At 70.6% G+C, this 56,683-nt stretch carries 49 protein-coding genes, 2 pseudogenes and 1 CRISPR repeat array (1 of these 52 running past the window's edge); of the genes and pseudogenes, 25 read left to right on the forward strand and 26 right to left on the reverse strand.

What is annotated here, in order from left to right:
• Positions 1–252 precede the first annotated feature (252 nt).
• The gene (locus ACIOEW_RS19910; RefSeq protein ID WP_401964921.1) at positions 253–1,284 is read right to left on the reverse strand and encodes an ArsR/SmtB family transcription factor; all 1,032 of its coding nucleotides are present in this window, start codon (positions 1,282–1,284) and stop codon (positions 253–255) included.
• A 190-nt stretch (positions 1,285–1,474) separates the two neighbouring features.
• Positions 1,475–2,275 carry a M23 family metallopeptidase gene (locus tag ACIOEW_RS19915; protein ID WP_362555457.1) on the reverse strand — a complete coding sequence of 267 codons (801 nt, stop codon included), beginning with the start codon at positions 2,273–2,275 and terminating at the stop codon, positions 1,475–1,477.
• A gap of 228 nt (positions 2,276–2,503) precedes the next feature.
• On the opposite strand from ACIOEW_RS19915, the gene ACIOEW_RS19920 reads away from it, so the two are divergent.
• Together ACIOEW_RS19920 and ACIOEW_RS19925 are read left to right on the forward strand one after the other, a co-directional pair.
• Entirely contained in the window at positions 2,504–3,859 is a 1,356-nt protein-coding gene (locus ACIOEW_RS19920; RefSeq protein WP_401964922.1) for a hypothetical protein, read from the forward strand.
• A 33-nt stretch (positions 3,860–3,892) separates the two neighbouring features.
• A complete protein-coding gene (locus ACIOEW_RS19925; protein ID WP_401964924.1) occupies positions 3,893–5,173 on the forward strand; it encodes a hypothetical protein in 1,281 nt (426 codons plus the stop codon).
• Positions 5,174–5,499: 326 nt separating this feature from the next.
• Here the strand turns inward: ACIOEW_RS19925 and ACIOEW_RS19930 are convergent, their stop codons facing one another.
• From ACIOEW_RS19930 to ACIOEW_RS19940, 3 genes are all read right to left on the reverse strand, one after another.
• On the reverse strand, positions 5,500–5,787 hold the full coding sequence (locus ACIOEW_RS19930; protein WP_362555462.1) for a hypothetical protein: 288 nt from the start codon (positions 5,785–5,787) through the stop codon (positions 5,500–5,502).
• Positions 5,788–5,878: 91 nt separating this feature from the next.
• Positions 5,879–6,079: a recombinase family protein gene (locus tag ACIOEW_RS19935; protein WP_362555464.1), complete on the reverse strand. Its 201-nt coding sequence runs from the start codon at positions 6,077–6,079 to the stop codon at positions 5,879–5,881.
• Positions 6,080–6,354: 275 nt separating this feature from the next.
• Entirely contained in the window at positions 6,355–6,828 is a 474-nt protein-coding gene (locus ACIOEW_RS19940) for a MarR family winged helix-turn-helix transcriptional regulator (RefSeq protein ID WP_362555466.1), read from the reverse strand.
• A 122-nt stretch (positions 6,829–6,950) separates the two neighbouring features.
• On the opposite strand from ACIOEW_RS19940, the pseudogene ACIOEW_RS19945 reads away from it, so the two are divergent.
• Both ACIOEW_RS19945 and ACIOEW_RS19950 read left to right on the forward strand, forming a co-directional pair.
• Positions 6,951–7,610, forward strand: a pseudogene (locus ACIOEW_RS19945) (NADPH-dependent F420 reductase); the annotation flags it as partial.
• Between the two features lie 265 nt (positions 7,611–7,875).
• Positions 7,876–8,247: a DoxX family protein gene (locus ACIOEW_RS19950; RefSeq protein ID WP_362555468.1), complete on the forward strand. Its 372-nt coding sequence runs from the start codon at positions 7,876–7,878 to the stop codon at positions 8,245–8,247.
• 543 nt (positions 8,248–8,790) lie between these two features.
• Here the strand turns inward: ACIOEW_RS19950 and cas6e are convergent.
• From cas6e to ACIOEW_RS19980, 6 genes are all read right to left on the reverse strand, one after another.
• Entirely contained in the window at positions 8,791–9,465 is a 675-nt protein-coding gene (gene cas6e, locus ACIOEW_RS19955) for a type I-E CRISPR-associated protein Cas6/Cse3/CasE (protein ID WP_362555470.1), read from the reverse strand.
• Positions 9,462–10,286, reverse strand: a complete 825-nt coding sequence (cas5e, locus tag ACIOEW_RS19960; RefSeq protein ID WP_362555472.1) for a type I-E CRISPR-associated protein Cas5/CasD — start codon at positions 10,284–10,286, stop codon at positions 9,462–9,464. The genes cas6e and cas5e overlap by 4 nt, the downstream gene beginning before the upstream one ends.
• On the reverse strand, positions 10,283–11,458 hold the full coding sequence (gene cas7e, locus ACIOEW_RS19965; protein ID WP_362555474.1) for a type I-E CRISPR-associated protein Cas7/Cse4/CasC: 1,176 nt from the start codon (positions 11,456–11,458) through the stop codon (positions 10,283–10,285). The genes cas5e and cas7e overlap by 4 nt, the downstream gene beginning before the upstream one ends.
• A gap of 25 nt (positions 11,459–11,483) precedes the next feature.
• On the reverse strand, positions 11,484–12,155 hold the full coding sequence (gene casB / locus ACIOEW_RS19970) for a type I-E CRISPR-associated protein Cse2/CasB (RefSeq protein WP_362555476.1): 672 nt from the start codon (positions 12,153–12,155) through the stop codon (positions 11,484–11,486).
• Positions 12,156–12,214: 59 nt separating this feature from the next.
• Positions 12,215–13,792, reverse strand: a complete 1,578-nt coding sequence (gene casA / locus ACIOEW_RS19975; protein ID WP_401964925.1) for a type I-E CRISPR-associated protein Cse1/CasA — start codon at positions 13,790–13,792, stop codon at positions 12,215–12,217.
• Between the two features lie 65 nt (positions 13,793–13,857).
• The gene (locus ACIOEW_RS19980; protein ID WP_401964927.1) at positions 13,858–16,584 is read right to left on the reverse strand and encodes a CRISPR-associated endonuclease Cas3''; all 2,727 of its coding nucleotides are present in this window, start codon (positions 16,582–16,584) and stop codon (positions 13,858–13,860) included.
• A gap of 1,170 nt (positions 16,585–17,754) precedes the next feature.
• Positions 17,755–19,409: a CRISPR direct-repeat array (repeat unit 29 nt; unit sequence GTGCTCTCCGCGCGAGCGGAGGTGAGCCG).
• Positions 19,410–20,296: 887 nt separating this feature from the next.
• On the opposite strand from ACIOEW_RS19980, the gene ACIOEW_RS19985 reads away from it, so the two are divergent.
• The gene (locus tag ACIOEW_RS19985; RefSeq protein WP_362555482.1) at positions 20,297–21,685 is read left to right on the forward strand and encodes an MFS transporter; all 1,389 of its coding nucleotides are present in this window, start codon (positions 20,297–20,299) and stop codon (positions 21,683–21,685) included.
• A gap of 61 nt (positions 21,686–21,746) precedes the next feature.
• On the opposite strand, the gene ACIOEW_RS19990 is transcribed toward ACIOEW_RS19985, so the two are convergent.
• Positions 21,747–22,229, reverse strand: coding sequence for an NUDIX domain-containing protein (locus ACIOEW_RS19990; protein ID WP_362555484.1), 483 nt, complete (start codon positions 22,227–22,229; stop codon positions 21,747–21,749).
• Between the two features lie 30 nt (positions 22,230–22,259).
• Entirely contained in the window at positions 22,260–23,855 is a 1,596-nt protein-coding gene (lnt, locus tag ACIOEW_RS19995) for an apolipoprotein N-acyltransferase (RefSeq protein WP_362555486.1), read from the reverse strand.
• Between the two features lie 194 nt (positions 23,856–24,049).
• On the opposite strand from lnt, the gene ACIOEW_RS20000 reads away from it, so the two are divergent.
• Positions 24,050–25,159: an O-antigen ligase family protein gene (locus tag ACIOEW_RS20000; protein WP_362555488.1), complete on the forward strand. Its 1,110-nt coding sequence runs from the start codon at positions 24,050–24,052 to the stop codon at positions 25,157–25,159.
• Positions 25,160–25,441: 282 nt separating this feature from the next.
• On the opposite strand, the gene ACIOEW_RS20005 is transcribed toward ACIOEW_RS20000, so the two are convergent.
• Both ACIOEW_RS20005 and ACIOEW_RS20010 read right to left on the reverse strand, forming a co-directional pair.
• Positions 25,442–26,005, reverse strand: coding sequence for a hypothetical protein (locus ACIOEW_RS20005; RefSeq protein ID WP_362555490.1), 564 nt, complete (start codon positions 26,003–26,005; stop codon positions 25,442–25,444).
• A gap of 69 nt (positions 26,006–26,074) precedes the next feature.
• Positions 26,075–26,860, reverse strand: coding sequence for an aspartate/glutamate racemase family protein (locus ACIOEW_RS20010; RefSeq protein ID WP_362555492.1), 786 nt, complete (start codon positions 26,858–26,860; stop codon positions 26,075–26,077).
• A 58-nt stretch (positions 26,861–26,918) separates the two neighbouring features.
• Between ACIOEW_RS20010 and ACIOEW_RS20015 the strand changes: the two genes are divergently transcribed.
• A complete protein-coding gene (locus tag ACIOEW_RS20015; protein WP_362555494.1) occupies positions 26,919–28,091 on the forward strand; it encodes a glycosyltransferase in 1,173 nt (390 codons plus the stop codon).
• A 14-nt stretch (positions 28,092–28,105) separates the two neighbouring features.
• Here ACIOEW_RS20015 and ACIOEW_RS20020 read toward each other — a convergent pair whose 3' ends face one another.
• A complete protein-coding gene (locus ACIOEW_RS20020) occupies positions 28,106–29,458 on the reverse strand; it encodes a TerD family protein (protein WP_362555495.1) in 1,353 nt (450 codons plus the stop codon).
• Positions 29,459–29,714: 256 nt separating this feature from the next.
• Between ACIOEW_RS20020 and ACIOEW_RS20025 the strand changes: the two genes are divergently transcribed.
• The 4 genes from ACIOEW_RS20025 to ACIOEW_RS20040 all read left to right on the forward strand — a co-directional run bounded on the left by ACIOEW_RS20025 (position 29,715) and on the right by ACIOEW_RS20040 (position 34,403).
• Positions 29,715–30,191, forward strand: a complete 477-nt coding sequence (locus ACIOEW_RS20025; RefSeq protein WP_362555497.1) for a DUF6643 family protein — start codon at positions 29,715–29,717, stop codon at positions 30,189–30,191.
• Positions 30,192–30,248: 57 nt separating this feature from the next.
• Positions 30,249–31,073: an MOSC N-terminal beta barrel domain-containing protein gene (locus ACIOEW_RS20030; RefSeq protein WP_362555499.1), complete on the forward strand. Its 825-nt coding sequence runs from the start codon at positions 30,249–30,251 to the stop codon at positions 31,071–31,073.
• Positions 31,074–31,213: 140 nt separating this feature from the next.
• Positions 31,214–31,819 carry a hypothetical protein gene (locus tag ACIOEW_RS20035; RefSeq protein ID WP_362555500.1) on the forward strand — a complete coding sequence of 202 codons (606 nt, stop codon included), beginning with the start codon at positions 31,214–31,216 and terminating at the stop codon, positions 31,817–31,819.
• Positions 31,820–31,970: 151 nt separating this feature from the next.
• Positions 31,971–34,403 (forward strand): right-handed parallel beta-helix repeat-containing protein, encoded by a 2,433-nt coding sequence (locus ACIOEW_RS20040; protein WP_362555502.1) that lies wholly within the window; start codon positions 31,971–31,973, stop codon positions 34,401–34,403.
• On the opposite strand, the pseudogene ACIOEW_RS20045 reads toward ACIOEW_RS20040, so the two are convergent.
• A pseudogene (locus ACIOEW_RS20045) lies at positions 34,376–36,747 on the reverse strand (hypothetical protein); the annotation flags it as partial. The gene ACIOEW_RS20040 and the pseudogene ACIOEW_RS20045 sit on opposite strands and share 28 nt — an antisense overlap.
• Positions 36,748–36,943: 196 nt before the next feature.
• Here ACIOEW_RS20045 and ACIOEW_RS20050 point away from each other — a divergent pair.
• The 3 genes from ACIOEW_RS20050 to ACIOEW_RS20060 all read left to right on the forward strand — a co-directional run bounded on the left by ACIOEW_RS20050 (position 36,944) and on the right by ACIOEW_RS20060 (position 38,912).
• Positions 36,944–37,786, forward strand: a complete 843-nt coding sequence (locus ACIOEW_RS20050) for a DeoR/GlpR family DNA-binding transcription regulator (protein WP_362555504.1) — start codon at positions 36,944–36,946, stop codon at positions 37,784–37,786.
• Between the two features lie 53 nt (positions 37,787–37,839).
• Positions 37,840–38,292 (forward strand): SRPBCC family protein, encoded by a 453-nt coding sequence (locus ACIOEW_RS20055; protein ID WP_401964928.1) that lies wholly within the window; start codon positions 37,840–37,842, stop codon positions 38,290–38,292.
• Between the two features lie 140 nt (positions 38,293–38,432).
• Positions 38,433–38,912 (forward strand): SRPBCC family protein, encoded by a 480-nt coding sequence (locus ACIOEW_RS20060; RefSeq protein ID WP_401964929.1) that lies wholly within the window; start codon positions 38,433–38,435, stop codon positions 38,910–38,912.
• 27 nt (positions 38,913–38,939) lie between these two features.
• Here ACIOEW_RS20060 and ACIOEW_RS20065 read toward each other — a convergent pair whose 3' ends face one another.
• Positions 38,940–40,091, reverse strand: coding sequence for a PLP-dependent cysteine synthase family protein (locus tag ACIOEW_RS20065; RefSeq protein ID WP_362555510.1), 1,152 nt, complete (start codon positions 40,089–40,091; stop codon positions 38,940–38,942).
• Positions 40,092–40,268: 177 nt separating this feature from the next.
• Between ACIOEW_RS20065 and ACIOEW_RS20070 the strand changes: the two genes are divergently transcribed.
• Together ACIOEW_RS20070 and ACIOEW_RS20075 are read left to right on the forward strand one after the other, a co-directional pair.
• Positions 40,269–40,634, forward strand: coding sequence for a hypothetical protein (locus ACIOEW_RS20070; protein WP_362555512.1), 366 nt, complete (start codon positions 40,269–40,271; stop codon positions 40,632–40,634).
• 186 nt (positions 40,635–40,820) lie between these two features.
• Positions 40,821–41,342: an ATP-binding protein gene (locus ACIOEW_RS20075; protein WP_362555514.1), complete on the forward strand. Its 522-nt coding sequence runs from the start codon at positions 40,821–40,823 to the stop codon at positions 41,340–41,342.
• A 69-nt stretch (positions 41,343–41,411) separates the two neighbouring features.
• On the opposite strand, the gene ACIOEW_RS20080 is transcribed toward ACIOEW_RS20075, so the two are convergent.
• From ACIOEW_RS20080 to ACIOEW_RS20090, 3 genes are read right to left on the reverse strand one after another with little or no spacing between them, the layout of a single operon-like run.
• Complete coding sequence (locus tag ACIOEW_RS20080; RefSeq protein ID WP_401964930.1) at positions 41,412–43,982, reverse strand: ABC transporter permease; 2,571 nt, start codon at positions 43,980–43,982, stop codon at positions 41,412–41,414.
• Positions 43,979–44,755 carry an ABC transporter ATP-binding protein gene (locus ACIOEW_RS20085; protein ID WP_401964932.1) on the reverse strand — a complete coding sequence of 259 codons (777 nt, stop codon included), beginning with the start codon at positions 44,753–44,755 and terminating at the stop codon, positions 43,979–43,981. Before ACIOEW_RS20085 ends, ACIOEW_RS20080 begins: the two co-directional genes overlap by 4 nt.
• On the reverse strand, positions 44,752–45,042 hold the full coding sequence (locus ACIOEW_RS20090) for an SHOCT domain-containing protein (protein ID WP_362555520.1): 291 nt from the start codon (positions 45,040–45,042) through the stop codon (positions 44,752–44,754). Before ACIOEW_RS20090 ends, ACIOEW_RS20085 begins: the two co-directional genes overlap by 4 nt.
• A gap of 202 nt (positions 45,043–45,244) precedes the next feature.
• Between ACIOEW_RS20090 and ACIOEW_RS20095 the strand changes: the two genes are divergently transcribed.
• Genes ACIOEW_RS20095 through ACIOEW_RS20110 form a run of 4 tightly spaced genes read left to right on the forward strand, consistent with a single transcriptional unit; the run spans position 45,245 to position 47,738 of the window.
• A complete protein-coding gene (locus tag ACIOEW_RS20095) occupies positions 45,245–45,814 on the forward strand; it encodes a TetR/AcrR family transcriptional regulator (protein ID WP_401964933.1) in 570 nt (189 codons plus the stop codon).
• A gap of 41 nt (positions 45,815–45,855) precedes the next feature.
• The gene (locus ACIOEW_RS20100) at positions 45,856–46,254 is read left to right on the forward strand and encodes a cupin domain-containing protein (protein ID WP_401964935.1); all 399 of its coding nucleotides are present in this window, start codon (positions 45,856–45,858) and stop codon (positions 46,252–46,254) included.
• A 9-nt stretch (positions 46,255–46,263) separates the two neighbouring features.
• The gene (locus ACIOEW_RS20105; RefSeq protein ID WP_401964936.1) at positions 46,264–46,845 is read left to right on the forward strand and encodes a DUF4865 family protein; all 582 of its coding nucleotides are present in this window, start codon (positions 46,264–46,266) and stop codon (positions 46,843–46,845) included.
• A complete protein-coding gene (locus ACIOEW_RS20110; protein ID WP_401964938.1) occupies positions 46,839–47,738 on the forward strand; it encodes a phosphotriesterase in 900 nt (299 codons plus the stop codon). Before ACIOEW_RS20105 ends, ACIOEW_RS20110 begins: the two co-directional genes overlap by 7 nt.
• A gap of 43 nt (positions 47,739–47,781) precedes the next feature.
• Here ACIOEW_RS20110 and ACIOEW_RS20115 read toward each other — a convergent pair whose 3' ends face one another.
• Entirely contained in the window at positions 47,782–48,996 is a 1,215-nt protein-coding gene (locus tag ACIOEW_RS20115) for an ROK family protein (RefSeq protein ID WP_362555530.1), read from the reverse strand.
• A gap of 262 nt (positions 48,997–49,258) precedes the next feature.
• Here ACIOEW_RS20115 and ACIOEW_RS20120 point away from each other — a divergent pair, with 262 nt between their 5' ends.
• From ACIOEW_RS20120 to ACIOEW_RS20135, 4 genes are all read left to right on the forward strand, one after another.
• Complete coding sequence (locus ACIOEW_RS20120; RefSeq protein ID WP_401964939.1) at positions 49,259–50,380, forward strand: MFS transporter; 1,122 nt, start codon at positions 49,259–49,261, stop codon at positions 50,378–50,380.
• Positions 50,381–50,494: 114 nt separating this feature from the next.
• Positions 50,495–50,866: an SCO4225 family membrane protein gene (locus ACIOEW_RS20125; protein ID WP_401964941.1), complete on the forward strand. Its 372-nt coding sequence runs from the start codon at positions 50,495–50,497 to the stop codon at positions 50,864–50,866.
• Between the two features lie 21 nt (positions 50,867–50,887).
• A complete protein-coding gene (locus ACIOEW_RS20130) occupies positions 50,888–51,637 on the forward strand; it encodes a maleylpyruvate isomerase family mycothiol-dependent enzyme (protein WP_401964943.1) in 750 nt (249 codons plus the stop codon).
• Positions 51,638–51,706: 69 nt separating this feature from the next.
• Positions 51,707–52,021: a DUF6332 family protein gene (locus tag ACIOEW_RS20135; protein WP_401964944.1), complete on the forward strand. Its 315-nt coding sequence runs from the start codon at positions 51,707–51,709 to the stop codon at positions 52,019–52,021.
• On the opposite strand, the gene ACIOEW_RS20140 is transcribed toward ACIOEW_RS20135, so the two are convergent.
• From ACIOEW_RS20140 to ACIOEW_RS20150, 3 genes are all read right to left on the reverse strand, one after another.
• On the reverse strand, positions 51,982–52,647 hold the full coding sequence (locus tag ACIOEW_RS20140; protein ID WP_362555540.1) for a response regulator transcription factor: 666 nt from the start codon (positions 52,645–52,647) through the stop codon (positions 51,982–51,984). The genes ACIOEW_RS20135 and ACIOEW_RS20140 overlap by 40 nt on opposite strands.
• Positions 52,644–53,993 (reverse strand): sensor histidine kinase, encoded by a 1,350-nt coding sequence (locus ACIOEW_RS20145; protein WP_401964945.1) that lies wholly within the window; start codon positions 53,991–53,993, stop codon positions 52,644–52,646. The genes ACIOEW_RS20140 and ACIOEW_RS20145 overlap by 4 nt, the downstream gene beginning before the upstream one ends.
• A gap of 209 nt (positions 53,994–54,202) precedes the next feature.
• Positions 54,203–54,994: a TetR/AcrR family transcriptional regulator gene (locus tag ACIOEW_RS20150; RefSeq protein ID WP_401964947.1), complete on the reverse strand. Its 792-nt coding sequence runs from the start codon at positions 54,992–54,994 to the stop codon at positions 54,203–54,205.
• Between the two features lie 128 nt (positions 54,995–55,122).
• Here ACIOEW_RS20150 and ACIOEW_RS20155 point away from each other — a divergent pair, with 128 nt between their 5' ends.
• On the forward strand, positions 55,123–55,575 hold the full coding sequence (locus ACIOEW_RS20155; protein ID WP_401964948.1) for a nitroreductase family deazaflavin-dependent oxidoreductase: 453 nt from the start codon (positions 55,123–55,125) through the stop codon (positions 55,573–55,575).
• Between the two features lie 129 nt (positions 55,576–55,704).
• On the opposite strand, the gene ACIOEW_RS20160 is transcribed toward ACIOEW_RS20155, so the two are convergent.
• Positions 55,705–56,683 carry the 3' portion of a geranylgeranyl reductase family protein gene (locus ACIOEW_RS20160; protein WP_351001266.1) on the reverse strand. The gene runs 236 nt beyond the window's last position, so the window shows 979 of its 1,215 coding nt (coding positions 237–1,215); the start codon falls outside the window, past its right edge; it ends in the stop codon at positions 55,705–55,707.

Here is a 56,683-nt window from a genome sequence, read left to right on the forward strand (position 1 = left end):
GCCGCGAGACCGCGCCGACAGAGGGAGTGGCCGATGATGTCGACCTGAGACGGGCCGGTGGCGGCGAGCACCTGGTCGACGACGGCCGAGAGCTGCCGGACGCCCTCCGTAATGTCACCGGTTCCCTGGAGGAGCGCCCATCTCGGGCGGCAATGGGTCGGCTCGGGGTTTCTGACGGCCGTCGGCACGTTCGGCGGATGCCCGCCTCGCGACCGGATGGGGGCCATGGTCGCGTCAGGGCGTTGTGGGCCCCTACGAGCCTGCCGACGCCACTGACTCAGCTGACCCGCCCTGAGGTGCCAGAGCCCCGTCCAGCACCGCCCGTCCGAGCCCGGTCCGGTGGTGGAGCACGCGGACACCTTGGCGCTGGGAAAGGAGCAGCCCCGCCTCTCGGAGAACGGTGGCGTGCCGGCTGGCCGTCGACGGTGCGAGTCGCAACGCCGCGGCGATGTCCATGGTGGTCATCGGACGGTCCAGCACCCTGAGGAGTTCGGCACGCGAGGCGCCGATGAGCTGGGCCACCGGGGCGTCCCCGCCGTGGTGGCGGCGTTCGAGCCAGCCGGGCGCGGGCGAGAGGGGGTGGACGAGGACCGGGGGCAGTTCCTCATCGACGAGGGCGAGCGGGGCGCGAACGCAGAAGAAGGCCGGGATGAGTGTCAATACCCTTCCACGCAGGGTGAGTTCGCGTTCGATGGGGTAGGGGGCGTGGAGCCTCTGGTCCTGGTAGCGCCACCCGGGCAGTTGGTCGTACCCGGTGAGCAGGCCCTCCGCTCCATGCGTGAGGACGGCTTGGACGCGTATGGTCCGGTCGGCCGCCGCCTGAGCGCGCATCGAGGCGAGGTAGGGCTCGACGGCCACCTGGTGATAGGCGCGCAGCGCGGTGCCGAGGCGGTGCAGCGCCTTCGGGCAGCCGTCGGCGAGCGGGCGCAGACCGGCCGGTGCGGGGTGTCCGGTGTGGGCGTGCAGACGGGTGAGTTCGGCCCGCAATCGGTGCCGGGGGGTGGACAGCAGCCGGTCGAGCCCGGTTTCGAGATCGGCGTCACCGCGGCCGGGCGTCAGGAAATCGGGGAAGTAGGAGCCGTCCGGGCAGAGTCGCGTCAGGGCGCGTGTCAGGGAGACCAGGCCGGCTTGCCGCAGAGCTGTCCCCACCTCGCGGCGCCAGGCTCCGAACGCGAGGGGTGCCTGGCGGTTCTGCAGGAGGTGCAGGCTCAATGCGGTTTCCCAGAGCGGGTCCACGCCGGACGCGACGCGTAGGCGGGCCAGCTCCTGGCTCGTGAATTCCACCCGTAGCACAGCGCACCCCCGGTGGTCGCAGGCGCTTGACGGCGCCCGCCCTGCGGAACTCTACGCGCATCACTGATGTGGCGCATACATGTCAGTAACTTGAGGCGATCGAACGAGGGTCCGACCGGAACTCGTGGAGGCCCGACCGGAATTCGCCCCGGGCCGGGCCCTCACGATGCACTGTCATGGTTCAGCAGAGAGGGACCCCGGGCAGTTTCGCGTCCGGGTGGTCGATGTAGATGTTGCTGATGAAACCGCTTTGGTCGCGCAGTTTGCTCCACCAGTTGTTGCTGTAGCCCTCGGCGTTGACGGTGTCACCCTGCTTCTGGCACAGCACCCGCACAGCCGTCGGACCCGCGAGGGTGGTGACGACGGTGGCGTTGACGCGCGCGTCGGCACGGACGTTCACCCCGCTCCCCCAGGTGTTGAAGGGGAAGCCGCTGCCACCGCAGCCGTTGTCACTGGTCAGGTACGCCTGGTTGTAGCTGCCGGGGTAGGAGAGGCCGGCGCCGTTGATCACGATGTTCTGGCCCACTCCGTTGAGCAGCTGCTCGTAGTGAATGTGCGCCCCGGAGGAGTTGCCCGTGCTGCCGGTGACGCCGATCTGCTGTCCTTGGGCGACGGACGCACCGCTCGGCACGGAGTACGCGGAGAGGTGGAAGTAGTACGTCGTCCAGCCGCCGCCGTGGTTGATGGCTATGTAGTTGCCGGCACCGCTCGGCTGTGAGTAGCGGGTGGCCGTGCCGGCGGCCGAGGCGAGCACCGGGGTGCCGGCCGTCGTACCACCGTCGGAGCGCACGAAGTCCAGCGCTCGGCGCACCTCGGCCGAGTGGTGGCTGTACGTCCATTGCTGGCCGCAGGGGTAGGGCGCCTTGAAGACGGGCGCGGCCGTCGCACCGGCCTCCCCGGCCTGCGCCGGGGCGACCGACAGTCCGGCCAGGGCCATGAGTGCCGCGACGAACAGAGCCGGAAGACGTCTGAGAAACCTCACGAATGCTCCTAGGTGGGGGAGGCGCCCGGACGGAACCGGGCGGAGGCGCGGTAAGACGTCGGGAACGTAGCGGCGGCCCGTGCCTGTGACAAGCGTGCGGCGGCCTCCTTCGACCAGGAACGAATTGCTTGCGTCTCGTGGCCGCCCCCCACCACCGTTTGCTCACGTGCCACAGCGTCACCAGCCCGCCGGCTCGGTGCGTCCGTGCCCCGAAGGAGCCCCCCATTCATGTTTCCGCTCCGTCCCGCCCACCGTACGTCGCTGCTCGGCGCCGCCCTCATGTCTGCCGCGCTGATCGCCGCGTACGCCGGCTCCGCGGTGGCCGAACCTCTCGTGTCTCCCTCCGCCGCCGCTCGTAACGGTCCGCAGTCCGCCGGCTCCGCGCACCGCCCGTCCACCGGGTCCGCTGTCACGGGAGCCGGGCCGGCGGCGGCAGTTGAAGCGGAGACCCGAACCGCCGTGGACATCCCCGCTGACGTCACAGCGGGCGTCGCGGTATTCGACCGGCTCACCGGCCGCTTCACCGAATCGCACCAGCCGGACCTCGCATTCCGCTCCGCATCGGTGGTCAAGTTGCTGCTCGCACTGGACTACATGTGGAATCGGGGGCCGGCCTACGATCTGCCGCAGGCGGACCGGGACCGGCTCGGGGCGATGCTCAGCAGCAGCGACGACGCCGCCGCGAGTCACTACTGGTCCACCGGTGGCGGCAGTGCCGTGATCTCGCGCATGGTGCCCCGCCTGGGGCTCACCGGTACAGCACCGCCTCCGGCCGGCTATCCCGGCTACTGGGGCTACACGGCGACCACTGCCGCGGACACCGTCCGCGTCTACCGCTATCTCCTCGACCAGGCGCCGGCACCCGTGCGGGACCTCGTCCTGGGGGCGTTGCACCGGTCCACACGCTGTGCCGCCGACGGCTTCGACCAAGGCTTCGGGCTGCCTTCCGCGTTCGAGACGCCAGGGGCGGTCAAGCAGGGCTGGTCGGGCTTCACTTCCGGGGGCTGTGTCGCTCCTGAGGCACCGGCCGGCATCGCCTCAGGCAAGGCTCCCGGCCCGGCCATGCCCGGGAACGACACCGCGAGGCCCGGATCCCGAAGGACGCCCACCGACGCTGCGGCCCCCTTCGCGCCGCCTTCCGGCGATGCCGCGGCGCCCGCGCTGGATCTGACGTCCGAGGCCCTGCACACCACCGGAACCGTGGGCCCCGACGACCGTACGGTGGTCGCCGTCCTCACCCTGCACCCCGATGGCACCCCGTACGGAACCGCCTACAGCAAGGTCACCGCACTCACCGGTTCCCTGAACGTGCCCGGAGCCGTCCGCCCCTCCGGCACCCGGTTCACCACCTGGGGCAGCGGCGTCCGTGTCCGCGCGGCCGCCACCACTTCCTCCGCCGCCCTCACCACTCTGCCCGCCGGAGTGGACGTCCTCGTCGGCTGCCAGAAGCAGGGCGGACAGGTATCTGTTCCGCCCTACCTCAACGACTGGTGGGCCTATCTGCCCCAGTACGGCGGCTGGATCACCAACATCTACATCAGCACCCCCGGCAACACACTCCCGGGCGTACCCAACTGCCCGTAAATGCCTTCCCCCCCACCGAGAAGGAGGCGCACAGTGCGCCGCAATCAGAGACCGAACGCCCGCCCCCTACCCGTGGGACGAGGGCCGGCCATCGCCGTCTCCCTGCTGGCCGTGGTGGCTCTCACGCTCGCCGCCGGCCCCGCCGCCGCCCGCGTTTCCGCACCCGCCGACGCCCCGCTCGGGGGCGTCAGCTGGCGGACGGACCTGTCCGCACCCACTGGTGACGAGACCAACGTCCGCCGTGTGGACGGCAGTCTGCGTCTCCGCGATCCCGGCCTGCGGCCCGCCTCCGCCCGTGTCACCCGCGGACAGGGCACGGTCCTGCTGCCCGCGCGAATACTCGACCGCGCGGTCGACCTGATCACCCCGGACCTCGACGCCACCGTTCCCACCGGCTCCCAGGTCGCCGTCGACGTACGCGGACAGGACGGGCTGGGCCGGTGGACCGAGTGGCGCGAAGCGCGGGACGACTCCCCCACGCTGCTGCCCCGGGCCGTCACCCGTGTGCAGACCCGTATCACCCTGGTCTCCGCGCCGGACGGCACCGCGCCGACCGTGCACGCCCTGGCACTGAGCGCAGAACTCGACAGCACGCTCAACGAAGCGGCGGCGGCGGAAGCCGTAACGGCCAGCGTCTACGCAACCCGTGAGGGCCTGGTCGGCGGCACCACCGCGAACGGGCACGTGATCGTCCCCAACGATCACTTCGTGGCGCTCCCCTCCCGGCGTGGCCTCTCACCGAAGGGCAGCGGTCAATACTCGGTCCGCGTCTGCGGCCCCGCGCGCTGCGAGACCGCCCCGGTCTGGGACGTCGGCCCGTGGAACACTCGCGACGACTACTGGAACCCGTCCTCCGTCCGCGAGTCCTTCAAGAACCTGCCGCAGGGCAAGCCCGAGGCCCAGGCTGCCTACCAGGAGGGTTACAACGGCGGGCTGGACGGGTCCGGTCGCCGGGTGCTCAACCCGGCAGGCATAGATCTCGCCGACGGTACGTTCTACAACGTCGGTCTGAACAACAACGGCTGGGTCACCGTCACCTATCTGTGGACCGGCAGCGGCGCTCCGGCCACGTCCTTCCCGACCTGGGGCACCGACGTCAACATTCGTCAGCAGCCCACCAGCGCATCCACCCGGGTCGCACAGCTCCCCGGTCCCACGACGGTGCGTGTGCAGTGCCAGGTGCACGGCCAGCTCGTCCAAGCCGACGGCCACAGCAATGACGCCTGGTCCTACCTGCCGGACTACGGCGGCTACGTGTCCAACATCTTCATCGACGTGGCCGACAGCTGGCTTCCCGGCGTTCCGAACTGCTGATCCACCAAGTCCGTCTTTCCCGTTCGTGAGGCAGATCGCCGCGCCCTTCTGTGCGGCAGCACTCCTCGTGGGCCGGCCGCCGGTGGCACCGGCGGCCGGCTCTGTCGCGTCCGGCGGTCCACGGGTCGGACGCGGCGCAAATCACCCGCCCGGGACTCCCGCGCGCAGGTGGTACCCCCGGAGTTGGTCGACTATGAAGCCGAGCGACACCAAGGCGAGACAGACGACCGGCCACCGCCTGGCGGGAGACATTCGAGGGCGAGAGGCCGCCGTCCCGCTCCCTGGTTGTCCGTGGTGTACCGCCTCTACTGGTGCGGCAGTGGCCATCACACCCTGGCCCAGTTGCGGGTGCTGCTGCTCAACAGGGCGACGGCGGCGTAACCGCCGGTGGACAGAACCGCATCAGGGCCGCGGCGTACGAGGTGTCCGGTGGCCCGGAGGATGCCGTAACGGGACACGGTCGGATCTATGCGGTGAGCTGCACCCTGAGATCGGATGAACTCCGCCAGGGCGGCGAAGACGTGGAAGACGAGCCGTCCGCCGGGGGTGGTGGTGTCGAGGTTCTCGTGCAGCGAGGTGAAGCCCGATTCCGCGCTCGCGCAGCCGGCGACCATGTTGATGAGGTCCTGAAGGCTGCGGCCGTAGCGGTCGAGCGAGGGGACGACAAGGGTATCCGGCGTCGAGGAAGGCGTGGCACGCCTTCAGCTACGGGCGGAGCGTGCTCTTGCCGGACTTCTCGTCCGCGAAGATCTTCCGGCACCCGGCGGCGGTGAGGGCATCGATCTGCCGGTCGAGCTTCTGCCCGCCACTCGACACCCGTGCGTACCCGATCTTGATCTCGGTGCGCACCAGCGGCTCGGCGACGAGGAGTTCGGGGTGTCCGAACGACTCCGAAAGGTCACTCATGACCCCGGATCATGTCAGAAAACGGTGTTCCCGAATTCTTGAACGACCCAGGTTTTTGAAGGGGTTTTTGAAGGTTCTCGGTCCTTTTCGATCTTGAAACGGTGATCTTCAGAATACGTTTGCTCTTTGAAGGCGAGGCTCATCGACCCGCATCGCCTTCTTCGTTGGATCCGAGTGTCGGGGTAAGGGCGGTTGGCGCGATGCCGGACCCTCATCAGCACCCGGGCGAGACTCTGACGGCACGGTCGGCGTCAGCCCGGCGGGTACGCAAGGGCTCATCCCGGCTTCTGATCGACCACGGCGAGTCGCGCCTCGACCTGGTCCCCCAATTCGATCAGAAGGTCCATCTGTGCAGGGGTCACGTGGTCGATCAGCACATTGCGTACGTCAGCCAGGTGGAGCGGGGCGGCTGCCTCGACGAGGGTGTGGCCCTGTTCGGTGATGACCACGACTGCCCCTCGCTGGTCGGTCGCGCATCGCTCGCGACGGATGAGGTCGCGGTTCTGCATGCGGGTCAGATGCTGCGACAGCCGACTCTTCTCCCAATGCAGCACATCCCCGAGTGCGAACGACCTCATGCGCCCCTCGGGTGCCTCGGACAGGTGAGCCAACACCTGGTAGTCGGCGGCGGACAGCCCGCTGTGGGTGCGCAGCTGCCGCTCGATATATGCGGACAGGCCGGCCTGCATCTTCATGAGGCTGCGCCAAGCTCGTTGTTCACGCTCATCCAGCCATCGCGGTTCATCCATGAAGTCCACCCTACCGCTTTGGTTGACACGTTAACCAGTCACCCATAGAGTTTGGTTAACACGTCAACCAAAGAGGTAGGCGGAGGTCGGCGTCACCGGCGGGATCGCGGCGACGGAGCCGTTCTGCCGTCTGGACAGCCCTCAGCAATCGATTGGGACGGAACACACACATGTCTACAGACACCCGCTACGCCATCGTGGGCACCGGAAACATCGGTTCGGCGCTGGCGCGCCTTTTCGCCCGGGCCGGAGTCGAGGTGAGCATCGCCAACACCCGCGGACCGCGCTCCATCAGCGAACTCGCCGCTTCCTGGGGCCCTGCAGTCCGGGCCGTGACGCTCACTGAGGCACTGGCGAGCGACGTCATCTTCATGGCCATCCCGTTCGGCGCCGTCGAGACGTTCGGCAACACCCTGCCCGACTGGAACGGGAAGACCGTCGTCGACACCGCCAACGCGCACTACGCGCCCAACGCGGGCGACATCCTCAAGGGCCGGCTCTCCTCGCAGTATGTGGCCGAGGTCCTGCCGGGCGCCCAGATCGTGAAGGCCTTCAACCAGCTTCCCGCCCAGACGCTGGCCGCCGAAGTACCCTCCGGCCAGGGCAAGCGCGTGGTCTTCGTCTCCAGCGACTCCGACGAGGCCGGCTCCCGAATCGCCGAGCTCGCCCGCACGCTCGGGCTGTCGCCCGTGGAACTCGGCAGACTCGACGAAGGCGGACGCCTCATCGAGGCTCCGGGCGCACTGGTGCTCAGGAACCTCACCGAACAGCCGCTCACCTGAGTGCCCGCGTTCTGCCTCCCATGGGAGGCATGGCCGGCCCCGACGAGCCGTTCCGCCTCAATGTCCGGTGTCACCGGCCGCACCGCGGCGGCCGGCTCCCGGCCCGCGGCCAGGTCGTCGCGCCGCAGCGCACTCCATCGATGAGACCGCACTGCAGCAACGCTCATACGTGAGCAGCGAAACCCGCCGGAACACCCATCCTCCACGGCCCGCCGGTCCCTCACAGCCCGGGCGGTCCGAGTCACTCTCCAGAAAGGCATGACCCGTGTTTGTCTTCGCCGCCGTACTAAGCGTTCTGCTCGCCATTGTCGGGCTGGCTGCCGGACTACCGAAAGCCCTGCTCAAGGGCAGCATCCCCGCCCAGTTGCAGTCTCCGGGAGGCCTCAGCGCCCCGCTGGTCCGGTTCATCGGGCTGGCCGAGCTGGCCGCAGCCGCAGGGCTCCTCGCCGGTCTCTTCTGGTGGCCCGTCGGCGTTGCCGCCGCCCTGGGATTCGCAGTCGTACTCGTCGGAGCCGTTGGCTTCCACGCCAAGTCCGGCGACTACGCCAACCCCGAGACCCGCGGCCACTCGATGGCACCCGTCATCCTCACCATCATCGCGATCGCTGCCGCCGTCACTCTCGTCCTCGCTTCCTGAGCAGGGCTGGGCGCAGCCACCATTCGTCTGCTGCTCCGGCGGCTCACCTCCGCTCGCGCGGAGAGCACGGCCGCCAGTAACAGCGTGGTCCCCGGTCGATCGGTTCACCTCAGCTAGCGCGGAGAGCACGTGCGCCGCAGTCGTCGGGCCTGGGGGCCCTCCGGTTCACCTCCGCTCATGCGGAGAGCACCCCTTTCACAAACGGATCGCCGTCCCTGCCGGCGGCTCACCTCCGCTCGCGCGTAGAGCACGCTCTCTCACCTGGCATTGTCAAAAGGGGCTTATGGTCTTGGCTCTCGTGCTGGAAGGCGATCAGGGTGAAGCTGTCGAAGTCGACGGGTTCGCGGCGGGTGGGTGCCTGCTATGCGTAGCTGGAAGCCTTGTTCGTGGCTGGCGAGTGGGCGAAGACTAACGTGTGACTTCGAGGAGCCAATGGGTGAGGGCGCCGCGCAGCTGCTCGGAGACCCCGGGGGCTGAGATGACAATCACCGAGGACATGAGCCGTGTGCTTCAGGCTCTGTACCAGTCCTTCGAGTCCGTCGTTTATGACCGCTGCTGCATTGGCGCGAGCGTCAGCAGCCCGCATCCATATGCCTTGCCCCGCCCGATGCCAGCCGCGAGCTTCTCGCGAAGTAGGTCGGCGTCGAGGACTCGGGCTGTCCCGTCGAATTGGGTGCGGGCGTGCTGGACTCGCTGCTTTGCTGCAGAATCTTTGGGGCCTCGGGAGCCGCGTACCGTGGCGAGCGGGTGGGCGTTGATGTGCAGCGGTTCCAAACCAGCTGCGGTGGACTGGCGTTCCCACCATTCAATGGCGGCATTGCCGCTCAGGGCCACGACCGGTGGGAGTTTGTACGCCTCCCGTGCGGCGGCCCCGGGCTTGCGCACGGGACTGGCCACACAGCGGTAGTTGACGATTGTCCCCTTGTGTATGTGCGACAACATACCGTCGAGGGAGCGCGTTTCGACGTTGCCGTAGGCGTCTGGCAGACGTGAGGGGTCGGGCGCGGTGTGGCTCTGCAGGAGGATCTGGGGCCCATGTGGGGTTTCTTCGGCACGGAACAAGACTCCGAATGCGGCCCGGGCCGGGCCTTCGACCCCATCGGGGAACATCTGCAGCATGCGTTGGTGCAGTCGGATGCCTTGGTCGTTGCCGCCGAGGTCCCGGTGGGCCTCGCGAGAACTGGGCGAGGGCACGATGCGGGTCAGCCACAAAGTCACCGGGTGTTCCTCTCCGGCTTGGCGAAATGGGTACCGATGTAGCGTTGGAGCTTTTCCAGGTAGCCGGCGCCGAAGCCTTCGTACGTGGCATCGGGGAGGTGCACGGAACGCCGGTACAGAGGCCGGGGCCGGTACTGGCGCTCCAGCGGTGCGAACGACATTGGTTCGTCGGTGACGTCGCCGCTGTGGTGGTCACCGTCGCCCCTGTCTGGGGCGTCGGAGTACACAGGGAGAACTCCGAGGGGTCCGTCGCCGTAGAACTCGATCGGCTGCGGGCCGTTGCGCGGCCTCTTGGCTGCCAGTGGCATCCGTACCAGGTGGTGCAGCGGATCGTCCACAGTTCCCAGCAGTACCGGACCCTCTGGCGGGCAGGACCGGCGGCCTAGAAAGAGGGGCCAGTGCGGGTCACGCAGGGCGGCAGCGCACAAGTGGAGCAGTTCTTCGTCGTCGGAGGTGAGCGCGAGGGTGAAAGCGGCGTCGGCTAGGTACTGGCGCTTGGACACCAGAGTGCCCTTGGCCTCGGACCTGCGTTTCCCATCGACGGTGATCACTTTCTCATCGGCGGGCAGCCCTCCGCCTACAGTGTGGAAGTCGGACAGCACGACACCGGGTCGGTCGACTCGTACCGTCATCGACAGCGCCGTGAGGTCGTCCAAAGGTGCCTCGCGCTCCCGCCCGAGACCTGCGGCGAGCATGCCTACGACGCCGGACCGTGTGGGGAATCGGGCTGTGTCACGCCGCATGTAGTTGCTGTGCGTGCCCCACGATTGGAGTGGGCCTGCCAGGCGCAACAGCAGTCCGTGGGTTGGTGTTTCGGTCACTGCGGGGCCTTGGGGAGGGCCGCGTCGATGGAGGTGGTGACGAGGGCTTCGAAGGACGTGCGGCGCTCGCCGAGGTGCTCCAGCTTGTCGAAGTGGAGGGAAGCATGTGCCGCGTGCAGGACCCGCTCGGGGCCGAGGAGGGTGTTCGCGGCTTTGGAGTAGGCGTCGATGCCTGCCACGGAGCGTCCGACGTAGCCGCCGTGTGCGGCAGACCGTACGGGTTCCTCGAAGGCTGCGGCGAATGACAGTGGCCGGTCGGAGCGGACCGCCACGTGGACTAGGTGCGGGAGCGTGTGCGGGGCGGTGGAGTTCTTCTTCGCCTGCGGTAGCGATTCGATGAAGGAGAGCAGGAACTGGCCGGCGAGCTCGCGGGCTGCCTCGAGGCTGATGTCGTTGTCGTCGCTCAGGTTCTTGCTGAGTTCCTTGAGATCGACTGTGGCGAAGCGGTAGAAGGTGCCGGTGCTGAACTCGGCAGTGCCCATGTGTCCGCTGCCGGTTTCGTCGTCCTTCGCCGCGGTGACATCGTCGACGGCTGCGAAGTAGTCTAGTTCGACCTCGGTGGTGTGCGTGGTGAAGGCGTGCGCGACCTGGACGGCACCGTCGACACCTGCCTGGTCGACCTCGGCGAGCATGCGGCCGAAGAGGTTGATGACGCCGTTCTTCTTGAGAAGAATTTTGTCGATCTTCCCTTTCAGGGCGCTTTCGGGCTTGGTCTTTCCCTTGCCGGTGAAGTCCGTCGTGAGCGCGTCCTTGTGGGCTTCGGCGATGTCAGCCAGTTCCTCGACAGCATCTTCGGGGAGGTAGATGAGCGCGTTGGTCAGGACCTTGTTCGTGATGGGCTGCTTGTCTTTCCCCTTGGCCACCTCCCACTTGATGCTGCTTCCCGCCGCAACATGCGCTCCCGCGCGTTCGGCAAGCGCCACATCCCACCCACGGTCGGTGAGCACGTCGGTGACGCGCTCACCGATGCGGCGTGTGCGCAGCGCGTTGTCGCCGAGCGCGTCCTGGAAGTGCTCGCGGATGGCCCGCTTCCAGGACTGGCTGGAGATGCGGGTACGCAGGGCATCGCCGTAGAGCATGGTTTTCACCGAGTTGGTGTCGTCCCGGTTCAGGTTCGCGTAGGGAACGGGTTGGACGACGTGGATGTCGATGAAGCGTGGCTTGAGGTCCATCGGGGATCTCCTGTGGGTGAGAGGTTCAGTCCTGGTCGGCGCGGGCGGTGATGCGGTAGAAGTCCTGCAGCCAGCGGCGGCTGATACGCCCGGACTGGTATGGCCAGTCGACGAGGTCTGCCAGCAGTTGTCCCCAGTCGATGGTGGCGCTGGTGGTGCGTACCTGATTCACCGCTCCAGGCAGGTGCAGGTGGATGCCGCGGAGGCTCTGCCGGGTCAGGAGGTTGATGCGGCTCTCTGCGGCGCTCATCCGCATGGAGGCGCCCTTCGCGATGACGGCATGGCCCAGAGTGGCACCGAACGAGGGGCCGTAGCGGGTGAGCTCGGGCGGGGCGGCCTCCTCGTCCGGTCCGTCCTGTTGAAGGACCTGCTTCTTTACGGTCCCTTGTTCGTCTGCGGTGTCTTCGTCGTCTTCCTGGTCGGACGCGAAGGCGTGTCGGGGCTGGGCCGCGATCAGGGCGGCCACTGTGTAATGGGCCTGCGCTGTCTTGTCGTCGCACCCTTCCGGCAGTCGCGGCGTCAGCAGCCGGTGCATGGCGCGGGTGCGCGGGTGGTCCAGGTCGCGGCGCAGACCCGCGCGTAGCGCTGCACGGGCTCCGGGGTCTGTGCGGCACAGGCGTTCAATGCGCGCGGTGAAGGCGGCATACGTGGCGCGGTTGTTTGGGCGCTTGCTCGCCTCAGGGGCTTGGAAGGTCATGCCTGTCCTCGGATCGGCGGGCGGCGGTCACGAGTTCTTGGCCGCCCTTTCGCCTTCGATTACTTCATCGCCTTGTGTGGGTCTTTCAGGGCGGCGAGGATGATCGCCTTCGCCCTGGTGACGGCCCTCGCTCCCCGTGGGGTGCGCGTGACGGAGTCGGTCACCGCCTCGTACGCGTCGAGCGCGTGCCGCCCGAAAGCCCTGCACGTGGCATCGAAATCGAAGCCGGAATTCTCGGCGCCGCCAGAGCGGTTCAACTGACGGAATCGCGACCAGAACTCGTCCTCCGCCGACGGCCAGTACCGTGCCATGACCGCGTCCACCCAAGCCCCCGGTTTGTTCTTTTTGTCATCGGTGAATTTCAGCCAGGCTTCCTTCGTGGCCTGCTCCAGCCGGTCCTCGAAGAGCTCGCCGAGCTCGCGGAGCTGGCGTACGGGCCGCTCGGTACTCACCGCGTCTTCCTCGACTCGGGAAAGAAGTACCGGGGTCGTCGAGTCGACGTATTGGTGGTTGGCCGCCTGGCTGGCGTCCTGTTCGAAGCCGAGCGCGCGTACTCGCAAGTACTCACTGACGTCGAAGGCGTAGTCCATGACCTTCGGCTGGACGGGGCTGGAGTCGTTCAGCTGCTTGAGCAGAAGGGCATCGATATCCCGCCACAAGGAACGGGAGGAACGTGCGGGGCGGGGGGAAGTCTTCCCGTCCTTGTCGATGTCCCAGATCAGGTAATCGTCTTCCGGTCGGATCCGCTCGGCGTTGTAGGCCCAGGTGATGTACGCGTCGGCGGTGTGCTCGCCGTCCTGGGCGGGGACCAGATGGAGAGCGTGCTGCGAACAGGCGGTGAGCCCTGAGCAGGGGCCCTGTGGCTCGGGCATCGGCATGAGCGGGTCCGGGAGGTCATCGCGCTCCCAGGGGCACAGATCGGTCTGCCGGCTGACGTCGCCATCCGGCGGTGTCAGACCTGCCAGCAGCGTCAGGAAAAGGTTGTCGCACTCCGGGTGATACGACAGCGCGGCGCGCAGTGGTGAAGCCTTCGCGTAGTGGTGGCTCACATGGCCGACTGCACGCTTCGAGAGAGCGCCAGGGGCTCCCCAGTAATGCCAGGTCAGGAGCGACAGAGCTGTCTGCGAGAGGTTGGGAGGTACGGGGTTGTCATGGCTCCAGTGCCCGAACCAGGAGTGGTTGTTGCCCGCTGACCGGCTCATGACCAGCTTGTGAGTCCCGGCTGTTTGGTTTCTGTCGCACTGGTCGGGGAGGCGGGGGTCCTGGAGCCAGGGACGATCGCGATCGAACAGGTCGAAACGGTGAGTCCACCGGTCGAAGTAGCCGGCGATGCCGGCCTTGTGGCCGTCGGCGAGTTCGATGCTCTGCTCAAAAAGACCCTGCTGAAGGATTGCCTCCCGCCGATCGCCCCAGCTTCCGGGACCGGCCTCATCCAGAGCGGTGATCCGTGCCGTGAGCGCGTACAGCAGGCGCAGCAGCGCCGAGTGAGCCGGAGCTTCCGGGATCAGCAGCGTGCGGATCTCCCCGGCATGCAGGAACAGACTCCTGAGGCCCACCTGAGGCGGGCCGGGCTTTCCCTCCAGCCATGCGACCGGAATCCATGGCTGGTCGATCAGATTGGACGCAGGTGTGGCCACGTCCCTCCCCCCGTGGTCGGACTTCCACCGAATGTTAGAAGGTCGTACGGGGGCGGCGTGGGCGGTTACCGCAACTGATCAATTTGCAGGCCGAGTTCAGAAACGTGAATTCGGTGGCTCGAGCTGGTGTGCACCCACTTACCGTCTTCCCGTTGCAGGTTCAGTCGCAGGACGTTGTTGAGGGCGGGCATGTTGCGCCAGGCAGGGTTGGCGTCGCCCTCCACGGCCTCGACGAGTCGCTTCGGTACCGGGATCAGATAGGGGACGAGCTGGCTGGGATTCGGTCTCCCCTTGGGACTGCGATCAAGTTTCGTCTCAAGGAGATCGTCCTCCAGGAGATGCACTGGGTTGCCCTGCCGGTCGTACCCGGGGTAGAGGCAGACCACATGTGCCATCTCCTCGCCGAGCACGGAGGAAAGCAGATCGGGCGTCATACCCGGGTGGTCGCGGCTCAGCAGACCAAGGTCGCCGTCGAGCTCCCGCGGTCCAGGCACCTCCAGCCAACCGGCAGTACCACTGGCTCTGCGTTCACGAACCGTGCGCTCGTTGTCGAGCTGCTGGAGCTCACGTACCGCAGACTCCCCCAACCTGTCGACGAGCTCACGGCCGTACACCTCGTCCAGCAGAACGGGCAGTTCTTCGGGCAGAGAGACCGTCCTGTCGGTTCCCAGAAGCATGCCAGTGCGCCGCACCAGCGCGGCGTCGTCCAGTTCGGACGCGCTGTCCGCACGGAGCACCACCAGCATCGAGCGATCACCAACGCTCTGCACCGCACGGGCCAACAAGCTTGCGAGCGGTGCCGCCCCGGAGATGACGAGGTCGAAATGCAGGCCCCGGACATGTTCCAGCATCGACGTCGTCACCAGCACGGAGGGCCCGGAGACCCCACCGTGAGAGTCGAAGACGCTACGGCAGGCTGCGAGGCGCTGCCATCGGTCCTTGTTGCGCATCTGTTCATGGACCAGGGTCACATCGAGACCGGGCAGATCGTGGGTGAGCCGGTGGAACGTGCTGATGGCTTCCGCGGGCGTCGATCGGTAGACGGCGGCCCTTCCGTTGCCAGCTGCCACCATCGCGGCAAGAGCCGCCTGGATCTCCCCGTACGACGACCCGTCAACGACCCTGATGCCGAGCGTGCCGGCACGAGTGGCCCGGGCAGGCTGCTGGGGCAGGTGCCCGCCTCCGCACCGGGCATCCACGAACGACCACCCAGGCGATCGACGAGGCTGCATCATCGGCTCTCGCCCCCCTCCTGCGCCCCGGCGGTAGGCCGCCAGCATCGCGTCCACCGACCTGTCCGCAGCCGTCGCGGCCAGGACAACGGGGATCCGCAACGCAGCGGCCCACTCCAGGAACCGGAGCATCAGCTTCTGCCCCCAGGCGCCCCGGGCATGGGCTTCATCCACCACGACGACCTTGCCGGAAAGAGCAAACAGCCGCATCACGTTGAACTTCACCGGCATGACAGCCTGCAGAAGTTCGTCCACCGTCCCCGTGCCGACCGCAGCCAATAGCGCGCGGTGATGGGAATTGAGCCAGCTGTTCGCCGTCAGAGTCCACTCCTCACCAGGCTCCGCGCTGACTCCATCGGGGGCATTGGCATGCGCCCACTGCTGCGCGGCTTCCGCCGGCTTCAACCGGGAAGAGCTGTGGAGCAGCAGCGACCGCCAGGGGCCGGTCAGTGCCTGCTCGGCGAACGCATGCACCTGCGCCATGTGGCTGTCAGCCGCCGAACCGGTCGGCAGTGCATAGAAGAGGCCCCGCGCGTTCGCTGCATGCCCAAGGACTGCCGCTGCGCGAAGGGCCGCTTCTGTACGGTCCTGCGACGGTGGCGCGGTCACGACCACCATGCCCGGCCCGTGTTCGGTTACCAGCTCAGGCAGCTGGCGAGCCATGCTCGCCCCAAGACCGGTCTTCCCTACGCGCGGAGCGGGGTCAGGCGGCCGGGCGAAGCCCGTCCCGAGCAGGTCCTGCTGCTGCAACAGACGGGGCGCCGCCGTGCGGGCGATCTGCCAGTAGGCGTCCAGGTCTTCGGGTGTGCCGGCCCACCCCTCTTTCCTGAGCCGGGTCCGGATCTCTTCTGTGATACTGGCCAGCCAGTCCGACAGGGTGACCAAGCCCGTCAGGACAACAGCCGCTCCCGGCGTCATCCGCCCTTGCGGGACCGACTCAACCCTGACCACTCTGCGGACCTCGTCGAAGTGGGTCCGCCGCTGCTCCTCCCAGCTTCCCGCCCCGATACCGGGGTGACGCGCGGCAGGGCACCTCGAGTCCTTGTCGTGGACCACGGGGTGGAAGCAACCACCGTGCCCACCCAGCAACTGGGCCACAGCATGACTGAGCTGGGACTGCGGACGCCGCCTGGACGAGGGATAGCCAATCTCCTTGAACATCCCCACCAGCCACCAGTGCGCCGCCGCTTCGTGCGACTGCCCGTCCAGCTGAGCGCCAGCACCGAATCCGTAGCCCGGCTCACGGAGCAGCTCGTGAGCCAGGAGCTTCTTGTCCGCACTCCTCGGTCCACCCGAGTGCAGCTGGAACGGCACACTGATCTTCCCTATGTCATGCAGCCCCGCCCAAAAGGCCGCGAGCACGCGCGCCTGCTCATCCGAAACCTGCAGCGCCGACGCCACCATGCTCCGCTGGTGCGCGGTCAGCAGTTCATCCCAGACGACCTCAGCGACGGCCGCCGTGTCCAACAGGTGACAGATCAAAGGATGCGTGTGCCCTGCACCGCGGGCGCCCGTACCCAACCCGGCAGCCTTGCCCCAGAGGCGCGAGTCCAGAAACATAGTGCTCCTTGTCACGGGTTCGGTGCAGGTGTGCTTCAGGAGAACGCGGCAGAAAGGGCCTGGCCTGCAACGCCTCGTCGCCTTGCCGCGTCCCCGCGAAGACCGACGGAGGGAAATCGGACAACCGCAGACACACCAACTTGGTCAACCCGTAGAGTACTTACTGCTCACGCCTCCCTGGGGGTGCGCGGAATGCCATTGGCTCTCCAGCCACGGGGCATCGAGATGAACGCACGACCCTCTCGAGGGATGTGGCGCCACCTCGGCTGTGTCTGCGCCTGGAGATGCAATGTCGCGGTTCCTGCACAAGTTCGTCCTGCGTCGCAAGGTCCTCCTCGAGGTCTCACGCGTCGTGGTCAGCGCGGTAATCCGTGCCCTGATCAGCGAACTCGTCAGCTGGCTCTTCTGAGCCGACGGTGACGGATCCCAGGGGTCCGTCACCTTTTACATGCTGGCGATACATCCGCTGGCTGGCTGCTTCCGCACGGCGATGTGTCCCCACTCCAGCTACGTATTCCCTCCCGCATAGCAATCCTCTCCCCGCGCGAACGAAGACAACCCAACTGCTAGGTACAGGTTCCACACCCTTCTCCCTCGTGGAGTCAGCTTGCGCGAGCGGCTGTGCGCCGGTGGTGCACGAAAACTGTGCGGCGCGTCTCTGCGTCCGTTCCTTGAAACGTGAAGAGCGTCATCGTGCTCCCCCACGCGCGAGCGCGGGATGAGTCGGCGTCTCGTCACGCTAGGAGAGCAGGGTGCCGATGGTGCCCAACGCAGACAGGAGCTAGCACACGAAGATCAGCCGACCGGGGATCCGTGGTCTCCGTGCGAGGGAAGGTGAACCGCGGTGGGAGATGGTGGAGCCGATGCGGTGCGAGTGCTCTCCGCGCAAGCGGAGGTGAGCCGGCTCCGGGGCCTCCCCCGTTTCGAGGTCAGGGGCCCTCTCCGCGCGAGCGGAGGTGAGCCGCGGTTCGGGTGGCGCCTGATGTACCTGATGACGTGCCTCTCCGCGCGAGCGGCGGTGAGCCGTCCGGCATCGGCCCAGTACTGGGCATCACTACGTGCTCTCTGCGCGAGCGGAGGTCAGCCATCCGGTCCGTTCTCGAACTGGTCGGTGCTGACGTGCTCTCGGAGGTGAGCCGCTCGGCCGCCCTCCGGAAAGTGGACGGAGCAGTGCTCTCCGCGCGAGCGGAGGTGAACCGAACCTGCTCGGGGCCTACCACCCGGCGCGATTGTCCTCTCCGCGCGAGCAGAGGTGAACCGTGCCCAACAAACCACTGTCCGACGTTCACGAAGTGCTCTCCGCGCGAGCGGAGGTGAGCCGACCCGGACGTATGGACGGGACGCGGTGTACCGGTGCTCTCCGCGGGAGCGGAGGTGAGCCGACGATCTTCCCGGTGTCCATCGCATGCCGGATGTGCTTCTGCGCGAGCGGAGGTGAGCCGGTGTACTTGTGGTCGTGCGGGACCAGTTCGGTGCTCTCCGCGCGAGCGGAGGTGAGCCGTGGCCGCCGAGCGGGCCGGCCAGCGCGGTGCCGTGCTCTCCGCGCGAGCGGAGGTGAGCCACTGATGCTCGCGCCCGCGGGCAACCTCGCCGCCTGCTCTCCGCGCGAGCGAAGGTGAGCCGGCAGAACTGGCCATCGACGTGGCCGGCATCGCGTGCTCTCCGCGCGAGCGGAGGTGAGCCGGTGGCTGAGTACCTGTCGACGCCGTACACCCAGTGCTCTCCGCGCGAGCAGAGGTGAGCCGGTGTCCCACGTCGGAGTGCTCCCCGAGCTCGAGTGCTCTCCGCGCGAGCGGAGGTCAGCCGTCGGAGCGTGAGCGCTGCATCATGTGCTCTCCGCACGAGCGGAGGTCAGCCGGTCGACGGCGTCGCGACCCGGATCACCCCGGAGTGCTCTCCGCGCGAGCGGAGGTGAACCGGTGTCGCTGGAGCGGTACCAGCTGGAACAGCAGTTCTCTCCGCGCGAGCGGAGGTGAACCGTAGCCCTTGGGCTGGACGATGCCCTTGGCCGGGTGCGCTCCGCGCGAGCGGAGGTGAACCTTCGCCCTCGCGTACGCCACATCCGTCGTCGCCGTGCTCTGCGCGCGAGCGGAGGTGAACCGGAGTGCGCGGCGGAGCATCTTCGGGCGCCTCTGTGCTCTCCGCGCGAGCGGAGGTGAGCCGCGCGCGTTCCTCGCGGACGCGGCCACGTTGCAGTGCTGCGAGCGGAGGTGAGCCGGCCGCTGACATCACCACCATCGAGACCAGCGCGTGCTCTCCGCGCGAGCGGAGGTGAGCCGGCCATCACGGTCATCTCCCGCAGGGAGCCGTTGTGCTCTCCGCGCGAGCGGAGGTGAGCCGATCCATGTGCTGACGCGGTAGAGGGTTCCGGCGTGCTCTCCGCGCGAGCGGAGGTGAGCCGCCGCCGCCCGGATGAAGCGCGCCACCGACCGCGTGCTCTCCGCGCGAGCGGAGGTGAGCCGTCGCTACGTCACCTGATCTCCCTTGCTGGGTGGTGCTCTCCGCGCGAGCGGTGAGCCGTCCTACTTCTGCCGGCCTCCGTAGCCGCAGCAGTGCTCTCCGCGCGAGCGGAGGTGAGCCGGCGCAGATGGGTGGGCGACTGGTCCAGGCCGCGTGCTCTCCGCGCGAGCGGAGGTGAGCCGTCGCATGCTGATCCTGTTCGCCCTGCTGCTGGGTGCTCTCCGCGCGAGCGGAGGTGAGCCGCTGCTGGTCACTGCGTGCGGCGCCGAGGCGTAGTGCTCTCCGCGCGAGCGGAGGTGAGCCGTGCGCCCGTGCTTCGAGTGCGGCGAGGTCGCCGTGCTCTCCGCGCGAGCGGAGGTGAGCCGCCGAGCGGCAGCAGGGGCTGACGGAGTTGAGTTCGCGAGGCAGACGCTGGCGGTTTCCGGTCCCACATGGCACAGGTGGTAGATCGCGTCTCGGCTGGCGGGTTCCGGCACGGCGCGCCGTGATCACTCTTCGTGCCGGCTCTATAGGCCTCTCAGCGCGGAGTCCTCGGCGACCCTAATCGCACCGGCCGCGCCCAGGACGACATGCTCGGCGTTGACCAGGCCCACCCGGCCTGCCGCGACACCGATCCGCAACAACCCGGCCTCGGCAAGCAATCAAAGCTCAATCGACCGCTTCTGCTCCCGCACCTCCGAGCAGCACCGCGTCCGATTCGCTCGCGCGTTGCGCCGCCCCTTTTGCCAGCCCTTCTTCAACCGCCCGAAACCGGCCTTCGCAGTCTCCATTCCGAGGACGCCACCCGCCCGTCCCCGGGATGGGTCCATACCTGCGGCAGCGTCGGCGCCGCCGTCCTCACAGCCCCCTTCGAGACTGAGACACGCGCCTCACGGATCTGCAGCAAGGACGCGTCCAAACGGAAGCTTCAGCCGTCCGCTCCGCACCGAATTACCCGACTGCAACGCAGCGTAGTCAGCACCAAGTCAGCACGGGAGAGGTGAAGACGGGTGATGACGTGGGCTTTTAGTCAGCACCAAACCAGCACGGGAGTCAGCACGCCCCTCGCGAAACATACCGAACAGTGCAACTCGGACAGCTCTCTCCCGCCCACCCCCTGAAGCGGAAACGGGCCCGCGCCCCCTCCCCGTAGCGCCGGCCCGCACACCGGCAACCCGAACTATGGTGTCCCGCCACATACGCCCCTGACCTGGCCCTTCCTACGGTATGGCGACACGGAACCGTCCCCGCCCACCGTCCGGAAGTGGTACCCATGGCCGCACAGGCATCCGCTCCCCCACCCGCCTCCAACCTCCGCCGCATCGTCGCCGCCAGCCTCATCGGCACCACCATCGAGTGGTACGACTTCTTTCTGTACGGATCAGCGGCCGCCCTGGTCTTCAACAAGCTGTTCTTCCCCGATTCCGAGCCGCTGGTGGGAACCCTCCTGTCCTTCCTCACGTACGCGGTCGGCTTCGCCGCGCGGCCGATCGGTGCGCTGGTCTTCGGGCACTACGGCGACCGGCTCGGGCGCAAGAAGCTGCTGGTGCTCAGCCTGTTGATGATGGGTGGGGCCACGTTCGCGATCGGGCTGCTGCCGACGCACGCCACCGTGGGAGTCGCCGCTCCCGTCCTGCTCACCGTGCTCCGGCTGGTGCAGGGCTTCGCCCTCGGCGGTGAGTGGGGCGGGGCCGTGCTGCTGGTGTCGGAGCACGGGGACGCGAAGCGTCGTGGGTTCTGGGCCTCGTGGCCGCAGACCGGTGCGCCGGCCGGGCAGTTGCTCGCCACCGGGGTGCTCTCCGCGCTGACCGCGCTCATGTCGGACTCGACCTTCGAGGCCTGGGGCTGGCGTATCCCCTTCCTGCTCTCCGGCGTACTGGTGATCATCGGTCTGTGGATTCGTCTGTCCGTCGACGAATCACCCTTGTTCAAGGCCGCGCTGGCGCAGGCCGAGGAGCGCAGGGCAGCCACCGGGGCGGCGGAGAAGATGCCGGTCGTGGCCGTACTGCGGCACCACTGGCGCGACGTGCTGATCGCCATGGGCGCCAGGATGGCGGAGAACATCAGCTACTACGTCATCACGGCGTTCATCCTCGTCTACGCGACGACGGCGGCCGATCTGAGCAAGCAGACGGCACTCAACGCCGTCCTCATCGCGTCGGCGATCCACTTCGCCGTCATCCCGCTGTGGGGTGCGCTGTCCGACCGGGTCGGGCGCCGGCCGGTGTACCTGGTCGGCGCGGTCGGGGTGGGGCTCTGGATGTTCCCGTTCTTCGCACTGATCGACAGCCGGAGCTTCTGGAGTCTGCTGCTCGCCGTCACGGTCGGGCTGTTCTTCCACGGGGCGATGTACGCGCCGCAGGCGGCCTTCTTCTCGGAGCTGTTCGCGACCCGGATGCGGTACTCGGGTGCGTCGATCGGCGCCCAGTTCTCGTCCGTCGCGGCCGGTGCCCCGGCGCCGCTCATCGCCACCGCGCTGCTCGCCGACTACGACAGCTCGACGCCGATCGCGCTGTACGTGATCGCCGCTGCGCTCATCACCGTGCTGGCTGTGGTCTGTGCGAAGGAGACCCGGCACCGGGACCTGGCGGACGTCGAGCCCGGTGCCGGGCAGGACGCACCCGCGGAGCCGTCCGCAGATGCCGTACGCAGTGGTGCGTAGCGACTGATCCGGAGCGGTCCGGGGGCCGGGTGGCCGTGCGCGGCCACCCTGCCCCTCCCCGTCACATCTGCGGGTCGGTGGCCTCGAACCAGGTGGGGCCGTCGGTCATCGACTGCTTGATCCGGAAGAGCGCGAACTCCTGCAGGGGTGGAAGCGCGTCGACGTGGAACCAGCCCACCTCGAGCGACTCGTCGTCGTTGACCCGGGCCGTGCCGCCGGTGGCGCGGCAGCGGAAGGTGACGTCCAGGTACTGGCAGCGGTCGCCGTTCTCGTACTGCACGGGAGGCAGGGCCTGGGTGAGCACCACCCGCTCCGCCACACAGCGCACGGCCGTCTCCTCGTACACCTCTCGCTCCGCCGTCGCCGCGGGCTGCTCCCCCGGTTCGGAGATGCCTCCGACGATCGACCACTTGCCGGTGTCGGCGCGTCGTCCGAGAAGCACTCTGCCGTCGTCGTCGAAGACGACTGCGCTGACGCCGGGCAGCAGGAGCAACTGTTGACCCGCGGTGGCACGGATCTCACGGATGAAGTCAGGAATTGCCATGCCACGACCCTACGTGGCGCGCGCACCCGCTCAGCGGGAACGTCGTGCGCGCACCGTCCGCGTCGCCACCCAGCCGAGGCCGGTCACCGCGAGCAGCGCAAGCAGACCCTCGGGCAGCGCACCCATCCTGGTCGCCGGGGTCAGCGAGGAGCGGAGCGGCACCTCGTCCACCAAGGCGTCCGGCGTGAACATCTTCGTCTTCTGGACGACGGTGCCGTCCGGGCGGATCACCGCGCTGACACCGCTGGTGACCGGGACGACCACGGAACGGCTGTGCTCGACCGCGCGTACCCGGGACATGGCGAGCTGCTGGTAGGTCATCTCGCTGCGGCCGAAGGTGGCGTTGTTGCTGGGGACGGCGATCAGCTGGGCACCGTGCTCGACCGTGTCGCGTACGGCGTCGTCGAACGCGGCCTCGTAGCAGGTGACCAGGCCGACGTCGGTGCCCGCCAGGTCGAAGACGCCGACCTTCTTGCCCGGCCCGAAGTCGCGCTGCACCCGGTCGACGTCCGAACTGAACATGCGCACGAAGGAGCGCATCGGCATGTACTCGCCGAACGGCTGGATGTGGCGCTTGTCGTACGTGGCCACGGGCCCCTTGTCCGGGTCCCACTGGATGAGGGTGTTGCGCAGGTTGCCCGTGTCGGGTTCGACGACCGCCCCGACCACGGTCGGCACACCGATCGCCTTCACGGCGTCGTCGATGACGATCCTCGCGTCTGCGTTGCGGTAGGGATCGAGGTCGGAGGAGTTCTCCGGCCACAGGACGAAGTCGGGCTGCGGGACCTTGCCTGCCTTCACGTCCCGGGCGAGCTGCTCCGTGCGCTTCGCATGGTTGTCCAGGACGGCGCGGCGCTGGGAGTTGAAGTCGAGGCCGAGCCGCGGCACGTTGCCCTGGATCGCGGCGACGGTCGCGGTGCCGTCCTCGGCGGAGTCGTCCACCAGCGGCAGGGCGGCGAGGGCCGCGACGACGGGTACCAGGACGGCCGCAGCGGTCGCGGCGGCGGCCAGGCGGGGCAGTTCACCGGTGGTGCGGTGGATACGGAAGCGGCGGACGGCCTCGAAGAGGCCGAAGCCGCACAGCACCACGGCGAAGGAGAGGAGCGGCGTGCCGCCCAGAGCCGCGAGCGGCAGGAACACGCTGTCCGCCTGCCCGAAGGCGATCTTGCCCCAGGGGAAGCCGCCGAACGGCACCCGGGCCCGGAGCGCCTCGTCGAGCGTCCAGACCGCGGCCGCCCAGAGCGGCCAGCAGGAGAGCCGGGACACGGCGGAGATGCCGATGCAGCCCACAGCGATGAACAGCGCCTCCGCAGCGGCGAGGGCCAGCCACGGCACCGGGCCGACCTCTTCGCCCGTCCAGTGCAGCAGCGGCAGCATGAAGCCGAGTCCGGCAAGCAGGCCGAGGCCGAACGCGGCGCGGAGCCTGCGCTCGAACAGCACCCAGCCGAGCAGGGCGAACCCGGGCAGAACCAGCCACCACAGCGGCCGGGGCGGGAAGCTCGCGTACAGCATCACCCCGGACAGGACGGCGGCGGCGGGCCGTGCGAGGCGCGGCAGCAGACGGCCGGCTCGGGGGGCGGAGACAGGCTTCTGCGGGTCGCCGACCTGGGCGATGGTGGTGCTCACCCGGCGGAGTCTACGGTGGCGGGCCGGTTACCGGGGAGCCCCGTCCTGGTGACGGAATACCTACCGCCGGATCGTTTCTGCGCATCTCCTGCACATATGACCACTGTGGCCGTTAGCCTGTGCGCCAGTCCCCCGCCGACCGGCCGGATCCGGCCGTCGCGGACGGGACGGTCACAGGCCGGGGGACGGACGTGATGGCTGCACCAGCAGAGCGGGGGCCCGAGGGCGGCAACGCGTCCGACGTCGCCGGGGCACTGATTCTCGCCGCCTGTGCTACCTGGTCGCTGATCAGCGCGGCCGGACGCGAGACCCGGCCCGAAGGGGTGCTCCTCGCGCTGCTCGCCGTCGCGGCGGGTTTCGCCTGCGGGCGGATCTGCGGAACGCTGCTGCCGGTGGCCACCGCGGCCGTCGCCGCCCTGGCAGCCCTCGTCATGGCGCTGGTCTGGCGTCACGGCATGCCCGGTGCGACGGCGACCGTGGATACCGCGCCCGGACACACCGGTGCGGCCGCCGCGCTGCTGGTTCTGGCGGCCGGCGCGGCCTGCTGCGCGGCAGCCGCGGCCCGGCGGGAATCTCTGCGGTTCGCCCTGCGGCTGCTGGCTCTCGGCACGGCCTGTGCCTCGCTCCGGCTCGGCTCAGTCGCCGGCTTCACGGCGGCGATCGGCGTGCTGCTGTGCTCCCTGGCGGCGGCCAGGATGCGGAGCCGGCTGCTCGGTCTCGTCGGATTCGCGCTGGCTGCCGGTCTGATGGTGGGCGTCTCGTGGGCGGTGGCCGAGGACGTGCTGCCCGACGGCCTCACGGTCTCCCTGGAGGGGCAGCTGACCGGCAACCGCGTACAGCTGTGGCAGGACGCCGCGCATATGGCCGGGGAGCACCCGGTTCTCGGCATCGGACCCGACCGCTTCGCCGACCTGAGCCCCACCGCGCAGCAGAGCCTCGGTTCGGACGGGAAGCCACACTCGGCCGTGCTGCAGCAGGCAGCCGAGCAGGGGGTGGTGGGTGTGGTGCTGCTGGGCGCCGCCTTCGGCTGGCTCCTGTACGTGCTGTGGCGCTCGCCGCGCAGCACCGCGGTCGCCCTGACGGCCGGGGCGGCGCTCACCGCGCTGGCGGCGCTGGCGAGCGTGGGCAATGCGCTGAGCTTCACTCCGGTGACGGCGGGTGCGGGGCTGCTGGCCGGGCTGGCGTCGGCCAGGCGGCCGATCGGAGCGAACGGGCCGGCGGGCGGCAACGGTACGGAGCAGATTCCGCGCGGCGGTGACGACGTGCCCGGACACGGCCCGAGGGCTGACCGGGCCGGCCTGTGAGGCGGGTCCGAGGCCGTGTGCTCGGAGCGGGGGTCGGCCGGCGGCCGCAGCGCCGGTGGGCGGCAGGTGCACGGGCGGGTGCGCCGGGGCGCAGATCAGATCCCGGCCGCCGCAACAGCGCGCCACAGATGCACAGACCGAATGCGCCAGGCACGGATCAGATCCCGGCCGCCGCGCCGCTGCGCGACAGATACGCAGGCCGGGCGCGCCGGGCACAGATCAGACCCCCGCCACCGCAACAGCGCGCCACAGATGCACAGACCGAGCGCGCCGGGGCACAGATCAGATCCCGGCCGCCGCGCCGGTGGGCGGGAGGTGCAGGCGGTCGCGGATGAACCGGACGCCCGCCTCGGCGTCGTCGACCGTGACCGTGAAGGTCCTTCCGTCGCCGAGCCGGAGCACCAGTCCCTCGCCCCGCCGCACGACCACTGCCGTGCCCTGATCGGGGCGCCAGCGGTAGCCCCAGCCGCCCCACTGGCGCGGGGTGACCTGCGGTGCGAACTCCGCGCCCACCACATGGGTGAGCAGGATCCGGCGGCGCGGCAGCCCCATGTGGCCACAGCGCACTTCCAGGGCGTCACCGTCGACGCGGACCACCACGTTCACGAAGGCGAGGGTTCCGAACAGCATGAGCAGTCCGGCCGCCACGCAGCCGATCACCGACATCAGCAGCGGGGCGACGCCGGAGGTCCAGGTGGAGCTCACGGCGAGCTGGATGCCGAGAGCCAGACACGCTGCGCCGGCGGCCGCGAGCACCCACTGGGTCCGGTTGGTGGCCCGGCCGGTCCAGACCGCGGTGTGCGTGTCGGCACCGGTACGCGTCGGATTTCGGGGGTGGTCCCTCATGCCAAGCAGCGTACTGAAGAATCCGCGCGGCGGGACGGGCCCGAAGGCCCCCTTCGGGCCGCCGGAAGGTCAGCGGGCGGTGCTGACCGCGGCGAGCCCGCGCCCTTCCCGGTAGGCCAGCGCGGCTTCCGGGAGCTCGGACGGGCGTCCGCCGAGGAGTACGGCGAGCCCGGCGGCAGGTTCGGCCGACGGAGCGGGCTGGGCCCCGATCCGGCGCAGGGCCTGGGCGGCGACGGCGCCGGCCGAGCCGTGCAGGACGACGGGCGGGCGGCCGGGCTGCTGCACGGCGCGGCGGATGCGTTCGGCGACCAGCTCGTAGTGGGTGCAGCCCAGCACGACGGCCTGCACATCGGGCGGAGTGAGCGCGGCGGCCGCGGCCAGGGCCTTCTCGATACCGGCCTCGTCCGCGTACTCCACGGCGTCGGCCAGTCCGGGGCAGGGCACCTCGGTCACGGCTGCGGACCCGGCGAAGTCGCGGATGAGCCCGCGCTGGTACGGGCTGCCGGTGGTGAGGGGGGTGGCCCAGATCGCGACCGGGCCACCGGCCGCGGCAGCCGGCTTGATCGCCGGGACGGTACCGATGACCGGCAGCGCGGGCTCCAGCTCGGCCCGGAGCGTGGCGAGCGCGTGCACGGAAGCCGTGTTGCAGGCGACGATCAGCGCGTCGGGCCGGTGGTCAGCGGCGGCGCGCGCGACGGCGAGGGCGCGCGCCGTGACGTCTTCGGGCGTCCGCGGGCCCCAGGGCATGCTCGCAGGGTCCGACGAGAGCACCAGATCGGCGTCCGGCCTCAGCCGGCGTACTGCGGCGGCGGCGGCCAGCAGGCCGATTCCGGAGTCCATGAGCGCGATCTTCACCCGGTCACCATAGTCGACAGCCCTTGCGGTCCCGGCTCAGTGGGGCAGACTTCGGCCAATGAGCGCCGTTGCCTGGATCGCCGTGGGTTCGCTGGTCGCGTGGGTGTGGCTGCTGCTGGGCCAGGGGTTCTTCTGGCGGACCGACCAGCGGCTGCCGAGCCGCGAGGCGCCGGCGCACTGGCCCTCGGTCGCCATCGTCGTGCCCGCGCGTGACGAGGCCGACATGCTTCCGGTGAGCCTGCCGTCGCTGCTGGCGCAGGATTATCCGGGACATGCCGAGATCTTCCTGGTCGACGACTGCAGCAGGGACGGCACCGGTGACCTCGCCCGTGAGCTGTCCGTACGGTGCGCAGCGCTGCCTGTCACCGTGGTGTCCCCCGGGGAGCCCGAGCCCGGGTGGACGGGCAAGCTCTGGGCCGTCCGGCACGGGATCGCGCTGGCCCGGTCCCGGGATCCCGAGTACCTGCTGCTCACCGACGCCGATATCGCGCACGAGCCGGACAGTCTGCGGGAGCTGGTGGCGGCTGCCGTGTCGGGCGGCTTCGATCTGGTCTCGCAGATGGCGCGGCTGCGGGTGGAAAGCGTCTGGGAGCGACTGGTCGTACCGGCCTTCGTCTACTTCTTCTCGCAGCTCTATCCGTTCCGGTGGGTGAACCGGGCGGGGGCGCGGACGGCTGCCGCGGCGGGCGGATGCGTGCTGCTGCGGACCGAGGCCGCTGTACGGGCGCGGGTGCCGGAGTCGATCCGGCAGGCGGTGATCGACGACGTGTCGCTGGCGCGGGCAGTGCAGCGCAGCGGTGGACGGATCTGGCTGGGGCTCGCGGAGCGGGTGGACAGCGTGCGGCCGTATCCGTGCCTTGCCGACCTGTGGCGCATGGTCTCGCGGAGCGCGTACGCCCAGCTGCGGCACAATCCGCTGGTGCTGCTCGGCACGGTGCTCGGCCTCGCACTCATCTACCTGGCGCCGCCGGTGACGCTCGCCGCGGGACTGCTGGGCGGTGCCCCGGCTGCCGCCTGGGCCGGGGGCGCGGCGTGGGCCGTGATGGCCGGGACGTACATGCCGATGCTGGGGTACTACCGGCAGTCGCTGTGGCTCGCTCCGCTCCTGCCGTTCACCGCGCTGCTGTATCTCCTGATGACGGTCGACTCCGCGGTGCAGCACTACCGAGGCCGCGGTGCGGCCTGGAAGGGGCGGACGTACGCCCGTCCCGAGGCCGCACCGGATCAGTGAGCCGACCTCCGGGCCTACTTGCGGCCCGGGGTCCAGTTCATGCCCCAGCCGTATGCCTGGTCGATGGTGCGCTGCGGGCTCACTCCGCGCTGTGGCACGAGATAGCGGGCCTCGCGCTGCACCGTGAAGTCTCCCCCGTCGCTGGTGAGGAGCGCGAGCGCGCAGACCGTCGAGGGGACGGTGCATTCGTCGAGCGAGAAGTCGATCGCCGCGCCATGCTGCGGCTGGAGGGTGACGGTCGCGTGCAGATCCGCGAAACTCCGGGCCCCTTCATAGATGGTGACGAAGATCAGGATGCGGCGGATCCTGGCCTTCTGGTCGAGGTTGATCGTCAGGTTCTCCCCTGAGGTGACGGCGCCTGTCCGGTCGTCGCCGTCGAGCTGGATATACGGCGGCTGCTGGAGAGCGCCGAAGGCGTTTCCGAGCGCCTGCACCACTCCCTTGCGGCCGTCGGTCAGTTCGTAGAGGGCGCAGAGATCAAGATCGAGATCGGCATGGTGTGCGACGGCCCGGCCGAGTTTGCTGCCCCAGCCCTTGAACTGCTTACGCACTTCCCAGTTGAGATTGACGCGCATGGCTCCCGAGGTGCCGCCCTGCTTCGCGAGCGAGACGGACGGTGCGTCCTTCGTGAGCGTCACCTTGGTGAGGCGGACGGGCTGGGTGACGGGCGGTGCCGGAGGTGCGGGAGGGACCGGCGGAGCCAAAGGGGCGGCGAGCGTCGGCTGGGGGTACTGCGGCGGGGGCGGCGTGGCGGCAACCCTCGTTGCAGGGCGGGGTGGTTGGGGTTGCTGAGGCGTATGGGGCTGAGGCGCCCGCAGGGGCTGCTGCGGTTCGTCGACGGAGATCCCGAAGTCCGTGGCCAGCCCTTCGAGTCCGGTCCCGTAGCCCTGGCCGACCGCCCGGAACTTCCAGGAGCCCTGGCGCCGGTAGAGCTCGCCGAGGATGAAGGCGGTCTCCACCGTGGCGTCGGTGCTGTCGAAGCGGGCGAGTTCCGAGCCGTTCGCAGCGTCCGTGATCCGTACATAGAGCCCGGTCACCCGGCCGAACGAGCCACCGTCCGCGGAGGCCGCCAGCACCACGCGGTCGACGGCGGGCTCCACCCGGGCCAGGTCGACGAAGAGCGTGTCGGTGGCGGCGCCGGCAGCGGTCCGCTTGCCCTCGTGGCGTACCGCTCCGGATGCGTGGGACGGCTGATTGTAAAAGACGAAGTCCGCGTCGCTGCGCACCTTTCCGGACCCGAGGAGAAGGAGCGCCGAGGCGTCCACGTCCGGGGCCCCGGGGGCGGCGCGCCACCCCAATTCGACGCGCACGGCCTGGGCCGCCACCGGAACATTGGTTCCTTTTAGCATGGTCATGCTCGCCCCCATCGCGAGTCCGGCTGCCGAGACTTTTCCCGGTCAACCTAATGCCCCTCCCGTCACGAGGCCCACAGTGGTGCCCGGACGGACCCGTGGACCCGTCGGTAACCCCCCGTGAACTCGCCTTTTACACGATCACAACGCTCCCGGGTGCCCTTTTTTCCCAAGTTCGCTCGCATTGGGGATCGCTGTTCACTCACAACACGTAAAACAACCCTCTTATCGGGCTCCCCAATCAGCACATCGTGGGCTTAACTTAGGTGGCATGACCTCCCCCCGCTCCACCTACGGCGGCGGCTACTACGCCGCACCGTCGTTCCCCGACACTCCGATCTACGACTCCCTGGTCGCGGAGCGGGGCACGCCTCAGATCGCACCGATCCGAGTGCCTGCCGCCTATGACACCGGCAACAGCTATCTGCCGGCGCTCCCGTCGGCCCTGCCGGCTCTGCCCGCGGCACCGTCCCAGCCGAATCCGTCGTACGGCTACCAGCAGCCGATGGCGCAGCAGGGGTACGCGCCGATGCAGCCGGCGCATCTGCAGCACGCTCCGGCGCCGTACATCCCGCAGCAGCCCTCCGCGGGCCGCGGGGGCTATCAGTCGCCTCCGCAGTACCAGCAGCAGCGGCCCGCGCCGGGTACCGGCTACGAGTCGATGCGTCCGGCGTCGCCGCGGCCCGCGCCCGCGCAGTCGCCGTACGAGGACCCGTACAACCGCCCGTATCAGGGCCGGGGCTACTGAGCGGCACCGTCCACCGGTAGCGACGGGTCGCCGGGTAGTGGCTGGCAGGATGGGGGCATGCCTTCCCCCGAACTGAGTGCCGTCCACATCCACCCGGTCAAATCGCTGGCCGCGTGCACAGTCGGCGAGGCCGCCGTCGAGCCATGGGGACTCGACGGCGACCGCCGCTGGATGCTGGTCGACACCACGGGCAAGGTGGTCACGCAGCGGCAGCAGCCCCGCATGGCGCTGATCTCCGCCACCCCGGTGCCGGGCGGCGGAATCGTGCTGGCCGCGCCAGGGAGCGCGGCGCTCACCGTGGAGGTTCCCGAGCCGCGGGGGACGATCGGCGTGGTGCTGCACCGCAGCCGCCTCGACGTGGTCGAGGCGGCGCGGAGCGCCCACGCCTGGCTCGGCGACTTCCTCGGCGTGGAGGTCAGGCTGGTCCATCTCGACGCGCCGGACCGCCGCAGACTCATCGATCCAGCCTACGCGCGGCCGGGTGAGACCGTCAGCCTGGCCGACGGCTTTCCGCTGCTGCTCACCACCCTCGCCTCGCTCGACGCGTTGAACTCGCTCATCGCGCAGGGCGACCACCCCGGCGAGGGGCCGCTGCCGATGAACCGCTTCCGGCCCAACGCCGTCGTGGCCGGCACGGCCGCGTGGGCGGAGGACGGCTGGACCCGGCTCTCGATCGGCGATGTGACGTTCCGCGTGGTCAAGCCCAGTGCCCGCTGTGTCATCACCACGACCGATCAGCACACCGCCCGCCGGGGCGCCGAGCCCCTGCGCACCCTCGCGCGGCACCGCCTGTCCGGCAAGGAGCTGCTCTTCGGCCAGAACCTGATCCCGGACACGGCGGGCGTCATCCGGGCCGGGGACCCGGTGCGCATCCTGAGCTGACCGATTCCGGTGCACCGCGGACCGGGAACTCCTGGGGAAACGGGGCGGGTTGACAGGGTGAGGTTGCTCTCTCTTCGTCGCTCCGGCGCGCGGACGGCGCCGTATCGGGTTATGACGGATACGGAAGGGGGTGCAGGACTGTGCGAGCGTTCACGGGAGTCTGGCGTTGGCGGCACAATCCCCTGCGCCGCGCCACGGACAGGCGCGAGGCGTGGGTGGCTCTGGTGGCGCTTCTTCTGCTCGTAGTGGTGGCGCCGGCGCTCGGCTGGTACTGCGGATCGCGTACCGACCACGCGCTGCAGGAGTCGGTGCGGGCCCAGCAGGCGGACCGTCGGCTCACCACCGCCGTTGTCGTGCGCCACGTGGCCGACCGGCACCACGTGTCGGACCCCGAGGCCTCCACGGACCGGATGGGGCGGGCCACCGTGGTGGCCCGCTGGCACGCCCTGGACGGTACGGCGCGCAGCGCCACGGTGACGACCGCCTCGCGCGACACCGCTGCCGGCGCACAGGTGCGGATCTGGACCGACCGGGCGGGCAACCCCGCACTTCGCCCCATGGACGCGCCGACGGCACACACCCATGCCGCGCTGGCCGGATTCGGCGCAGTGATGGTGGCCGTCCTGGTGATCGAGGGCGGGCGGCGTCTGATCGTATGGCGCATGGTGCAACGGCGGTACGAGCGGCTCGACCGGGCGTGGGCCAAGGCCGGTCCGGACTGGGGCAGGACGGGCACCGGAAGCTGATGAGCTGCTGATCGGGTCAACTCCCGCCCTCCACGCGCGCTACGGTGGACCGGCCCGCCCGTCACTCCTGCAGGCAGGCCCCGGGTGATCGCTGCCGCGAGGCCGGTGACACGGGCATCACACACGCACGAGGTGGGGGCACGACAGCGCCATGGCACAGGGCACGGTCCAGGTGACGCACACCGGCACATCGCGGTGGCGGCGCCGCACAGGCGAGTACGCCTCCCTCACCGCGGCTCTGGAAGCGGCGGCGGACGGTGATGTCCTCACCGTCGCGCCGGGCACCTACCGGGAGAATCTGGTCATCGCCCGCGCGGTGACGCTGCGCGGTCCCGAGGGCTCCGTCGGTTCCGTACGGATCGCCCCCGTCGACGGTGTCCCGCTGACCCTGCGCGCCTCCGCCGTCGTCCAGGACCTCCATGTGGAGGGCCAGGACTCCGCCGCCCCGGCCCTGCTGATCGAGGAGGGCGCTCCGGAGATCGCGGACCTGCGGATCGTAACCCGCTCGGCCGCCGGGATAGAGGTGCGCGGTGCGGCCCGGCCCACCGTGCGCCGCTGCACCGTCGACAATCCGGCCGGCGTCGGCATCGCCGTACTCGACGGTGCGGGCGGGGTGTTCGAGGAGTGCGAGATCGTCTCGGCCGGGCAGTCCGGTGTCTCGGTGCGCGACGGCGCGCACCCCCGCCTGGAGCGCTGCCGCATCCATCACGCCTCGGGCGCGGGCCTGTCCGTCACGGGCGAGGGCAGCGGTCTGGAGGCGGTCGGCTGCGAGATCTACGAGATCAAGGGCAGCGGGATACAGGTGTCCGCCCGGGCCGCGGCCCATCTCACCGACTGCACGGTGCACCGCACCTCCGCGGACGGCGTCACACTGGACACCGACGCGGTGCTCACACTGGCGGACTGCGACATCCATGACATCCCCGAGAACGCGGTGGACCTGCGGTCGCGCTCCGTCCTCACGCTGACCCGCTCGACCGTGCGCCGGTTCGGCCGCAACGGACTCTCGGTCTGGGACCCGGGCACCCGGGTCGACGCCAACCAGTGCGAGATCCACGACAGCACCGGGGACTACCCCGCGGTCTGGGTGAGCGACGGGGCCACCGTGATACTGGATTCGTGCCGCGTTCATGATGTGCCGGACGCCCTCTTCGTCCTCGACCGGGGCTCGCGCGCCGATGTCGTGGACAGCGATCTCTCCCAGGTCCGCAACACGGCGGTGTCGGTCAGCGACGGGGCGACCGCACAGCTCGACGACTGCCGCATCAGGGAGGCGTCCACCGGCGCCTGGTTCCGCGACCACGGCAGCGGCGGAACCCTGAACAACTGCACCATCGACGCGGTACAGACCGGAGTGATCGTCACCAAGGGCGCCGATCCGACGATCGAGCGCTGCACCGTCATCTCCCCCGCCGAGGCCGGCTTCTATGTGTCGGCCGAGGGGCGCGGCACCTTCCACAGCTGCCGGGTCACCGGAAGTGAGGGCTACGGCTTCCATGTGATGGACGGCTGCCGCACGACGCTGACGCGCTGCCGCACCGAGCGGTGCGCCCGTGGCGGCTACGAGTTCGCGGAGGGCGGGACCCACGGCGATGCCTCGGCCACCGGCCCGGTCGTGGAGGACTGCACCAGCGACGAGAGCGCTCTGCGTACTGCCACTCCCCCGCCGCCCGCCGCCCTGACGGCCACCCAGTCGGCACCGGGGCTGCTGGGTGCGGTCCCCGCGCCGCGCGCGGTGGAGCCCGTGGCGGCCGAGGTGCCGGCCGAGCCCGCGCGCACGTCCGGAGCGGTGCTCGGCGAACTGGACACACTGGTCGGCCTCGACAGCGTCAAGCGCGAGGTGCGCGCCCTCACCGACATGATCGAGGTGGGACGCCGGCGTCAGCTCGCCGGCCTGAAGGCGGCTTCGGTCCGCCGCCATCTCGTCTTCACCGGCTCCCCCGGCACCGGCAAGACCACGGTGGCCCGCCTGTACGGCGAGATCCTGGCCTCCCTCGGGGTGCTGGAGCGGGGTCATCTGGTCGAGGTGTCCCGGGTCGACCTGGTCGGCGAGCACATCGGCTCGACCGCCATCCGCACCCAGGAGGCCTTCGAGCGGGCGCGGGGCGGGGTGCTGTTCGTCGACGAGGCGTACGCCCTGTCGCCCGAGGACTCCGGCCGGGACTTCGGCCGGGAGGCGATCGACACGCTGGTGAAGCTGATGGAGGACCACCGGGACGCGGTGGTCGTCATCGTCGCCGGGTACACCCATGAGATGGAGCGGTTCCTCACCGTCAACCCCGGTGTGGCGTCCCGGTTCTCGCGGACCATCACCTTCAGCGACTACGCGCCCGACGAGCTCCTTCGTATCGTCGAGCAGCAGACCGAGGAGCAGGAGTACAGCCTGGCGTCCGGGACCGGGGAGGCGCTGCTGAAGTACTTCACCGAGCTTCCCAAGGGGCCCGCCTTCGGCAATGGCCGCACGGCCCGGCAGACCTTCGAGTCGATGGTCGAACGGCATGCGGGCCGGGTCGCGCAGCTCGCCGAGATGAGCACGGACGACCTCACTCTGCTGTTTCCGGAAGACCTTCCGGAACTCCCCTGAGCCCTCTCCCGGACTCGTCCGCCTGATGGGGCAGGACGGGGACGAGCCGGGCCAGGAGTGCGGCGCGCTCCTGGGCGAAGACGGGGTCCGCCTGGTAGTCGGAGTGCCCCAGCACCGGCTCGGGGAGCGGGTGTTCGGGGGTGCGCCCGTAGACCAGGGGGTCCTTCAGCGGGCCCCGGTCCACCTCGGGCCCGGACTCCTCGCCGAGCCGTACCTGGCCGCCGATCGGGTCGGTGGCCCGCCACAGGTTGCGCCAGCAGTGCACCGACCGGTGCAGCCCGTGCAGCTGGACAGGTCCGAAGTAGGCCGGGAACCATCGTCCGTAGAGGCGTTCGATCGGCGAGCCGTAGGTGAGCAGGGCGACCCGGCCGCGGGTCTCGGCGGGCAGTTGCCAGACGGCGGAGGCGGCCAGGACGCTGCCCTGGGAGTGGCCCGAGATGACGAGCCGGCCGCGGGTGCGCGCGGTCCAGCCGGACATCCGGGAGGCCAGGTCGGGAACGGCCCGCTCCGCATAGCAGGGCGGGGCGAAGGGGTGTGCGGCGCGCGGCCAGAAGGTCCCCACGTCCCAGAGGATGCCGATGGTGCGCCGGGCCGAGGCATCCCGGTAGGCGCGCCGCCCGCAGGCGACGAACAGCAGGAAGCCGAAACCGATGAGCCAGGATCCGGTGGACTGCGCCGCCTCGGCCACCGATTCGACGAAGGGGCTGCTGCCGTCCATCGCGAGCCCGGGGACCTGTCCGCTCGCCCACGCCCCGCCGACCGCCGCCGCGCCGAGCAGCAGTGTGGCGCCGGAGACCAGGCCCAGCATTCCGGGCGCTGAGTCGGTGAGCGCGGCTGTGGCCCGGGTCCGGGCGATCTGCTTCGTGCGCGCGGGGTCGGGCCGCGTCTCCTCGTACTCCGTGTCGATCAGCGGCTCCAGCCGGCGGGCCGCGCGATACGTGCGGACGCCGAGCACGAGGCCCGGGACCAGGAGCAGCATCAGCAGCACGGGAATGACGGAGGCCTGCCAGCTGAGGAGCACCGGTGGTCCCTCTATGACGGCGCTGCGTCCCATGCCCGGGCTGCCCGGACCGTCGAGCCAGTCCGCGACGCGCTGGGCCACTCCGCCGGTCATCACACCGCCGAGCGCGCAGGCGAGCATCGCGACGGCGGGACCGCCGAGTCCGTGCATCACGGTACGGGGCTCCGGGCTGCGCCGGTACAGGTTCAGCGCCACGAAGGCGAGGACGACGACAAGGGCGCCCTGGGCGAGGGTGACGACGCGGAACATGACGTCCCCGGGAAGCGTGCCGGCGGAGACCCAGCCGGGGCGCGACCAGGCGGCGTGCAGCGCGGCGACGACGAGCAGGACGAGGGCGGTCGCGGGGAGGTACGTGACGACGGCGCGGTCGAGGCGGTTGTCCAGGCGCCGTTCGCTCCGGCCGCGCCGGCAGACGACCCAGAGCACGACGAGCGTCCCCGCCACGAGCAGCGCCTCGATCAGCCTCCCGAACACCTCGGGTACCGGTCCGGCGACGGAACGGTCCTGGCGGGCGGCCGCGCCCGTGACGAAGGCCGTGACGGTGAGGAATCCGGCGGCGGTGTGGGCGGCACGCAGTCGCGCGACGAGCCGGCGTCCGTACCAGAATCCGGGCCTTCCGAGCGCTGGCCGCACCACGGGAGCCGTGTCCGTCCCGGGGGCCGGCTGCGGTGCGTCCTCCTCCGGGTCCGTGCCGGTGAGCGGTCGCTGGGACTCGTACGCGCTCCAGGTCCGGTTGGACAGATACCAGAGCAGTCCCACCAGCGCGGTCGGCGCCAGGGCGGCGAGGGCGAGGCGGCGCCCCGGCTGGGACCACCAGCCGCCCTGCGAGGTCGACAGGAACCCCAGCCATGACCGCTGGTCGGAACAGTCCGGCACGCCCGCGCACTGCCAGGCGGTGAGATCGAGCGCGACCTCGCACACGGCGGCGGTCAGCAGAATGGTGAGGCTCAGCGCGATGAGCCGGACGACCAGGCCGTACAGCCGGATCGCCCGGGGGCGGCGCGTGGCGGCCGGGCGCATCCAGTGGGCGAGGTTGATCACCATGAACGGGAGCAGCAGGAGCCACAGCGCGCGGGAGCCGTTGCCGGAGGTCAGGTTGGACCAGCAGTACGCCTCGGGGATGGGCCGGTCCTGGTAGCGCTCGGGGTGCGCCTCCGCGTCGATGTCGCCGGAGCGCCGGTAGATGGCGGCCGTGGCGTCACCGGTGATGCGGACGGTGCGCGGATCGACGAGCATCTCCTGGGGGGTCGCGCCGCCCACGCCGTGGACCAGCAGCTCCAGTGCGGGTCGTTCGCTCTGCGGGACCTGGGTGGCAGGTGGCACGGGGGTGACTCGCTCTCGAAGGTGGAAGCCCGAAGGGGGACGCGGCTGATGCCCGGTCACCAGAGTGGTGGACGGGTCCGGGTGCCCGCACCGCTCTTACGGAATCTCCCCAGTGCGGCGGCCCGCGACACCGCGTGGCAGGATGAACCGTCGACATGGACTGCCGCACGGCCAGAGGGAAGGACCGGGCACAGCGTTGAGCGAGAATCAGAATCTGCTCGCGGAGCAGCGGCGTGCGCTGATCCTCGACGAGGTGCGCAGACGCGGCGGAGTCAGGGTCAACGAACTGACCCGGAAACTGAACGTCTCCGACATGACCGTACGCCGGGACCTGGACGCGCTGGCCCGCCAGGGAGTCATCGAGAAGGTGCACGGCGGTGCCGTGCCCGTGGTCGAGGCGAGTACGCACGAGCCCGGCTTCGAGGCGAAGTCGGCGCTGGAGCTGACCGCGAAGGAGGACATCGCGCGGGCCGCCGCCGCGATGGCCGTGCCCGGCAGCGCCATCGCGCTCTCCGGCGGTACCACCACCTACGCCCTCGCCCAGCATCTGCTGGACGTACCGGACTTGACGGTGGTGACCAACTCGGTGCGGGTCGCGGACGTGTTCCATGCGGCGCAGCGTCCGGGCTCACCCGGCTCGCGGCCCGGTGCCGCGACGGTGGTGCTCACCGGCGGGGTCCGCACCCCGTCCGACTCGCTGGTCGGCCCCGTCGCCGACCGGGCGATCGCCTCGCTCCACTTCGATGTGCTGTTCCTCGGTGTGCACGGGATCTCGGTGGAGGGCGGACTGTCCACGCCGAATCTGGCCGAGGCCGAGACCAACCGCCGCTTCGTCCAGTCGGCGCGGCGCGTGGTGGTGGTCGCGGACCACACCAAGTGGGGCACGGTGGGCCTGAGTTCGTTCGCCACGCTGGATCAGGTGCACACGTTCGTGACGGACGCGGGCCTGTCCGGGGGTGCCCGCGAGGAGATCGAGGAGCATCTTCCGGGCCTCGTGGTGGCGGGCCGGAGCGTGGACGGCGAGCCGGCGCAGGGCTGAGCCGCGGATTCCGCTCAGCTCGCGCCGGGGCCGTGACGTCCTAGGATCGACCTGTGGCCGTCTTCCGGATCGAGCGCTTCACCCCTCTGCCCGCAGCCGAGTCCTGGCGCCGGGTGACGGACTGGGAGCGGCACGCGGCGCAGGTCCCGCTGACGGCGATCACGGTACCCACCGGGCTGCCGACCCGGATCGGAACGGTCTTCGTGGCCCGTACCGGGATCGGACCGCTGGCGTTCGACGATCCGATGGAAGTGGTGCGGTGGTCACCGCCGTCCGGCAGCCGGGCGGGGGTGTGCCGGCTGGAGAAGCGCGGCCGGGTGGTGCGGGGCCGGGCCTCGATCGATGTGTATCCCACCCATGCCGGCTCCCATGTGGTGTGGGTGGAGGAGCTGGGCGCGCGGCTGCTGCCGCGGTGGGCCGATCCGCTGGTCGCCGGCGCGGGCCGGCGGATCTTCGGCCGGGTGCTCGACTCCATGCTGGACACGCCGGCGGAGCCGTACCGCTGAGGGATCGCACCCCCGGTGACGCACCGGCCTCTCCACGTCACGCTTCATGATCCGTGACCGTCGGGTCCAGACATCTGACGGTGCGCCAGCTATGGTGTCCGCGAGCCCGTCCGCCGCCGACCGCACGGGAGGTGCGTTCCATGGCACGCCGACTCCGCTCCGCAGGCCTCGACTTCGTCGAGTCCGCCCCGCTGCGGCTGGTCTTCGCCGCCGAGGTGTCGGCGCCGCCCGATGCCGTCTACCGCGCTCTGGCCGACGATGTCGAGGGCTGGCCCGGCTGGTTCACGCAGGTGAAGGTGGCGCTGCCGCTCGACGGGGGCGCGGGCCGCGAGGTGCGGTTGCGGGGCGGAATCGTGTTCCGGGAGACGATCGTCGCCACCGATCCCGGCGAGCGGTACGCCTACCGGGCCGATCAGTCCAACGCACCGGGCCTGCAAGCCCTGTTGGAGGAATGGCGGCTGACCCCGTCCGGTACCGGCACACGGGTGCAGTGGACCTTCGCAGCCGACGGCTCGCCGCTGTTCCGGTTCACGTTGCGGCGGGCGCGGGGGGCGGTGGGCAGGTCGTTCCGGGACGCGGTGCGCAATCTGGACCGGCAGCTCTCGGCTGCCGCCGCCTGAGGGGCGTATCGCTGCGGGGTAGCGCGGTCAGGCCGGACTCCCCTCCTGTCCCGGCCAGTTGCCGGTGGCCAGGAAGCGTTCGATCGTCCGGGTGTACGGGGCGATGTCGAGGCCCTGGGCGGCCAGCCAGGTGTCGGAGTAGTACTTGTCGAGGTAGCGGTCGCCCGGGTCGCAGATCAGGGTGACGATGCTGCCGGTACGGCCCTGCGCGACCATCTCGGCGACCAGCTTGAAGGCGCTCCACAGCCCGGTGCCGGTGGAGCCGCCCGCCTTGCGGCCGATGGACCGTTCCAGGGCACGTACGGCGGCGACGCTGGCCGCGTCCGGGACCTTCATCATCCGGTCGATGGCACCCGGGACGAAGCTCGGTTCCATCCGTGGTCTGCCGATGCCCTCGATGCGGGATCCGCAGTCGCTCGTCGCGTGGGGGTTGTGGTGCGTCCAGCCGTCGAAGAAGCAGGAGTTCTCCGGGTCGGGTACGCAGATGCGGGTGTCGTGCTGCATGTAGTGCACGTACCGCGCGATGGTGGCCGAGGTGCCACCCGTGCCCGCTGTGGCGACGATCCAGGCGGGCTCGGGGTACCGCTCCAGCCTGAGCTGCTGGTAGATGGACTCCGCGATGTTGTTGTTGCCCCGCCAGTCCGTGGCCCGCTCGGCGTAGGTGAACTGGTCCATGTAGTGACCGCCGGTCTCCGCGGCGAGCCCGGCGGACTCCTCGTAGAGCTTGCGCGAGTCGTCGACGAAGTGGCAGCGGCCACCGTGGAATTCGATGAGCCGGCACTTCTCGGGACTGGTGGTGCGGGGCATGACGGCGATGAACGGGACGCCGATCAGCTTCGCGAAGTACGCCTCCGACACGGCGGTCGAACCGCTCGACGCCTCGATCACCGGCTTGCCCGGACGGATCCAGCCGTTACAGAGTCCGTAGAGGAACAGTGACCGTGCCAGCCGGTGCTTGAGGCTGCCGGTGGGGTGCGTCGACTCGTCCTTGAGGTAGAGGTCGATGCCCCAGCTCTCGGGCAGCGGGAATCGCAGCAGATGGGTGTCGGCGGAGCGGTTGGCGTCGGCCTGGACCTTGCGGACGGCCTCCTTGAGCCAGGCGCGGTACGCCAGGTCGGTGCGGTCGATGTCGACGGTCGCCACGGCTTCGCCGTCGTGCCTGTGCTCACTCGTGCCCATCAGCGCGCTTCTCCTCGTACGACCGGTCTCGGCGAGCCCACGATATGCCCCCTACCTGGGCAAACGTTGACTTTGATACTCCATAGCACTGCCTTGGTGCTGCGGGCCGTACCGGCGGACCAATGCGTCGGGAATGGATACTTGCGTCCCGTTCCGCCCTGGTGCACACGCTTCCGGATGTGCACACTTCCTCTCAGGGGTGCAATCGGAGGGGGCGAAGGGACCGTGCACGAAACGGAGTTCAGTGAGACGGGCGTACGCATCGACCGGTGGGCGCGCTCGCTCACCCGGGCCGGTCAGGTCACCGTCAAGGACGGCAGGGTGGCCCTGCTCACCAGTTACGGCCGGGAGATCGACAGTGCGCCGGTGGGGACGGTGAGCGCGGGCAGACCGTGGTTCGCGGGCGAGGACGCGACGGTGGCGCGGGTCAACGGGACGCGGTACCGGCTGACGATGCCGCGACGCCGTGGCAAGCCCGATGACACCGCCCCCGCTCGCCGCTTCCTCGAAGCCGTGCGCAGGGCGGGGGGACTGCGGGGCTGACGGAGCGGCGCCACGGAGACACCGCGAGTTGCGGAGCCGTGACGGCTGGGCGACATTGGAGACGCGTCACTCATGGTTCACCAGCGGTGACACTGCGATCCGGGCCGTCGGCCAGTATCAGCAGCCAGCCATCCGCTGGATCCGTTCCTTCGTCTTCTTCCGGACCTACTTCGGGGAGTCGCAGCCGTGATCAGCGAGCCAAGCAGGCACTGCACGGTGGAGCTCCAGGCCCTGCCGTCGCGGATCGGTCAGGTCCGCAGAATCATCTCGGCGCAATTGCGCTACTGGCACCTCGATCCTTTGATCGACCAGGCAGCGCTCGGCGTCACAGAACTGCTGACCAATGTCCACCGGCATGCACAGCCGGACAAATCATGCACCGTCGAGGTCGAGTTGCTTCTCGAACGGCTGACGGTGTCCGTCCATGACCACGACCCACGGCTGCCGACCGTGCGCGAGGCCAGTGACTCCAGTACGTCGGGGCGCGGACTCGCACTGATCGCCGCGGTCAGCGAGAGCTGGGGCGTCCGCCCCAGGGGCGGAGCGGGGAAGGTGGTCTGGTTCACCCTTCCCACACCCTCCCTGTTCGCCACGCAGCCGCCGCATGCGCTGTACGGGGCGACGACCGACGGACCGTTCGAACTGAGCGGCGTCACGGCGCCCGAAAGCGTGTCGCCCTCCGTGGCACGGTCGGTCGTCATCGGCTGACGCGGCAGGAGTGGGGTGCCCCTTACGGGGTGCCCCACTCCTGCCGTACGCGTACCCGTACCCGTTGGCCTAGTCGGTGGCGATGGCGCGGAGCACGTCCAGCCGCGCCGCCCGCCGGGCCGGCTGCCAGCCGGCCAGTGCGCCCGCCGCGATGCCCACCAGGGCGACCACGAGCAGCCGCATCGGCGGGAGTGCGAAGGCGAACACGGTGTCGCCCGTCCCTTCGGAAGCCTTGACCAGCACCCAGCCGAGGAAGCCGCCCAGCAGCAGACCGCCGGCCGTGCCGAACGCGGCGACCAGGACCGATTCCCAGCGGACCATGGCGCGCAGCTGCTTCCTTGTCTGTCCGACCGCCCGCAACAGGCCCAGTTCCCTGGTGCGTTCATGGATCGCCAGGGTCAGCGTGTTGGCGATGCCGAGCAGTGCGATCAGTACCGCCAGGGCCAGCAGCGCGTAGACCAGCGTGAGCATCATGTCGATGCCGCCCGCCGAGGACTGCGCGTACTCACCGCGGGTCTGCACGTCCGGGTTGCCGTACGCGGCGGCGGCCTCCTCGACCGCGGCCTTGCCGTCGGCCGTGGACACCCCGTCCTTGAAGGAGACGGCAATCAGCGAGTCGGAGTCCTGGCCGCGGTGCGGGGCCCAGGCCTGGCGGGTGATGACGTAGTCACCGGCCAGCTCGGACTGTCCGTACACGGCCCGGACGGTGAAGGTCCGCTGCTTGCCGTCGGTGAAGGTGAGCCGTGCGGTGGAGCCCGTGTGCAGTCCGCGCTTGCCCGCCTCGGTGTCCGAGACCGCGAGGCCGTTCGCACCCAGCGTCTTCATCGACCCGTCGATCCGGCCGAGGTCGAAGACCGTGGCCAGCGCTGCCGGGTCGGTCACGGTGAGGGCGCGTCCGGAGCCGTTGACCTCCGCGACGCCCTTGCCGAGGCCGACCGCGGTGGCCACGTCGGGGAGCCGGTCGACGGCCGGCGCGAGGCGGGGGCTGAGACCGCTGCCGCCCGCGCCGAAAGCCGGTGCGCTGATGGCCACGTCACCGGCGAACGACCGGTCGACGGTCTGGTTCATGGTGGCCTTCAGCGAGGCGCCGAACACCGTGAACAGCGAGACGACCGCGACGCCGATCATCAGGGCGGTCGCGGTCGACGCGGTCCGCTTCGGGCTGCGCAGCGCGTTGCGCCGGGCCAGGTGCCCCGTGGAGCCGCGCAGTCGGCCGAGCGGCGCGCCGAGAATCCGTACGGCGCAGGAGGAGGCGACCGGGCCGAGCACGACGAAGGCGGCGAGGGCCAGTACCGCGCCGACGGCCGACAGCCAGACGGACGGGTCGGCCAGGGCGCCCGTCAGGATCACCCCGACCGCGGCGAGCAGCAGCGCGAGCCCGGTGACGGCACGGGTCCGGGAGGCGGCCGAGTCGTCGACGGCGGTCTCGCGCAGGGCGGCCAGGGGTGCGGTGCGTGCGGCGTGGAGGGCGGGCACCAGCGCGGAGCCGACGCAGACGACCACGCCGACGGTGAGCGGCAGCAGCATCGACAGACCGCTGATGACGAGGGAGCCGTCGGGGAACGGGAATCCGATCGCGGGGAAGAGCGCCTGGAGTCCGGCGGCGATCCCGATGCCTCCGGCCAGACCGGCCGCGGAAGCGATCACGCCGACGATGCCCGCCTCGGTCAGGGTCGATCCGAGGATCTGCCGACGGGAGGCGCCGAGCGCGCGCAGCAGGGCGTTCTCCCGGGTGCGCTGGGCGACGACGATGGCGAAGGTGTTGTGGATGGAGAAGGTCGCGACCAGCAGCACGATGCCGGAGAACACCAGCAGCAGGGTGGTGAACAGGCTCAGGAAGGCGCCGGAGATCATGTCCTGGTTCTCGGCGGCCGATGCCTGTCCGGTGACGGCCTCGGTGTCGGGCGGCAGCACGGGCCGCAGTGCGTCGACGAGTTCCTGCTGGCTGATGCCGGGTCCGGCCCGCACCTGAATGCTCGATGCCCGGCCGGGCTTCGGGGTGAGGTGCTTCTCGGCGTCGGCGAGCGTCATTCCGGTGTACGTCACCTGCGCCATGCCGTCCTCGCCACCGAAGGTGGCCAGGCCGACGACGGTGACACGGACCGGGTCGGGGGTGCGCAGGACGGTCGTGTCCCCGATCTTCAGCCCGCCCTTGTCGGCGGTGCCGCGGTTCACGACGACCTCGCCGGGTGCGGAGGGGGCGTGTCCCTCGGCGAGCCGGTAGGGGTTGAGCTTCGGGTCGTCGATCCAGTTCCCGGCGAGGGTGGGCGGTCCCTGGCCGCCGATGGGTGTGCCGTCGGCACCGAGCAGCTGGCCGGCTCCCTGGATGTCGGGGGCGGCAGCGGCGACCTGGGGCAGCTTGTCGATGCGCTGGACGAGGCCGGTGGACACGGGCCGGCGGGTGCCCTCCGACTCGCCGGAGACGGTGACGACGTTGGTGCTGCGGACGACGGCGTCCGTGCCGCTCGCCGCGTTGCCGAACATCGTGTCGAAGCTCGCGCGCAGGGTGTCCCCCATGACGAGCGTGCCGGCGAGGAAGGCGACGCCGAGCAGCACGGCGGTCAGGGTGCCGACGAAGCGGCGCCGGTGGGTGCGGAGCGAGGAGAGGCCGATGCGCACGGCTGCACGGGTGGTGGTCATGACTCCCCCTGGCTGCTCGGTGCCGGGTCGAACGCCTTGAGACGGTCGAGTACGCGTTCGGCGGTGGGGTCCGGCATCCGGTCGACGAGCCTGCCGTCGGCGAGGAAGACGACTTCGTCGGCGTGCGCGGCGGCGACCGGGTCGTGGGTCACCATGACGACGGTGCGGCCGGTCTGGCGGACCGTGCGGCCGAGCAGCCGGAGCACTTCCTGGCCGGCGCGCGAGTCGAGGTTGCCGGTGGGTTCGTCCGCGAAGACGACGTCCGGATCCCCTGCGAAGGCCCGGGCGACGGCGGCACGCTGCTGCTGGCCGCCGGAGAGTTCACTGGGCCGGTGGTGCAGCCGGTCGCGCAGTCCGACGGTGTCGATGAGCGTGTCCAGCCGGGCCCGGTCGGGCCGCTCCCCCGCCAGGTCCATGGGGAGCGTGATGTTCTCGGCGACGGTGAGCGTCGGGAGGAGGTTGAAGGCCTGGAAGACGAATCCGATGCGCCGGCGGCGCAACAGGGTGAGACTGCGGTCGTCGAGCGCCCCGAGTTCGGTGTCGCCGATGAAGGCGGTACCTGAGGTGAGGGTGTCGAGTCCGGCGGCGCAGTGCATCAAGGTGGACTTGCCGGAGCCCGAGGGCCCCATGATCGCGGTGAAGCGGCCGGCCGGGAAGTCGACGCTCACCCCGTCCAGGGCCCTGACCTCGGTGTCGCCCGTGCCGTAGACCTTCACGGCACGGGCGACCCGGGCGGCGGTCGTGGTGGGGGTGGCGGGGGCGGTGGTGGTCATGCCGCACCGCCCTTGCCGAGGGTGCCGAACTGCTCGTCGAGGACGGAGAGCCGGCGCCAGTACTCGTCCTCGTCGATCTCCCCGGCGGCGAAGCGCCTCCCGAGCAGGGTGATCGGTGAGGCTTCGGCGGGACCGTTCCGCTCCGCGCGGAGCGCCCAGGGGCCACGCCGGCCGCGCCGGACGGTGCGTCGCAGGACGGTGACGACGGTGATGACGACGGCTGCCCAGACGAGCGGGAACAGGAGGACCCACGGTCCGGGTCCGCCGTCGAAGGCGAGGGTGTTCATCTCGGTCAGCTCCTCGGTTCACGGTTCGGATGCACGTTTCTCTTTCATCACCGAGCCTGTCTCCGCAGGGGGGCCCGCGTCGTCGTACGGCCAGCGGCCGTGCGCGTACCCCACCGGGAGTAGACGGCGGTCCCGCGGCTGCTCCCGTCCTGCGTGATCGGGAAACCTGGATTCTGTACCTACTGGTATGTACAGTGAGTGCATGAGCACTTCGGACCGTCTGATCGAAGCCACCCGGGAGCTCCTGTGGGAGCGCGGCTATGTGGGCACCAGCCCCAAGGCCATCCAGCAGCATGCGGGCGCGGGCCAGGGCAGCATGTACCACCACTTCACCGGCAAGCCCGATCTGGCCCTCGCGGCCATCCGCCGCACCGCCGAGGAGTTGCGTGCCACGGCGGGCAGCGTGCTCGACGCGCCGGGTTCGGCGTACGAGCGGATCTCGGGCTATCTGCTGCGTGAGCGCGATGTGCTGCGCGGCTGCCCGGTCGGGCGACTGACGATGGACCCGGAGGTCATCGCGAACGACGAGCTGCGTGCGCCCGTCGACGAGACGATCGCCTGGCTCCGCGGCCGGCTCGCCGCGATCGTCCAGGAGGGCCTGGACAACGGTGAGTTCGTGCCTTCACTGGTGCCCGACGACATCGCGGCCACCGTCCTCGCGACCGTGCAGGGCGGCTATGTACTGGCCCGCGCCTCGGGCTCGACGGACGCCTTCGACGCGGCCGCACGCGGGCTGCTGGCACTGCTCGCCCCTCGCACGGACACCGCCTGACCCGTTGCCGTACGCCACCCACCCCGAGGAGTACTTCGCGCATGCGCATCACCAGGAACCGTCCCGGCACGCAGTCCGGACCGGCCGAGCACTTCAACGGCACCGTCTGGCTCGACGAGGTGGCGGCCCCCGAACCGCCCTCCAGGCTGCGGTTGTTCAGTGTGCACTTCGCACCGGGCGGGCACACCGGCTGGCACACCCACCCGCACGGCCAGGTCCTCCACGTCACCGAGGGCGAAGGCCTCGTGCAGCGCAGGGGCGGCCCGGTGGAGGCGATCCGGGCGGGCGACACCGTGTGGATCGAGCCGGACGAGTGGCACTGGCACGGCGCCGCACCGCGCACGTTCATGACCCATCTCGCCCTCGTGGAGGCGGCCGAGGACGGCACCACCATCCACTGGCACACCGACCCCGGCGTCCCCGAGTACCCGGAAGCCTGAGGAGCCACGATGCACGCGATGCAGTACGAGATCACCTTGCCCGCCGACTACGACATGGGCATCATCCGCGACCGGGTGGCGACGCGGGGCCACCTCATGGACGCCTTTCCGGGGCTCGGCGTCAAGGCGTACCTGATGCGGGAGCGCGGCGGGGACTCCCCGGTCAACCAGTACGCGCCGCTCTACCTCTGGACCGGCCCCGAGGGCATGAACTCCTTCCTCCGAGGGCCCGGATTCCAGGGCATCGTGCAGGACTTCGGACGCCCCGAGGTGCAGCACTGGACCGGCCTGTCGTACGAGGAGGGCCCGTCGTCGGCCACGCTCCCCCGCTCGGCCACCCGCCTGCGCTCGCCCGTCCCGCCCTCGACCGCGCCGGCGGACGCGCTCGGGGCCGCGGTGGAGGAGAGCCGGCGGCTCGCGAAGGTGGCCGGTGCGGTCGCCACGGCACTGGCCGTCGACCCCCGCCACTGGGAACTCCTCCACTTCACGCTCTGGGACCATCCCGCGCCGCAGGAGGCCGGAGACCGTTACGAGGTGCTCCACCTCAGCGTCCCGGAGCGTGCGCGGCTTGGGGAGGCACGCCAGTGGTAGCTGCCGTCCGCACCGTCCTCGGCGACATCCCCGCAGGCGAGCTCGGCGTGTGCGACGCCCATGACCATCTCTTCCTGCGCAGCCCCGTGCTGCCTGGCCAGGAACTCGACGACCCCGTGGCGGCGGCCGAACGGCTGCTGGCCTTCCGCGGGTTCGGCGGCCGGTCCGTGGTGCAGTGGACGCCGTACGGCATGGGGCGTCGAGCGGATGCGCTGGCCGCGCTGTCCCGTTCGACGGGTACGCATGTCGTGGCGGCGACGGGGCTGCACCAGGCCGTGCACTACCCGGCCGCGCTGCTCGACCGGATACGGGACGATCTCGCCGCGCTTTTCGTCTCCGAGCTGACCGTGGGGATCGGCTCCACGACGGTGCGGGCGGGCCTGATCAAGGTCGCCGGCGCCTTCCACGCGGTCGACTCCCATGCCCGGCTCACGATGACGGCGGCCGCCGAGGCACATCACCGCACGGGGGCGCCCATCGCCGTCCATCTGGAGCTGGGCACGGCCGCCCCGGACGTACTCGACCTCCTGTGCGGCAGGTTGGGCGTCTCACCGAGCCGCGTGATCCTCGGGCATCTCGGCCGGTCGCCCGACGGAGCGGCCCAGCGGGAGGTGGCGCGGGCCGGGGCGTTCCTCGCGTTCGACGGTCCGTCGCGGGCGCACCATGCGACGGACTGGCGGCTGCCCGAGGAACTAGCGGCGCTGGCCGGGGCCGGGTTCGGCGAGCAGTTGCTGCTGGGCGGTGACACCACCGTGCCGGAGACTCCGGGCATGCCGCATCTGCTGCGCCGGCTGCGCCCACGACTGACCGAGGTGCTGGGGGCGGACATCGTGGAGGACATGCTGGTCGCCAACCCGGCACGGGCGTTCGCGTTCACGGCGCCGGCCGTCTGACGGGCGGGCAGCCGTACCCGGAGCGGCTGTGGGTCGTGCCGCCTCAGGCGAGCGCGCTCAGCGGGTCGTCCAGTACCGGCTGCCAGGCCAGCTCCGCCGCGCCGACCAGGCTGTTGTGGTCCAGGGTGCAGGGCAGGATCGGCACGCTGCCGCTGCGTCCCCACAGGCTGCGGTCGGCGACCACCGCGCGCAGCCGTTCCGGGTCGGCGTCCAGCAGGGAGCGGTGCAGGCCGCCGAGGATGATGCGGTCCGGGTTGAGGATGTTGACGAGTCCGGCGAGGCCGAGGCCCAGCCGGTCGATCAGTTCCTCCGCGGCGTTGCGCACCGCCACGTCGCCGTACTCGTTGCGCAGCAGGTCCCCGGACTGCTTGAGCAGCGACTCCTCGGGGCCGGGCGCGCGCCCGGCCGCGGTGAGGAAGGCGAGCGGGTCCGTTTCGACGTCGAGACAGCCGCGGCCGCCGCAGTGGCAGGGCCGGCCCTCGGGGTTGACGGTGAGATGGCCGACCTCCAGGGCGAGCCCCGAACTGCCGGTGTGCAGACGGCCGTCCAGGACGAGGGCGCCGCCGACACCGCGGTGGCCGGTGGCCACGCACAGCAGGTGCTGGGCCCCGCGCCCGGCTCCGTGACGGTGCTCGGCGAGCGCGGCGAGGTTGACGTCGTTTCCGGTGAACGCCGGTCCGGTGATGCCCGCTTCGCGGACGCATGTGGCGAAGATCTCGCGGACCGGGGCGCCGGCGGGCCAGGCGATGTGGAGCGGGTTGAGGGCGGTGCCCTCCGGTTCGGCGACGGCGGACGGCACCGCGAGGCCCGCCCCCACGCACCGCAGTCCACTGTCGCGCAGCAGTCGTGCGCAGTCGTCCACGACTTCACCGATGACCTGGGCGGGATCGGCCGTGATGGTGACGCAGCCCGGGGCGGTCGCGACGAGCCGGCCGCCGAGTCCGACCAGCGCGGCCCGGAATCCGTCCGCGTGCACCTGGGCGGCGAGGGCCACCGGCCCGGACTCGCGCACGGCAAGCCGGTGCGAGGGCCGGCCCTGCGAGCCGGCGGCCGAGCCGGGGCTGGAGTCGACCTGGATAAGGCCGAGGGCCTCCAGCTCCGCGGCGACCGCTCCGGCGGTGGCACGGGTGACACCCAGCTCGGAGGTGAGGACGGCGCGGGTGGGCGCGCGTCCGGTGTGGACCAGCTCAAGCGCGGGCCCGAGCGCGCTGCGGCCCCTCTCCAACTTCGTCCGGGTGGTGGTCCCCTTGCCGTTCATGGGGGCGAGTCTCCCATGATCCGGAGGTGGTGCGGACGCCACCGCGTGCACCTCCCCGCCCGCGCCGCCCTGCTCCACGGCGTGGAACCGCCGCCCGTGTCACGTCTTACGGGCAGGGTGGGCGGCCGTCTTGCGCCCGTCGTCCACGGGCCCCTATGCTGAGTTTGTGCCGCAACTAAACAAACTGCGGACGGCCCTGCCGGGGGGACCGGGCGGAAACACCGCCCCACCTTCATCGACACGCCTCCGTACCGCGCTGACCGTGTTCTTCGCCCTCGACGGGTTCCTCTTCGCCGGCTGGGTGGTCCGCATCCCGGCCATCAAGCAGCAGACCGGCGCCTCGGCCTCCACCCTCGGCCTCGCACTTCTCGGCGTGTCCGCCGGCGCCGTGATCACCATGATGCTCACCGGCCGGCTCTGCCGCCGTTTCGGCTGCCATCCGGTGGCCGTGGTGTGCGGCGTCCTGCTGCCGCTCAGCATCGCACTGCCCGCCCAGACCCATTCGGCACTCTCGCTCGGGCTGGTGCTGCTCGTGTTCGGCGCCGCGTACGGCGGCATGAACGTGGCGATGAACAGCGCGGCGGTGGATCTGGTCGCCGCTCTGCGGCGTCCGGTGATGCCCAGCTTCCACGCCGCGTTCAGCCTCGGCGGCATGATCGGCGCCGGACTGGGCGGTCTCGTCGCGGGCGGCCTCTCGCCCTCCGCGCATCTGCTCTGCCTGACCGGGATCGGACTGCTCGTCACCGCCTTCGCGGGCCCCGTCCTGCTGCGTTACCCGTCGCTCAAGCCCGCCCCGGCGGCGGCCGACGGCGAGGCGGGCCCCCAGCGCCTGAGCGGACGGGCGCGCCGTGTGGTGATCCTGTTCGGCGTGATCGCGCTCTGCACCGCGTACGGCGAGGGTGCCCTGGCCGACTGGGGCGCCCTCCACCTGGAGCAGGACCTGCACGCCCACCCCGGGGTGGCGGCAGCGGGATACTCGCTGTTCGCGCTCGCCATGACGGCGGGCCGGCTCACCGGCACGGCACTGCTCGAACGGCTCGGGCAGACCCGCACCCTGGTCGCGGGCGGCGGCACGGCCGCGGCCGGAATGCTGCTCGGATCGCTCGCCCCGACGACCTGGCTCGCCCTTCTCGGGTTCGCCGTCACCGGACTCGGCCTGGCGAACATCTTCCCGGTGGCCGTCGGCAGGGCGGGCGAGCTGGCCGGCCCCGGCGGAGTGGCCGCGGCCTCGACGCTCGGCTACGGCGGCATGCTGCTCGGACCGCCCGCGATCGGCTTCCTCACCGACTGGTTCTCCCTGCCCGTGGCCCTGACCACGGTGGCGCTGCTGGCCGTGGCCGCCGCGGCGCTGGGATACGGCGCTCGCAACGCGGCGCACCCATGAGTGAGTAGCCGTACTCAGGCAGGAACGGTTATCCCGCCGGAGGATGGAGACGTAACGACCCCTCCCGCCGGCTGTCGCGGGGTAAGGGCGTAGGCCATCCACGGGGAGCACGCCATGAACAAGCCGGTCCTGACCAAGCAGCACGTCCACACGCTCGCACGCCTCACGTTCGGCAACACCGCATCGCTGATCTACCTGGGTGTGGTGGCGGCGACAACGGCACTCGTCACCGTGGACACGCTGTTCGTCTCCCACGAGGACGCCTCGTTCGCCGGGGTGTGGCTCTTCCTCCTGGCGGCGCCGACCGTCTTCGTCTTCTTGGCCGGCAGTGCGATGCTGGGCGCGGAGACGGCGGGCCCGGCCTGGTTCGTGTACGTGGCCCTGGTCGCGTCCGTACTGGTGCAGTCGCTCGCGCTGGGCTGGTTCGTACGGCTGATGCGCGGCGGCCGCGGCCGGGCCCGTCAGCCCCGCCCCCAGGGCGCCTGATCCCCTGGCACAATCCCTGCCATGAAGATCGCGGAGCACATACAATCCCTGGCCGCCGAGGGCCGCTTGCTGGCGGACGCTGCCGAGAGGGCGGGAACCGGGGCGCCGGTGCCGACCTGTCCGGGCTGGCAGGTGCGCGACCTGCTCAGGCACACCGCGATGGTGCACACCTGGGCGGCCGCCTTCGTGACCGAGGGCCACACCTCGTACGTCCCCGACGCCGGGGAGCCGGACCTGGACGGGCCCGAGCTGCTCGACCGGTTCCGTGCGGGGCACGGGCTCCTGGTGGAGGCGCTGGAGCGCGCACCGGAGGACCTGGAGTGCTGGGCCTTCTTCGCGGCGCCGTCACCCCTGGCCTTCTGGGCGAGGCGGCAGGCGCACGAGACGACGATCCACCGGGTGGACGCGGAGTCCGCGCACAGCGGGGCCCTCTCCCCCGTGGCGTCCGCCCACGCGGTGGACGGCATCGACGAGCTGCTGCACGGCTTCCACTCCCGCCCGAAGAGCAGGGTGCGCACCGACGTACCGCGCACCCTGCGTGTGCGGGCCACGGACACGGGCACCGCATGGACCGTACGGCTCTCCGCCGAGCCCCCGGCAGCCGTGCGCGAGGACGGGCCGTCCGTACTGCCGCCCGTGGACTGCGAGTTGAGCGCCACCGCCCAGGAGCTCTACCTCACGCTCTGGAACCGGCTTCCCCTCACGGCTCTTGCGGTGGAGGGCGACCCCGACCTTGCGCGGCTGTGGCGCGAGCGCTCCTCGGTCACCTGATCCTGAGCCGGCAGGAACACGCGACGGACGGGCTTGTCCGCCCGCCACCGTGCCTGTGACACTTCGGACATGGGACACAGAAGCCAGGCGGACCGTGACGCCATGACCGTCGAGATCGGCTTCGCCGTGCTGACCGGAGCCCTGCTGGCGGCGGTCGCGTTCGTCGCGGTCTGCGCCCCTGCCCTCCTGCCGGCGTCGGGCGACGGTGTGGGCCACGGGCTGCTCGTTGCGGCGGCCGCCGTGGCGGTGCTGGTCTTCGTCGGCCGCGTCGTGGACGTGCTGTGGCGGTTCCGCCGGCGCGACACCGAGCGCGAGGTCGGCAGGCGCGGCCCCGTACTGCCGGATCAGCCCAGCCAGCCCGGCCGCACCAGCCCCGACTCATAGGCCAGCACGACCAGTTGAGACCGGTCGCGGGCGCCGAGCTTCACCATGGTCCGGCTGACGTGGGTCTTGGCGGTGAGCGGGCTGACGACGAGGCGGCGGGCGATCTCGTCGTTGGACAGGCCGATGCCGACCAGCGCCATCACCTCCCTCTCCCGGTCGGTCAGTTCCTTCAGCGTGGTCACTGCGGCGGGCTCCTTGGACCGGGCGGCGAACTCGGCGATCAGGCGGCGTGTGACGCCCGGCGACAGCAGCGCGTCACCGCCGACCACCGCCCGGACGGCCCGCAGCAGCTCCTCCGGCTCGGTGTCCTTGACCAGGAAGCCGGAAGCTCCGGAGCGGATCGCCTCGAAGACGTACTCGTCGAGCTCGAAGGTGGTGAGCATGACGACCTTCACGTCGTCGAGCGCGGGGTCCCGGGTGATCGTGCGGGTCGCGGCGAGTCCGTCGAGGCGCGGCATGCGGATGTCCATCAGTACGGCGTCCGGCCGCAGTTCACGCACCAGGCGGACGGCCTCCTCGCCGTCGGCGGCCTCGCCCGCCACCTCGATGTCCGGCTGGGCGTCCAGCAGGGCCCGGAATCCCGCCCGGACCAGCAGCTGGTCATCGGCGAGCAGTACGCGAATCACGGAGTCTCCTTCTGGTGCGCCGGCCGGCCCGAACCGTCGGCCGGCAGCGGAAGTTCGGCTCGTACCCGGAAGCCGCCGCCGGGCCTGGTCCCCGCCTCGATCGTGCCACCCAGGGCCGCCGCCCTCTCCCGCATCCCGGCCAGCCCGTTGCCGCTGCCGCCGGCGTCCGTGCCGGTGGCAGGACCCTCGTCGTCGATATGGAGCGTGATGCGGTCCGGCCCGTATCCGACCCGGACCTCCGCGGTACGCGAACCGGAGTGCCGCACCACATTGGTCAGCGCCTCCTGGATGATCCGGAACGCGGCCAGGTCGGCGCCGGGCGGTACGGCTCCGCGTACGCCGTCCGTACCGACGGTGACGGTCAGTCCGGTGCTCGCGGCCTGATCGACCAGCTCGGGAAGCCGGTCGAGTCCGGGGGCCGGCGCCCTGGGCGCGTCACCCGGCGCACGGAGGGTATCCAGGACCTGTCGCACCTCGCCGAGCGCCTCCTTGCTGGCGGCCTTGATGGTGGTGAGCGCCGTACGGGCCTGCTCGGGATCGGTGTCGAGCAGGGCCAGTCCGACACCCGCCTGGACGTTGATGACGGAGATGCTGTGCGCGAGGACGTCATGGAGCTCACGGGCCATCCGCAACCTCTCCTCGTCGGCCCGCCGCTTCTCCGCGCGTTCCCGCTCGGCCCGCTGTGCGGCCCACTGCTCACGGCGTACGCGGACGAACTCGGCGGCCGCGACGATGGCCACCACCCAGGCGGCGACGCCCACTTCCTGCCCCCAGGGCGCCGCGGCGTCGCCGTCGGGAGGCAGCCACCGGTAGAGCCAGTGCCCCACCAGGAGGTGGCCCACCCACACCATGGCGACCGCCGCCCACGCGGCCCGCCGGTGTCCGGCGACGACGGCACTGAAACAGCCCACGGCGACGGCCAGGAAGACCGGTCCGTACGGGTAACCGGCGCCGAGATAGAGCGTCGCCGCGGCCGAGGCCCCGAAGACGGCCGCGACAGGGTGGCGGTGGCGGAACAGCAGTACCGCCACGGCGGCGATCAGCAGCAGCCGGGCAAAGAGGTCGAGCGGGGCCCTCTCATCCAGCTGGCCGTGCGCTGCGACGGTCGAGCCGACCATGACGACGACGCCGAGCAGGATCGTGGACGCCCAGGGCAGCCGGCCGGCGGAACGGCCCTGCGTGCCCGTCAGCCAGCGCGGTGGCTCGCCGTTGTTCCAGAAGCCCCACGGGCCCTGCGGGCCGGCCGTCCGGCCATCCGGCCCGCCGCGCATCCAGGGCGGTCGACGCGACGTTCCGCCCTGATTCCCGGGGGGACCGCCGCCGGTCCGTACGCGCTGCTCTTCCATGGCGGCCACGCTAGACCGCGCACCCGCGCCCGGGCGTCCGCCGGGCGTGGTGATCACCCGTACTCCCCTGGGAGTACGGCGAACGGGGCCGTCGGCCTCCTCGGCGGCCCCGAACCCAGGGTCTTTCGTCTGGATCGTGCCGGGCTCGCGGAGTCCGGCACGATCCAGACGAAAGCCCCTCAGCGGCGCTCGCCGCAGCCGAAAGCCCCTCAGCGGCGCTCGCCGAGCAGGCCGACCGTACGGGCGAGCTCCGTCACGGCCTGCCGGAAGAAGACCTCGCGGGCCTCCACCACGCGGTTGAACTGGCCGAAGATCTCGAACGACAGCAGTCCGAAGAGCTGGGACCACGCGGCGACGAGCGGCACTGCCGCCGCCGGCGGAAGCCCCGGGGCGATGTCCGCGGCAAGCCGTTCGGCCTCGGGGCGCAGCTCTTCGGAGAGCGGCGGCAGTGCGAGCCCCTCCGCGCGGTACGCGTCTTCGACGACGGCGATAAGGACGAGGCCGACCCGGGAGGCGGGACCGACGGTGTCCTGAGGCGCGGTGTAGCCGGGCACGGGCGATCCGTAGATGAGCGCGTACTCATGGGGGTGCGCCAGGGCCCAGTCCCGTACGGCGCACGCGACCGCGACCCAGCGGGTCAGATGGACGGCGGTCCGGGCGGGGGCTTTCGCAGCGGCGGTCCGGGCGGGGGCGGGAGTCCTCGCAGCGGCGGTCCGGGCGGGGGCGGGAGCCTCTGTCGCCGCTTTCATCGCTGTCCGGTGGGCGCGCTCGGCGGCCTCGCCGACGGAGTCGTACGCATCGATGATCAAGGCGGTGAGCAGCTCGTCACGGCTGGGGAAGTAGCGGTAGAGCGCCGAGGACACCATGCCGAGCTCGCGTGCCACGGCGCGCAGCGAGAGTTTCGCCGCGCCTTCGGCCGCGAGATGTTTCCTCGCCTCGTCCTTGATGGCGGCGGTGACCTCGATGCGGGCCCGTTCCCTGGCTCCCCGGATAGCGCTCATAGTCGTCAGTCTGCCACGAAATGGGAGCACCGACCAATAACGAGAGCAGTGCTCTTGCTTTTGAGCGCTGGTCCCGTGCACACTGATCTCAAGCGAGAGCACCGCTCTCTCAAACTGTAGGGGTCCCCATGTCGCAGCCGTACTACCTTCAGGGCAGCCCGTTCGCCATCCGGATGAACGGCGTCATCGGCTGGCTGGCGCGGCACGGGGTCAGCCTGCTCGGCTCGCAGGAGCTATCGGTGCGGGGCCGCAAGAGCGGGCAGCTGCAGCGCATCCCCGTGAACCTCCACACCTACGAAGGCGTGCAGTACCTCGTCTCCGCACGGGGACACTCCCAGTGGGTGCGCAACATGCGGGCAGCCGGCGGCGGTGAGCTGCGGGTGGGCCGCAGGACCCGCGCCTTCACGGCCGTGGAGATCGCGGACGACGAGCACAAGGTGATCGTCGTCCGCGCCTATCTGGAGCGCTGGGGCTGGGAGGTCAATCAGTACTTCAAAGGCATCACGGCCAAGTCCACGGACGCCGAACTGCTGGCGGCCTGCCCCGACCACCCCGTTTTCCGGATCACCGTCAAGAGCTGACCCGGGGCCGGATCACCCTCGGGAGCCGACCCGGGGGCCGGATCACCCTCGGGAGCCGACCCGGGGGCCGGATCGCCGTACCTTCCCGATCCGGCCGGACCTCTGATGTGCCGCTGGTCGCGGCAGTCCCTAACGGTCCATCGCCGACAGCGCCCGCTGCGCCAGCGGGTGCGACCGGACCAGTTCGGCCAGCGAGGTCGTGCCCCGGGTGATACCCGCGAACGCGTTCCATGCGGGACGGAAGCCCGTCAGCACCGCGTGCAGCATGCCCGGACGCCGCTCGAAGAGCTTCAGCATGCGCCGTCCCACACTCATCTCGACGCCGAGCCCGGCCTTGATGGCGAACGCGTAGTTGAGCGCCTGGCGGCGGGCGTCCACCGCGTCGTGCGACTCCGCCACCCGCACCGCCCACTCACCGGCGAGGCGCCCCGAACGCAGGGCGAACGAGATGCCCTCGCGGGTCCACGGCTCCAGCAGACCGGCCGCGTCCCCGCACACGAGCACCCGGCCGCGCGAGAGCGGCGAGTCGTCGCTGCGGCAGCGCGTCAGATGACCGGAGGAGATCTTGGGCTCGAAGCCGGCCAGGCCGAGCCGTGCGATGAAGTCCTCCAGATACCGCTTGGTGCCGCCGCCGTCACCGCGAGCCGAGATCACCCCGACCGTCAGGGTGTCCCCCTTGGGGAAGACCCAGCCGTAACTCCCCGGCATGGGGCCCCAGTCGATCAGGACCCGGCCCGCCCAGTCCTCCGCGACCGTCTCCGGCACGGGGATCTCGGCCTCCAGACCGAGATCCACCTGGTCGAGCTTCACCCCGACATGCGCTCCTATCCGCCCGGCGCTGCCGTCCGCGCCCACGACCGCACGGGCCAGGACGGTCTCGCCGCCGGACAGCACGACCGCGACCGTGCGCCGGTCGGGCACGGCGGCACCGTGCTGCTCGACCCGGGAGACCGTCGCCCCGGTACGGAGTTCGGCACCCGCCTTCTGCGCCTCCTCGACCAGGCCCGCGTCGAACTCCGGGCGGTTGATGAGGCCGAAGAGCATGCGCCTGGAGCGGCGGGTGCGTGCCAGCCTGCCGTTCAGCGAGAACGTGACCGCGTGGATCCGG

Origin of the sequence: Streptomyces sp. NPDC087901 (assembly GCF_044742205.1) — a bacterium.
In the GTDB taxonomy this organism is placed as follows: Bacteria; Actinomycetota; Actinomycetes; order Streptomycetales; family Streptomycetaceae; genus Streptomyces.

Bases quoted from the DNA above. Each gene is read 5' to 3' on its own strand.
- ACIOEW_RS20060 (WP_401964929.1), top strand. From the start codon at position 38,433: ATGGCACGCCGACTCCGCTCCGCAGGCCTCGACTTCGTCGAGTCCGCC.
- ACIOEW_RS19940 (WP_362555466.1), bottom strand. From the start codon at position 6,828: ATGGATGAACCGCGATGGCTGGATGAGCGTGAACAACGAGCTTGGCGC.
- ACIOEW_RS20080 (WP_401964930.1), bottom strand. From the start codon at position 43,982: ATGACCACCACCCGTGCAGCCGTGCGCATCGGCCTCTCCTCGCTCCGC.
- ACIOEW_RS20125 (WP_401964941.1), top strand. From the start codon at position 50,495: ATGAACAAGCCGGTCCTGACCAAGCAGCACGTCCACACGCTCGCACGC.
- ACIOEW_RS19930 (WP_362555462.1), bottom strand. From the start codon at position 5,787: ATGGTCGCCGGCTGCGCGAGCGCGGAATCGGGCTTCACCTCGCTGCAC.
- ACIOEW_RS20000 (WP_362555488.1), top strand. From the start codon at position 24,050: ATGGCTGCACCAGCAGAGCGGGGGCCCGAGGGCGGCAACGCGTCCGAC.
- ACIOEW_RS20145 (WP_401964945.1), bottom strand. From the start codon at position 53,993: ATGGAAGAGCAGCGCGTACGGACCGGCGGCGGTCCCCCCGGGAATCAG.
- ACIOEW_RS20025 (WP_362555497.1), top strand. From the start codon at position 29,715: ATGACCTCCCCCCGCTCCACCTACGGCGGCGGCTACTACGCCGCACCG.
- ACIOEW_RS20070 (WP_362555512.1), top strand. From the start codon at position 40,269: ATGTGCACACTTCCTCTCAGGGGTGCAATCGGAGGGGGCGAAGGGACC.
- ACIOEW_RS20085 (WP_401964932.1), bottom strand. From the start codon at position 44,755: ATGACCACCACCGCCCCCGCCACCCCCACCACGACCGCCGCCCGGGTC.
- ACIOEW_RS20130 (WP_401964943.1), top strand. From the start codon at position 50,888: ATGAAGATCGCGGAGCACATACAATCCCTGGCCGCCGAGGGCCGCTTG.
- ACIOEW_RS20095 (WP_401964933.1), top strand. From the start codon at position 45,245: ATGAGCACTTCGGACCGTCTGATCGAAGCCACCCGGGAGCTCCTGTGG.
- ACIOEW_RS20115 (WP_362555530.1), bottom strand. From the start codon at position 48,996: ATGAACGGCAAGGGGACCACCACCCGGACGAAGTTGGAGAGGGGCCGC.
- ACIOEW_RS20150 (WP_401964947.1), bottom strand. From the start codon at position 54,994: ATGAGCGCTATCCGGGGAGCCAGGGAACGGGCCCGCATCGAGGTCACC.
- ACIOEW_RS20090 (WP_362555520.1), bottom strand. From the start codon at position 45,042: ATGAACACCCTCGCCTTCGACGGCGGACCCGGACCGTGGGTCCTCCTG.
- ACIOEW_RS19990 (WP_362555484.1), bottom strand. From the start codon at position 22,229: ATGGCAATTCCTGACTTCATCCGTGAGATCCGTGCCACCGCGGGTCAA.
- ACIOEW_RS20040 (WP_362555502.1), top strand. From the start codon at position 31,971: ATGGCACAGGGCACGGTCCAGGTGACGCACACCGGCACATCGCGGTGG.
- ACIOEW_RS20020 (WP_362555495.1), bottom strand. From the start codon at position 29,458: ATGGGGGCGAGCATGACCATGCTAAAAGGAACCAATGTTCCGGTGGCG.
- ACIOEW_RS19980 (WP_401964927.1), bottom strand. From the start codon at position 16,584: ATGTTTCTGGACTCGCGCCTCTGGGGCAAGGCTGCCGGGTTGGGTACG.
- ACIOEW_RS19985 (WP_362555482.1), top strand. From the start codon at position 20,297: ATGGCCGCACAGGCATCCGCTCCCCCACCCGCCTCCAACCTCCGCCGC.
- ACIOEW_RS19920 (WP_401964922.1), top strand. From the start codon at position 2,504: ATGTTTCCGCTCCGTCCCGCCCACCGTACGTCGCTGCTCGGCGCCGCC.
- cas7e (WP_362555474.1), bottom strand. From the start codon at position 11,458: ATGGACCTCAAGCCACGCTTCATCGACATCCACGTCGTCCAACCCGTT.
- ACIOEW_RS20015 (WP_362555494.1), top strand. From the start codon at position 26,919: ATGAGCGCCGTTGCCTGGATCGCCGTGGGTTCGCTGGTCGCGTGGGTG.
- ACIOEW_RS20030 (WP_362555499.1), top strand. From the start codon at position 30,249: ATGCCTTCCCCCGAACTGAGTGCCGTCCACATCCACCCGGTCAAATCG.
- ACIOEW_RS20155 (WP_401964948.1), top strand. From the start codon at position 55,123: ATGTCGCAGCCGTACTACCTTCAGGGCAGCCCGTTCGCCATCCGGATG.
- ACIOEW_RS20005 (WP_362555490.1), bottom strand. From the start codon at position 26,005: ATGAGGGACCACCCCCGAAATCCGACGCGTACCGGTGCCGACACGCAC.
- ACIOEW_RS20065 (WP_362555510.1), bottom strand. From the start codon at position 40,091: ATGGGCACGAGTGAGCACAGGCACGACGGCGAAGCCGTGGCGACCGTC.
- ACIOEW_RS20135 (WP_401964944.1), top strand. From the start codon at position 51,707: ATGGGACACAGAAGCCAGGCGGACCGTGACGCCATGACCGTCGAGATC.
- casB (WP_362555476.1), bottom strand. From the start codon at position 12,155: ATGACCTTCCAAGCCCCTGAGGCGAGCAAGCGCCCAAACAACCGCGCC.
- ACIOEW_RS20105 (WP_401964936.1), top strand. From the start codon at position 46,264: ATGCACGCGATGCAGTACGAGATCACCTTGCCCGCCGACTACGACATG.
- ACIOEW_RS20100 (WP_401964935.1), top strand. From the start codon at position 45,856: ATGCGCATCACCAGGAACCGTCCCGGCACGCAGTCCGGACCGGCCGAG.
- ACIOEW_RS19935 (WP_362555464.1), bottom strand. From the start codon at position 6,079: ATGAGTGACCTTTCGGAGTCGTTCGGACACCCCGAACTCCTCGTCGCC.